The organism is Pseudomonas sp. GW821-FHT03C07 (assembly GCF_059420925.1).
In genome coordinates, this window is sequence record NZ_JBWKUQ010000019.1 from 57,121 (window position 1) to 113,862 (window position 56,742).

56 protein-coding genes, 1 tRNA gene and 1 pseudogene (2 of these 58 cut by a window edge) are annotated in these 56,742 nt (G+C 60.8%); 31 read left to right on the forward strand and 27 right to left on the reverse strand.

The window, feature by feature from the left end:
• The 4 genes from AC07VG_RS27065 to AC07VG_RS27080 all read left to right on the forward strand — a co-directional run.
• On the forward strand, positions 1-509 hold the 3' portion of the coding sequence (locus tag AC07VG_RS27065) for an ABC transporter substrate-binding protein (protein ID WP_495003712.1). 247 nt of this gene lie to the left of the window's left edge; only the last 509 of its 756 coding nucleotides appear in the window; its start codon lies off the left edge, out of view; its stop codon occupies positions 507-509.
• A gap of 66 nt (positions 510-575) precedes the next feature.
• The gene (locus tag AC07VG_RS27070; RefSeq protein ID WP_495003713.1) at positions 576-1,268 is read left to right on the forward strand and encodes an ABC transporter permease; all 693 of its coding nucleotides are present in this window, start codon (positions 576-578) and stop codon (positions 1,266-1,268) included.
• Positions 1,268-1,957: an ABC transporter permease gene (locus AC07VG_RS27075; protein ID WP_495003714.1), complete on the forward strand. Its 690-nt coding sequence runs from the start codon at positions 1,268-1,270 to the stop codon at positions 1,955-1,957. The genes AC07VG_RS27070 and AC07VG_RS27075 overlap by 1 nt, the downstream gene beginning before the upstream one ends.
• A 198-nt stretch (positions 1,958-2,155) precedes the next feature.
• Positions 2,156-3,505, forward strand: coding sequence for a methyltransferase (locus AC07VG_RS27080; RefSeq protein WP_495022211.1), 1,350 nt, complete (start codon positions 2,156-2,158; stop codon positions 3,503-3,505).
• 178 nt (positions 3,506-3,683) lie between these two features.
• Here AC07VG_RS27080 and AC07VG_RS27085 read toward each other — a convergent pair whose 3' ends face one another.
• The 3 genes from AC07VG_RS27085 to AC07VG_RS27095 are packed head-to-tail and all read right to left on the reverse strand — an operon-like array spanning position 3,684 to position 5,255.
• Entirely contained in the window at positions 3,684-4,340 is a 657-nt protein-coding gene (locus tag AC07VG_RS27085) for an FMN-dependent NADH-azoreductase (protein ID WP_495022212.1), read from the reverse strand.
• Positions 4,337-4,789, reverse strand: coding sequence for a GNAT family N-acetyltransferase (locus AC07VG_RS27090; protein ID WP_495022213.1), 453 nt, complete (start codon positions 4,787-4,789; stop codon positions 4,337-4,339). The genes AC07VG_RS27085 and AC07VG_RS27090 overlap by 4 nt, the downstream gene beginning before the upstream one ends.
• Entirely contained in the window at positions 4,779-5,255 is a 477-nt protein-coding gene (locus AC07VG_RS27095) for a carboxymuconolactone decarboxylase family protein (RefSeq protein WP_495003718.1), read from the reverse strand. Before AC07VG_RS27095 ends, AC07VG_RS27090 begins: the two co-directional genes overlap by 11 nt.
• Before the next feature lie 166 nt (positions 5,256-5,421).
• On the opposite strand from AC07VG_RS27095, the gene pdxR reads away from it, so the two are divergent.
• The 3 genes from pdxR to AC07VG_RS27110 all read left to right on the forward strand — a co-directional run bounded on the left by pdxR (position 5,422) and on the right by AC07VG_RS27110 (position 8,268).
• Positions 5,422-6,840 carry a MocR-like pyridoxine biosynthesis transcription factor PdxR gene (gene pdxR, locus AC07VG_RS27100; RefSeq protein WP_495022214.1) on the forward strand — a complete coding sequence of 473 codons (1,419 nt, stop codon included), beginning with the start codon at positions 5,422-5,424 and terminating at the stop codon, positions 6,838-6,840.
• A gap of 104 nt (positions 6,841-6,944) precedes the next feature.
• Positions 6,945-7,020, forward strand: a tRNA-Thr gene (locus AC07VG_RS27105).
• Between the two features lie 258 nt (positions 7,021-7,278).
• A complete protein-coding gene (locus AC07VG_RS27110) occupies positions 7,279-8,268 on the forward strand; it encodes an Abi family protein (protein WP_495003720.1) in 990 nt (329 codons plus the stop codon).
• 335 nt (positions 8,269-8,603) lie between these two features.
• Here AC07VG_RS27110 and AC07VG_RS27115 read toward each other — a convergent pair whose 3' ends face one another.
• Together AC07VG_RS27115 and AC07VG_RS27120 are read right to left on the reverse strand one after the other, a co-directional pair.
• Positions 8,604-8,879, reverse strand: coding sequence for a type II toxin-antitoxin system RelE/ParE family toxin (locus tag AC07VG_RS27115; RefSeq protein WP_495003721.1), 276 nt, complete (start codon positions 8,877-8,879; stop codon positions 8,604-8,606).
• Positions 8,879-9,151 (reverse strand): CopG family ribbon-helix-helix protein, encoded by a 273-nt coding sequence (locus tag AC07VG_RS27120; RefSeq protein ID WP_248745410.1) that lies wholly within the window; start codon positions 9,149-9,151, stop codon positions 8,879-8,881. Before AC07VG_RS27120 ends, AC07VG_RS27115 begins: the two co-directional genes overlap by 1 nt.
• Before the next feature lie 813 nt (positions 9,152-9,964).
• On the opposite strand from AC07VG_RS27120, the gene AC07VG_RS27125 reads away from it, so the two are divergent.
• Positions 9,965-10,351: a hypothetical protein gene (locus AC07VG_RS27125; protein ID WP_495022215.1), complete on the forward strand. Its 387-nt coding sequence runs from the start codon at positions 9,965-9,967 to the stop codon at positions 10,349-10,351.
• Positions 10,352-10,458: 107 nt separating this feature from the next.
• Here AC07VG_RS27125 and AC07VG_RS27130 read toward each other — a convergent pair whose 3' ends face one another.
• On the reverse strand, positions 10,459-10,800 hold the full coding sequence (locus AC07VG_RS27130) for a hypothetical protein (protein ID WP_495003723.1): 342 nt from the start codon (positions 10,798-10,800) through the stop codon (positions 10,459-10,461).
• 364 nt (positions 10,801-11,164) lie between these two features.
• On the opposite strand from AC07VG_RS27130, the gene AC07VG_RS27135 reads away from it, so the two are divergent.
• Complete coding sequence (locus AC07VG_RS27135; protein WP_495003724.1) at positions 11,165-11,719, forward strand: magnesium transporter; 555 nt, start codon at positions 11,165-11,167, stop codon at positions 11,717-11,719.
• A gap of 37 nt (positions 11,720-11,756) precedes the next feature.
• Here the strand turns inward: AC07VG_RS27135 and AC07VG_RS27140 are convergent, their stop codons facing one another.
• The 8 genes from AC07VG_RS27140 to AC07VG_RS27175 form a co-directional block, all read right to left on the reverse strand.
• Positions 11,757-12,071, reverse strand: coding sequence for a cytochrome C oxidase subunit IV family protein (locus AC07VG_RS27140; RefSeq protein ID WP_495003725.1), 315 nt, complete (start codon positions 12,069-12,071; stop codon positions 11,757-11,759).
• A gap of 21 nt (positions 12,072-12,092) precedes the next feature.
• Positions 12,093-12,812, reverse strand: a complete 720-nt coding sequence (locus tag AC07VG_RS27145; protein ID WP_495003726.1) for a heme-copper oxidase subunit III family protein — start codon at positions 12,810-12,812, stop codon at positions 12,093-12,095.
• Positions 12,813-12,816: 4 nt separating this feature from the next.
• A complete protein-coding gene (locus tag AC07VG_RS27150) occupies positions 12,817-13,509 on the reverse strand; it encodes a cytochrome c oxidase subunit 3 (RefSeq protein ID WP_495003727.1) in 693 nt (230 codons plus the stop codon).
• Positions 13,506-15,281 carry a cytochrome c oxidase subunit I gene (ctaD, locus tag AC07VG_RS27155; protein ID WP_495022216.1) on the reverse strand — a complete coding sequence of 592 codons (1,776 nt, stop codon included), beginning with the start codon at positions 15,279-15,281 and terminating at the stop codon, positions 13,506-13,508. Before ctaD ends, AC07VG_RS27150 begins: the two co-directional genes overlap by 4 nt.
• A 45-nt stretch (positions 15,282-15,326) precedes the next feature.
• Positions 15,327-16,805, reverse strand: coding sequence for a c-type cytochrome (locus tag AC07VG_RS27160; protein ID WP_495022217.1), 1,479 nt, complete (start codon positions 16,803-16,805; stop codon positions 15,327-15,329).
• Between the two features lie 289 nt (positions 16,806-17,094).
• A complete protein-coding gene (locus AC07VG_RS27165; protein ID WP_495003729.1) occupies positions 17,095-17,373 on the reverse strand; it encodes a hypothetical protein in 279 nt (92 codons plus the stop codon).
• A 43-nt stretch (positions 17,374-17,416) separates the two neighbouring features.
• Positions 17,417-17,815 (reverse strand): carboxymuconolactone decarboxylase family protein, encoded by a 399-nt coding sequence (locus tag AC07VG_RS27170; RefSeq protein ID WP_103495397.1) that lies wholly within the window; start codon positions 17,813-17,815, stop codon positions 17,417-17,419.
• Between the two features lie 920 nt (positions 17,816-18,735).
• On the reverse strand, positions 18,736-19,194 hold the full coding sequence (locus AC07VG_RS27175; RefSeq protein ID WP_495022218.1) for a hypothetical protein: 459 nt from the start codon (positions 19,192-19,194) through the stop codon (positions 18,736-18,738).
• Between the two features lie 648 nt (positions 19,195-19,842).
• Between AC07VG_RS27175 and AC07VG_RS27180 the strand changes: the two genes are divergently transcribed.
• Complete coding sequence (locus AC07VG_RS27180) at positions 19,843-20,430, forward strand: acyl-homoserine-lactone synthase (protein ID WP_495003731.1); 588 nt, start codon at positions 19,843-19,845, stop codon at positions 20,428-20,430.
• Between the two features lie 66 nt (positions 20,431-20,496).
• On the opposite strand, the gene AC07VG_RS27185 is transcribed toward AC07VG_RS27180, so the two are convergent.
• Complete coding sequence (locus AC07VG_RS27185; protein ID WP_495003732.1) at positions 20,497-21,219, reverse strand: autoinducer binding domain-containing protein; 723 nt, start codon at positions 21,217-21,219, stop codon at positions 20,497-20,499.
• A 489-nt stretch (positions 21,220-21,708) separates the two neighbouring features.
• Here AC07VG_RS27185 and AC07VG_RS27190 point away from each other — a divergent pair, with 489 nt between their 5' ends.
• Genes AC07VG_RS27190 through phzG form a run of 7 tightly spaced genes read left to right on the forward strand, consistent with a single transcriptional unit; the run spans position 21,709 to position 27,977 of the window.
• Positions 21,709-22,197, forward strand: a complete 489-nt coding sequence (locus AC07VG_RS27190) for a PhzA/PhzB family protein (RefSeq protein ID WP_495003733.1) — start codon at positions 21,709-21,711, stop codon at positions 22,195-22,197.
• A gap of 20 nt (positions 22,198-22,217) precedes the next feature.
• Complete coding sequence (locus AC07VG_RS27195; protein ID WP_495003734.1) at positions 22,218-22,706, forward strand: PhzA/PhzB family protein; 489 nt, start codon at positions 22,218-22,220, stop codon at positions 22,704-22,706.
• Positions 22,707-22,730: 24 nt separating this feature from the next.
• The gene (locus AC07VG_RS27200; RefSeq protein WP_495022219.1) at positions 22,731-23,924 is read left to right on the forward strand and encodes a 3-deoxy-7-phosphoheptulonate synthase; all 1,194 of its coding nucleotides are present in this window, start codon (positions 22,731-22,733) and stop codon (positions 23,922-23,924) included.
• A gap of 15 nt (positions 23,925-23,939) precedes the next feature.
• Positions 23,940-24,563, forward strand: coding sequence for an isochorismatase family protein (locus tag AC07VG_RS27205; protein WP_495022220.1), 624 nt, complete (start codon positions 23,940-23,942; stop codon positions 24,561-24,563).
• Positions 24,560-26,437, forward strand: a complete 1,878-nt coding sequence (locus AC07VG_RS27210; RefSeq protein ID WP_495022221.1) for an anthranilate synthase family protein — start codon at positions 24,560-24,562, stop codon at positions 26,435-26,437. The genes AC07VG_RS27205 and AC07VG_RS27210 overlap by 4 nt, the downstream gene beginning before the upstream one ends.
• Positions 26,438-26,473: 36 nt before the next feature.
• Entirely contained in the window at positions 26,474-27,310 is an 837-nt protein-coding gene (locus AC07VG_RS27215) for a PhzF family phenazine biosynthesis protein (RefSeq protein ID WP_495003738.1), read from the forward strand.
• A gap of 25 nt (positions 27,311-27,335) precedes the next feature.
• Complete coding sequence (phzG, locus tag AC07VG_RS27220) at positions 27,336-27,977, forward strand: phenazine biosynthesis FMN-dependent oxidase PhzG (protein WP_495003739.1); 642 nt, start codon at positions 27,336-27,338, stop codon at positions 27,975-27,977.
• A 61-nt stretch (positions 27,978-28,038) separates the two neighbouring features.
• Here the strand turns inward: phzG and AC07VG_RS27225 are convergent, their stop codons facing one another.
• From AC07VG_RS27225 to AC07VG_RS27265, 9 genes are all read right to left on the reverse strand, one after another.
• Positions 28,039-29,157: an ATP-binding protein gene (locus AC07VG_RS27225; protein WP_495022222.1), complete on the reverse strand. Its 1,119-nt coding sequence runs from the start codon at positions 29,155-29,157 to the stop codon at positions 28,039-28,041.
• 163 nt (positions 29,158-29,320) lie between these two features.
• Positions 29,321-31,399: a multicopper oxidase family protein gene (locus AC07VG_RS27230; protein WP_495003741.1), complete on the reverse strand. Its 2,079-nt coding sequence runs from the start codon at positions 31,397-31,399 to the stop codon at positions 29,321-29,323.
• Positions 31,400-31,574: 175 nt separating this feature from the next.
• The gene (locus AC07VG_RS27235; protein ID WP_495022223.1) at positions 31,575-32,477 is read right to left on the reverse strand and encodes an alpha/beta hydrolase; all 903 of its coding nucleotides are present in this window, start codon (positions 32,475-32,477) and stop codon (positions 31,575-31,577) included.
• Between the two features lie 146 nt (positions 32,478-32,623).
• Positions 32,624-33,910 carry an OprD family porin gene (locus tag AC07VG_RS27240; RefSeq protein ID WP_495003743.1) on the reverse strand — a complete coding sequence of 429 codons (1,287 nt, stop codon included), beginning with the start codon at positions 33,908-33,910 and terminating at the stop codon, positions 32,624-32,626.
• A gap of 305 nt (positions 33,911-34,215) precedes the next feature.
• On the reverse strand, positions 34,216-34,905 hold the full coding sequence (locus AC07VG_RS27245) for a DsbA family protein (RefSeq protein ID WP_495022224.1): 690 nt from the start codon (positions 34,903-34,905) through the stop codon (positions 34,216-34,218).
• A gap of 191 nt (positions 34,906-35,096) precedes the next feature.
• Positions 35,097-35,297 (reverse strand): hypothetical protein, encoded by a 201-nt coding sequence (locus AC07VG_RS27250; RefSeq protein WP_495022225.1) that lies wholly within the window; start codon positions 35,295-35,297, stop codon positions 35,097-35,099.
• A 247-nt stretch (positions 35,298-35,544) separates the two neighbouring features.
• Positions 35,545-36,651, reverse strand: a complete 1,107-nt coding sequence (gene aguA, locus AC07VG_RS27255; protein WP_495003746.1) for an agmatine deiminase — start codon at positions 36,649-36,651, stop codon at positions 35,545-35,547.
• 5 nt (positions 36,652-36,656) lie between these two features.
• Positions 36,657-37,535, reverse strand: a complete 879-nt coding sequence (aguB, locus tag AC07VG_RS27260; protein WP_495003747.1) for an N-carbamoylputrescine amidase — start codon at positions 37,533-37,535, stop codon at positions 36,657-36,659.
• 376 nt (positions 37,536-37,911) lie between these two features.
• Positions 37,912-40,824, reverse strand: coding sequence for an aminotransferase (locus AC07VG_RS27265; protein WP_495022226.1), 2,913 nt, complete (start codon positions 40,822-40,824; stop codon positions 37,912-37,914).
• A gap of 186 nt (positions 40,825-41,010) precedes the next feature.
• On the opposite strand from AC07VG_RS27265, the gene rfbB reads away from it, so the two are divergent.
• The 7 genes from rfbB to AC07VG_RS27300 are packed head-to-tail and all read left to right on the forward strand — an operon-like array spanning position 41,011 to position 48,103.
• Positions 41,011-42,093, forward strand: a complete 1,083-nt coding sequence (rfbB, locus tag AC07VG_RS27270) for a dTDP-glucose 4,6-dehydratase (protein ID WP_495003749.1) — start codon at positions 41,011-41,013, stop codon at positions 42,091-42,093.
• Positions 42,090-42,965: a glucose-1-phosphate thymidylyltransferase RfbA gene (gene rfbA / locus AC07VG_RS27275; protein WP_495003750.1), complete on the forward strand. Its 876-nt coding sequence runs from the start codon at positions 42,090-42,092 to the stop codon at positions 42,963-42,965. The genes rfbB and rfbA overlap by 4 nt, the downstream gene beginning before the upstream one ends.
• Entirely contained in the window at positions 42,962-43,507 is a 546-nt protein-coding gene (gene rfbC / locus AC07VG_RS27280) for a dTDP-4-dehydrorhamnose 3,5-epimerase (protein WP_495003751.1), read from the forward strand. The genes rfbA and rfbC overlap by 4 nt, the downstream gene beginning before the upstream one ends.
• Complete coding sequence (gene rfbD, locus AC07VG_RS27285) at positions 43,504-44,388, forward strand: dTDP-4-dehydrorhamnose reductase (RefSeq protein WP_495022227.1); 885 nt, start codon at positions 43,504-43,506, stop codon at positions 44,386-44,388. Before rfbC ends, rfbD begins: the two co-directional genes overlap by 4 nt.
• 37 nt (positions 44,389-44,425) lie before the next feature.
• Positions 44,426-46,240 carry a sensor histidine kinase gene (locus tag AC07VG_RS27290; protein WP_495022228.1) on the forward strand — a complete coding sequence of 605 codons (1,815 nt, stop codon included), beginning with the start codon at positions 44,426-44,428 and terminating at the stop codon, positions 46,238-46,240.
• Entirely contained in the window at positions 46,237-47,625 is a 1,389-nt protein-coding gene (locus AC07VG_RS27295) for a sigma-54-dependent transcriptional regulator (protein ID WP_495003754.1), read from the forward strand. The genes AC07VG_RS27290 and AC07VG_RS27295 overlap by 4 nt, the downstream gene beginning before the upstream one ends.
• Positions 47,626-47,647: 22 nt before the next feature.
• Positions 47,648-48,103, forward strand: a complete 456-nt coding sequence (locus AC07VG_RS27300) for a YiiD C-terminal domain-containing protein (RefSeq protein WP_495022229.1) — start codon at positions 47,648-47,650, stop codon at positions 48,101-48,103.
• A gap of 170 nt (positions 48,104-48,273) precedes the next feature.
• Here the strand turns inward: AC07VG_RS27300 and cysQ are convergent, their stop codons facing one another.
• Positions 48,274-49,119 (reverse strand): 3'(2'),5'-bisphosphate nucleotidase CysQ, encoded by an 846-nt coding sequence (cysQ, locus tag AC07VG_RS27305; protein WP_495022230.1) that lies wholly within the window; start codon positions 49,117-49,119, stop codon positions 48,274-48,276.
• The gene (gene nudE, locus AC07VG_RS27310; protein WP_495003757.1) at positions 49,116-49,682 is read right to left on the reverse strand and encodes an ADP compounds hydrolase NudE; all 567 of its coding nucleotides are present in this window, start codon (positions 49,680-49,682) and stop codon (positions 49,116-49,118) included. Before nudE ends, cysQ begins: the two co-directional genes overlap by 4 nt.
• 90 nt (positions 49,683-49,772) lie before the next feature.
• On the opposite strand from nudE, the gene yrfG reads away from it, so the two are divergent.
• Entirely contained in the window at positions 49,773-50,438 is a 666-nt protein-coding gene (yrfG, locus tag AC07VG_RS27315; protein ID WP_495022231.1) for a GMP/IMP nucleotidase, read from the forward strand.
• Between the two features lie 163 nt (positions 50,439-50,601).
• Here yrfG and AC07VG_RS27320 read toward each other — a convergent pair whose 3' ends face one another.
• On the reverse strand, positions 50,602-50,880 hold the full coding sequence (locus AC07VG_RS27320) for a LysM peptidoglycan-binding domain-containing protein (RefSeq protein WP_495003759.1): 279 nt from the start codon (positions 50,878-50,880) through the stop codon (positions 50,602-50,604).
• A gap of 136 nt (positions 50,881-51,016) precedes the next feature.
• Here AC07VG_RS27320 and AC07VG_RS27325 point away from each other — a divergent pair.
• The 6 genes and pseudogenes from AC07VG_RS27325 to AC07VG_RS27350 all read left to right on the forward strand — a co-directional run.
• A pseudogene (locus AC07VG_RS27325) lies at positions 51,017-51,118 on the forward strand (LysR family transcriptional regulator); the annotation flags it as partial.
• 122 nt (positions 51,119-51,240) lie between these two features.
• Positions 51,241-52,080 (forward strand): formate dehydrogenase accessory sulfurtransferase FdhD, encoded by an 840-nt coding sequence (gene fdhD / locus AC07VG_RS27330; protein ID WP_495003760.1) that lies wholly within the window; start codon positions 51,241-51,243, stop codon positions 52,078-52,080.
• Complete coding sequence (locus AC07VG_RS27335) at positions 52,077-54,425, forward strand: FdhF/YdeP family oxidoreductase (RefSeq protein ID WP_495022232.1); 2,349 nt, start codon at positions 52,077-52,079, stop codon at positions 54,423-54,425. Before fdhD ends, AC07VG_RS27335 begins: the two co-directional genes overlap by 4 nt.
• A 341-nt stretch (positions 54,426-54,766) precedes the next feature.
• Positions 54,767-55,114 carry a hypothetical protein gene (locus tag AC07VG_RS27340; protein WP_495022233.1) on the forward strand — a complete coding sequence of 116 codons (348 nt, stop codon included), beginning with the start codon at positions 54,767-54,769 and terminating at the stop codon, positions 55,112-55,114.
• A gap of 59 nt (positions 55,115-55,173) precedes the next feature.
• On the forward strand, positions 55,174-55,611 hold the full coding sequence (locus AC07VG_RS27345) for a hypothetical protein (protein WP_495022234.1): 438 nt from the start codon (positions 55,174-55,176) through the stop codon (positions 55,609-55,611).
• 244 nt (positions 55,612-55,855) lie between these two features.
• Positions 55,856-56,742, forward strand: the 5' end (the start) of a protein-coding gene (locus AC07VG_RS27350) for a LodA/GoxA family CTQ-dependent oxidase (protein ID WP_495003762.1). Its footprint extends 1,138 nt past the window's final position; only the first 887 of its 2,025 coding nucleotides appear in the window; its start codon is at positions 55,856-55,858; its stop codon lies beyond the right edge, outside the window.

Here is a 56,742-nt window from a genome sequence, read left to right on the forward strand (position 1 = left end):
AATTCGACTTCCTGATCTCCTCCATGTCGATCACCGAAGAGCGCAAGCAGGCCGTCGACTTCACCGACCCGTACTACTCCAACAAGCTGCAATTCATCGCTGCCAAGAAAGACGCCGAGTTCAAGACCGACAAGGCCTCGCTCAAGGGCAAGATCATCGGCGCGCAGCGTTCGACCCTGGCCGGTAGCTGGCTGGAAGACCACCTGGGCGACGACGTCACCATCAAGCTCTACGACACCCAGGAAAACGCCTACCTCGACCTGCAGGCCGGGCGCCTGGACGCCATTCTGGCGGACAAATACGTCAACTATGAATGGCTGAAAAGCGAGGCCGGCAAGCCTTACGAGTTCAAGGGCAACCCGGTGGAAGAGAGCGACAAGATCGGTATCGCCGTGCGCAAGAAGGACAACGAACTGCGTGAGAAGCTGAATGCCGCGCTGAAGGAAATCATCGCCGACGGTACTTACAAGAAGATCAACGACAAGTACTTCCCGTTCAGCATCCTCTGACCTGCCCCGATGGCCGGCACCTCAACGCAAGGTGTCGGCTGTCCCTGGTAAAGCCGGCCTCTGCCCATGAATATCGACCTCTATGGATTCGGCCCGGCGCTCGCCGCCGGCGCGCTGATGACCGTCAAGCTTGCGCTCTCGGCCCTGTGCCTGGGACTGCTGCTCGGGCTGCTCGGCGCCTTGGCCAAGACTTCACCGTATAAACCGCTGCAATGGCTGGGGGGTGCTTATTCGACCCTGGTCCGTGGCGTGCCGGAACTGCTCTGGGTGCTGCTGATGTACTACGGCAGCGTCAATCTGATGAGCGCAATGGGCGAAGCATTCGGTAACCCCGAACTGGCCCTGAACCCGTTCGCCGCCGGGGTGATCGCCCTGGGCCTGTGCTTTGGCGCCTACGCCACGGAAGTGTTTCGTGGCGCGATCCTGGCGATACCCAAAGGTCACCGGGAGGCCGGGGTTGCACTGGGCATGTCCAAGGTGCGGATCTTCACCCGGCTGATCATGCCGCAGATGTGGCGTATCGCCCTGCCGGGTCTGGGCAACCTGTTCATGATCCTGATGAAAGACACCGCGCTGGTGTCGGTGATCAGCCTGGAAGAAATCATGCGTCAGGCGCAGAACGCCGTGCTGTTCAGCAAGCTGCCGTTCACCTTTTACCTGGTGGCGGCCTTTATGTACCTGGGCCTGACCGTCCTGGCCATGACCGGCATGCATTTCCTGGAAAAACGTGCCGCTCGCGGTTTTGTGAGGACCACATAATGGAATGGGAAGTCATCTTCAAATGGCTGCCGAAGTTCTATCAGGGCGCGGTGCTGACCCTGGAACTGGTGGGCATCGCCGTGGTGCTGGGATTGATCCTGGCGGTGCCGCTGGGCATCGCCCGGGCTTCGAAGCTCTGGTATGTGCGATCCCTGCCCTACGCCTATATCTTCTTTTTCCGCGGGACGCCGCTGCTGGTGCAACTGTTCCTGGTGTATTACGGCCTGGCGCAGTTCGACGCGATTCGCGACAGTTTCATGTGGCCTTATCTGCGCAACCCGTTCTGGTGCGCGACGGCAACCATGACCTTGCACACCACTGCGTATATCGCGGAAATCCTGCGGGGGGCGATCCAGGCCATTCCGCCGGGCGAGATCGAAGCGGCGCGGGCGCTGGGCATGTCGCGGGCCAAGGCAATGATCTACATCATCCTGCCGCGCGCGGCGCGGATCGGCTTGCCGGCGTATAGCAACGAAGTGATCCTGATGCTCAAGGCCAGCTCGCTGGCGAGTACCGTGACACTGCTGGAACTGACCGGCATGACCCGGACCATCATTGCCCGCAACTACCTGACCGTGGATATGTTCTTCACGGCGGGGGTGTTCTATCTGGTGATCTCGTTCCTGCTGGTGCAGGCGTTCAAGCAGGTGGAGCGTTGGATGCGGGTGGATGCCTGTCAGGGGCGGTGACTTGGTTGGCGCAAGGGACTTAAAATCCCCTGCGCCCAGCCCCTAGGATTTTTGCTGGCTTCAAGGGCCTCTTCGCGGGCAAGCTCCGCTCCCACAATGTATTTGAGTCGTACCTGAGTTTTATGTACGACTGAAACCCCCTGTGGGAGCGGAGCTTGCCCGCGAAGAGGCCAGCCCAGCCACCCCGGAACCCGCAGCATGCCCCCAATCCTCCAAGGCCCCACCCTGCAAACCCGCTTCAAGGCCCTGGACACCTTCCTCTCGGCGCACCAACACCTCTGGCGCCCACGCCCCTTCACCCATCTGCATCTGCCGTGGGAAACCCAACACCCGGAACTCGCCACCTGGTTACGCCGACGCAGCCTCGACGACGCCGAAGCCAGCCACAACCACCCGGAACACCTCGCCGCCCCCGCGCCATTTCCCGCGCTGGCTGCCGAATCCGCGGCGTTGACCACTGTCGGAACACTCCCCAACAGCGCCCTGCCCCCGGCCAATCAGCGCCTGAACGTCGGCGTCCCAGGCCGAAAATGGCAACAGATCGAAGCCTTCGCCAGCCGCCTGGACTTCGCCCAATCGCCCAGCCACTGGCTCGACTGGTGTTCCGGCAAAGGCCACCTTGGCCGCCGCCTGCTGCAACCCGGCCAACACCTGACCTGCCTGGAATACGACCCGTCCCTGATCGCCAGCGGCCAGCAGCTCAGCCAGCACCACCACCTGCCGGCCCAACACCTGCAACAAGACGTCCTCGCGCCTGATGCCGCCGCCCGCCTGAGCGCCGAGCACACCCCGGTCGCCCTCCACGCCTGCGGCGACCTCCACGTACGCCTGATGCAACTCGCCAGCCACGCTGGCTGCCGGCAACTGGCAATCGCCCCCTGCTGCTATAACCGCATCAGCGCCGCGAGCTACCAAGCTTTATCCTGCGCAGCCAAAGCTTCAACCCTGCATCTATCGCTGGACGACCTCGCCCTGCCCCTGAGCGAAACCGTCACCGCCGGCGCCCGGGTGCGCCGCCAGCGCGACAGCTCCATGGCCCGACGCCTGGCCTTCGACCTGCTGCAGCGCCGTCTACGGCAAACCGACGACTACCTGCCCACCCCTTCGCTGCCCAGCGCCTGGCTCGAAAAACCCTTCGCCGACTACTGCCGCGACCTGGCCGCACTCAAAGAGTTATCCACAGTCGGCGAGCAGAATTGGTCGGAATTGGAAACCGCGGGCTGGCAACGACTGGCGCAGGTACGCAATCTGGAACTGCTCCGCGGCTTGTTCCGCCGCCCGCTGGAACTCTGGCTGGTACTCGACCGCGCACTGTTCCTGGAAGAGCAAGGCTACGCCGTACGCCTGGGCCTGTTCTGCGAAAGCCCATTGACGCCACGCAATCTTCTGCTAATGGCAGAGCGCCACCAATCTCCAGATTACGTAGTGCAGCCTGTGGATAACTCTGTTGATTCTTTTCCAACAGACGCCCTGAAAACAACGCTTACAGAGGAAAAAGCTGTCTGGTTACTTTTTGCTCACAAAATAAAGCACCGAAAAAACAGATAGTTGCGCGCTTATGAGAACGCGTCCACAAAATCGCATTCTCGCCGCGCTAACGACCAACCACTTGTGCATAAGCGTTCTGGTCAATGGACATAACGCCGCCTTTTTCAGGGTCTGCCACCCCTCCCCCGAGAACACCACAAACCTCTGTAGGAGCCAGCTTGCTGGCGATAGCGGCCGATCAGGCGATACAAGACTCACTGGCCCCATCGCCAGCAAGCTGGCGCCTACAGGTTTCCGTATTAGCCTGAAGCTCCCTCAGCAACGCCTCCCGCATGACCGCCAGGCCTTGCTCAACCGCCTCACCACCACGGACGGTGCCTTGCAGATAGATAAACGTCAGCTGATGAATGCCGATGGAATTGAGAATCGCCTTTAAATAAGGCGCGAGAAAGTCCGGCTGACGCGCGTTTTCTCCCTCAACAAAGCCCCCGGAACTGACCAGTACAAAGGTCGGGCGATCCTTGAGCAAGCCAAACTTCTCCCCCGCACCGTTCACCCCGAAGCTGCGCTGAATGCGCACCACATGATCGATCCACAGCTTCATGGCGGCAGGCAGCGTGAAGTTGTGCAGCGGCGTGCACAACACCAGCAGATCGCTGGTCTCGAGCTCGACGATCTGCCGCTCGGACGCATGGATGGCCACATTGTCCATACCGGCTACCGAAGTCACGGCCGTCGCATAGTCGCGGGTCAAGGCCGACAGCGGTTCACCGCCCAGCTGGCGATCCATGATGGTGCTGATGCCCGGCCAGTCGCCCAGCACGTCGGCGGCCAGGCGATAAACCCGAGCGGCCTTGCCATGGGGGCTGAAATTCAACAACAGGGCGTGGCTCATTGCGACGGCCCCGCATTCAAGTCCTGGGAAAAGTGCATGCCCTTGGCCAACAGCCCCTGGCGGAAATAGAAGCGTTGCGCCAAAGGCATATGCATCCCCGTATCGAGCACCAGATAGCGATAACCCAAGGCCCGCGCATGACGACGCACCTCCTCCAACAGCCCGGCGCCCAGCTCGCGACGCTGTTGCGAAGCCGTCACCACCAGGTCATCGACATAGACGAAGCGCCCATACAGAGTGTTCTCCGTCACCCGAAAACCGGCCAGGCCGATCACCTGCCCGTGTTCACGCAGCGCCAGTAGGCGAAAGCCCTGCTCGCCCTGACGAAAGACCTGCTCGACGAAGGACTCCACATCGGTCAAATGCGGTCGTAGCTCCTGCATCACGGCAAAACACTCGCGGCACTGGGCTTTGCTTTCGATCAGTGCGTATTCGAGATCATTGCCCATGGGACACATCCTCCTGCTGGCGCACACCGGCTGGTACCAAGCGGAAACTGACACCCACACGGTTAAGCGCATTCATCAGGGCGACCGCCAGGGTCAGGTCGGCCACTTCCTTTTCGCCGAATACCGCGCAAACGGCCTGGAAGTCCTCGTCCGGCACCTCGGTCTCGTGCACCCGGGTCACGCTTTCGGCCCAGGCCAGGGCGGCGCATTCACGGCGATCGAACAACGCACCGCCTTCGCGCCAGACCGGCACCAGCAGTACCTTGTCGAGGCTCACGCCCAGCTTGATCAGGTCGCGGGAATGCTGGCTGATGCAGTAAGCGCAGCCGTTGAGCTGCGAAACCCGCAGGTACACCAGATCGATCAAATGCGCTTCGAGCCCGCAGCCTTGCAGATAGCTTTTAACGCCAAACAGCGCTTTGTAGCCCAGGGGTGCTGCGTCGAAGTAGTTGAGACGTTGAGTCATGGAGGGTTCCCCTTTGCGGTCGGTAAAGTCATGGCCGGCAGTCTGCGGTGCGTTGGCATCGGCCAACAGGGCCAAGATCGAGCAAGCCGTTTGGGACATAACCGCTGCTGATCCGCCCACCCATGGGGTTAAACTGCGGCCGATCTGCATGCCCACGGAAAACGCCATGCCCATTGCCAAAGCCGCCACTGAACCGGGTCTGCCCAAATACCTGGTGGTCTATCGACGCATTCGTAGCGCCATCGATGAGGGCCAATTGCGTCCCGGTGATCGCGTGCCTTCGGTGCGCGCCCTGGCGACTGAACTCAACCTGGCGCGGGGCACGGTCGAAGCGGCTTATGAGCTGCTGATCAGCGAGGGTTATCTGACGGCGCGGGGGCAGGCTGGGACCGTCATTGCCCTTGATCTGCCGGTGACAGCGGCTCCCAGCCCGCCAACGGAAAGCGCCGCGCCGACCGAACAGGATCAACCGCTGCCCCTGCAAATGGGGCTGCCGGCGCTGGATGCTTTTCCGCGGAAACTCTGGAGCCGACTGATCACCCAACGTGCTCGGCAAACCGATATCGCCGGTCTGGGTTTCAGCGATCCGAGAGGCTACGCACCGCTGCGCTCGGCCATTGCCACGTACCTGGGGTTGTATCGGGGCGTGCAGTGCACACCGGACCAGGTGTTTATCTGCACCGGTTACAACGCCGTGCTCGAACTGGTCTGCGAAAGCCTGGAAATGACGGGCCAGGGTTGCTGGTTCGAGGACCCCGGTTATGTGCATGCGCGGCAGATCTTGCTCAATCGCGGCGTAGAGTTGGTGCCGGTGCCGGTGGATGCCGATGGTTTGCGGGTGGCGCACGGTATTCGCCTGAGTCCGACGGCGCGCTTGGCGGTGGTCAGCCCGGCCCATCAGAGCCCATTGGGTGTGGCGTTGAGCCCGGAACGGCGGCGGGAGCTGCTCGATTGGGCGCAGGTGCAGTCGAGCTGGGTATTGGAAGACGACTATGACAGCGAGTTTCGTTATCGAGGCCGGCCGTTGCCCGCACTGAAGAGCCAGGATGTGCATGACCGCGTGCTGTACGCCGGGACCTTCAGCAAGATGCTGTTTCCGGGGTTGCGGCTGGCGTATCTAGTAGTTCCGAGGGAACAGGTCGGGCGTTTTGAACAGGTTGCGCGGCTGTGGCGCAATCGCTGCCCGGAACTGCTGCAGGCGACGGTCAGCGACTTTCTGAGCCAGGGCCACTTCACCCGGCATCTGAAGAAGATGCGGCAATTGTACAGCGCGCGTCGGGCGTTGCTGGTCAGGGCGCTGGAAGAGGTGGGCAGTGGGATATTGAGGGTCGACCCGCAGGCGGGGGGGATCAATCTGCTGGTGCGGGTGTTGATTGATGTGCCGGATTCCCGGATAGCCGAGCAGGCACGGGCGGCGGGATTGTCGATTGAGCCTCTGTCGCGCTGGCAGATGGCGGCCGGGCAGGAAGGCGGGTTATTGATGACCTTTACCAACGTGGCGTCGGCCAAACAGGCGGCTGAAATAGCGGGCCGGTTGCTCGCGGCGATTGAAGCGGCGCGACCGGTGGATCAGGACAAAGCCTAGGGTTGCTGACGTGGGCGGATCACGAGAACGTCGCCTCCGCAAAAATAGTCAGATATCAGGGGTTTACAGAACCTCGCCAATCGCTATAATCGTCGCCCTAACACGCCGGTATAGCTCAGTTGGTAGAGCAACTGACTTGTAATCAGTAGGTCCCGGGTTCGACTCCTGGTGCCGGCACCATACATCAAAGCCCCGTAATACGGGGCTTTGGCGTTTCTGGACCTTTAGTTTTCGCGCTTTCAAAAAGCTGAAAATGTCCACAACGTGTCCACACTTAAAAAAATCCAAGGCACCAACCCGTTACAATTTCACATCAACGCGACGTTGACGGGCTCTGACACCTACCTATAATGCACCCCAACACACCCGCCAAGCCTAGGTTGACCCACAGTCAGCAAGCTCAAATCGTGCGGGTTTTTTTTGCCTGGAGAAAACTACATGAGGCCCTTCGACAAGCCGGCCCTCAGCGTAGAACAGCAATTGGAACTGTTGAAGCAACGAGGCCTGCACGTCACCAACGACGATAGGGCATTGCGCTTTCTCGAAGTGGTAACGCTGTTTCGCTTGAGCCCCTACATGCGTCCCTTTCAGGAGCCGGATCCCGAACACACCTTCAAACCCGGCAGTACCCTGAAAGCCGTGGTCGACATCTATCGCTTCGATGGTTCGTTGCGACGCATAACGATGGATGCTATCGAACCTGTCGAAGTTGCCATCAGAGCATCGATCAGCAATCACATGTGTCCAAAATATGGGCCTGACTGGATAGCTGACTCGTCAGTTTTTTCCTCGTCATACTCGCACTCTGACTTGCTACGCCCCCTGCGAGATCAGTTGAACAAGGAGCAGACCAGACTCCGACGCGAGATTGATCGCATAAAAAGCGGTCGTCATGTCGATGGCGTTCACCAACAGCGGATTGAAAATCGCATTCGCGATAACTATTTCCGATTCTACGGGGCGACTTATACCCATCCTGAGCTACCGCCCGCCTGGGCCGTTCTGGAAGAGCTCAGCCTTGGGACGGTCTCTACCCTATTCAACGCCATAGGTAAAAGCGCTGACAAAAAAGCGATCTCTAGCAGATTCAATCTGCCCTTCGATGTATTGGCCTCCTGGCTGCACACCTTGACCTTTATCCGGAACTGCTGCGCCCACCATTCACGGTTATGGAACCGAGAGCTTTCGATTCGACCGTCCTTACCCAAAGAGTGGGTGATTCCGCATGTACCTGGCGACGGTCCTCAACCAAAGCAACGCCTGTACATCGTATTGACGATGCTGGCCTATCTAACCGACCTGATCAGCCCAGACAGCCAATGGAAGCTTCGCCTTGCGGAGGTCATGGATCAGCGAGAGTTTGGGAGTTTGAGGCTCATGGGGTTTCCAAATGATTGGAAACGTCAGCAGCAATGGCATCTTGAGTAACGAAGCCAGTAGCTCGTCACGTCAACGCAGCTTGCCGTTGACCACATCGTCAGCATGCTTAAAAATGCCCACCGAGGACTGCAACTGCGCATCTTTGGGCTTGAGCTCCAGTATCGCTCCCCCAGACTTCGGCAGCAGAGAACTGGCGCTCTCTGAAGTAGTGACGACCAAGCCTTTGGGCGGATTCTGAACCCACGGTCAGCAATGATCCGGAGCTAAAGAATCGCTGCGACTACTCCTCGACAACATTTTAGAAGGCGCTCATTGAGCGCCTTTTTTATTCCGTTTTAGCCGGCCTCGTAAACACTTCGACTACCGCAATCATCTGATAGCGTCTATCGATCTTCACGCGTATGCCACAGCCGCAGCAGATAGACGGTGGACTCCTGAATCTCGTAGCGCATTTCATAATGGCCGATCAGGATTCGGCGCACATCTCGTGGTTCGAACTCTTCCAGCCGTTCGCCAATACGCGGATTAGTCAGCAATATGCTTGAAGCCCCCGTGAGCTGTTGAACCGTATGCGCGGCGGCGGGCCGGTTCACTGTAGCCAGAAACTCGTACAACCGAGCAACGTCTGAAAGCGCCTTGCTGGTCCACTTCAACTCCATCAGCGCGGTACCGGCAGCGGGGTGTCGGTACTAAGGCTGTCGGCCCAGGCCTGGACCGCTTGGTGGTCAATTACACGACCGGCATCAACATCCGCCAGCGCCTCGCGAGTCAGGCGACTGCGCTCTTCTTCCTGGTCTATCCAGGCGGACAGAGCCTGCTTGAGGATCCAGTTCTTGGAGCGCTCCAGCCGCTCAGCCATCAAATCGATTCTCTCGGCCAGTTGCACCGGGACGTGAGCCGTAACGGACCGGGTTTTCGCGCTAGCTGCCATGGTGGATGACTCCTGTGTTGCGAGAATCAGCAGGCTCTCGCTAGATGGATGGTCGCTTCGGGTATCGCGACCAGCCATCGTGATGAGTTTCGATTAATAGTTAATCATAATTAATAATCACACATCGTCAAGAACCATCGGCACCACGCCAGTCCCTCTTTCAGCACTTCGGCAGGGATTTTTCCGAGCATGGCCTCACCGGTTACCTACGCTGAGGGTACAGATAGAGGTATGAAAAACCATGCCCACGATATTTCCCTTTATTTTTCAATAACAAAGGGATTAGTTCGACTCCTGGTGCCCATACAAAACGAAGCCTCGCAGCGATGCGGGGCTTTTGTTTGTCTGCTGAACGTAATGTGACCGCTCCCAGCCAGACGTCCCATTAGTCGGACGCCCCCAATGCAGTGAAGTGAAAAAAAGCACTCGAAATCGTTTCCGGACTAATAGGTGAGTGATTTCCCTTCCTCGTCCGTAGCTCCCCAGCGCCTCGTAATGAGGAGAAATAGCTTTCCAAAAAAACTAATATTTCCTACATGTTTTGGTCGTGGGAGAATGTTGTGTGCGCTCGCGGCTGGAGCTACATTCCTGTCGTCGCTGCAAATTCAGCGATACGGGTTTCGCAGCCCGGCGGTTTCTGTTGGCGCACAGCGCCGCGTAAGCGGCTTTTTCATGTCTGCGTTATGGCGGGCTGTGCGCAGGAGGCTTATGCCTGCCGGTGTCCCAACAGACCGGTCTGCGAACCTGCGTACAGTTCGCCACCCTTGTATCGCAGCAAGAGTGGAGATCTCCTTAACCTGTTGGAGATTCACCATGGCTAAGAAAATCACCCCCGATCCACCTTCCATTTCCAACGGCCCTGTGAAATCAATGCGGCCAGATGCGGCCCGCTTGCTCGATACCCTGGGTCTAACCCTCTCTAAAACCATCGATTACGATGACCCTTTCAGACCCACGATTTTTGCCATCCAGCCAGGCGTCAACGCTCAGGACGCGCTGACCTACGTGTCAAAATTGCTCGAAGTAGCCGAACTGAACGGTGACGAAATCAGCTTGCATACGAACCCGGTAGAGCGGTCTCTGTTCTGGGGCATGCTTCACTCGGTAGAGATGGCGCGGGCTGTGGTGGATGCGCTGCTTGCGGGTTCGTCCTCAACACATCACGCATCACACGCATTAGACGACCATCCATTTAGTTGAAGTGTAATCAGTAGATCCCGGGGTCGGTTCCCGGCACCGCACCCTACAAAACGAAGCCCTCGCAGCAATGTGAGGGCTTTGTCTGGCTTTTCCCCTTCGCCGGGGAATCAACCCAACTGATCGATCATCACCGCATTGGTATAGATCAAACTGCCGTCGCTCGCCCGATGCCCGACCAGGTGGAACTGGCCGCGTTGGTCGCCTGCGCTCAAATAAACGCGCAATTGGCAATCAGACAACGGGCCGCATTCCTCTGGCGTGATCAACTCCATTGTGCTCATATCCACATCGATCATCACTTCAGGCTCGTGGGTCTGCTGCAGATGTTCTTCGGCCTCCTCCATACGCAAATGGTCGTCGTCATTGACGTGAAAATGGATCTCCCCCATCGGGGTGGACCGTTGATCGCTGCTGGCTTTGCACCAGCCTTTGATGGTTAAGGTGTTCATGACGAAAAACCTCCTGGGACAGTCGCTTTGGGGACGACCCGACCTCCTATTAAATTCTAGACAACAGGCAAGGAACCGCTACAGCCTCAACTCGCCCACCAGCCCGCCGCCCCCAACACCCGGACCAGGCTGTTGAAAAACGGGTCAGGAACAGCACGGGAGGTCTCCCGTGCCCTGGTGCATTGCGCACAGCCCAACGTGCTCGGGCTCCGGGCGGCCATGGCGTTGAAAAGGGCGGTGCTATACTTTTTTGGTAGCAATGAGCGTGCAACGTGATCCAGAGAGACAGGCTAACGCTCTGGAATTTCAGATAACCACTGCAGAAAAAAGGGGACACCTGCGGATAGGCGGTAGGAGGTGACTCATGAACCGACACTTTTACATCAGCGATAATCTCGACGACCTGGAAATCGTTGAAAGCGAACTGGAAACCAGCGGTATCAGTACTGAACAGATTCATGTGCTCAGCGATCGGGATGCCGAAGTGGAACAGCATCATCTGCATGATGTGAACTCATTCATGAAGCAGGATGTTGTCCGTTCTGGCGAGATTGGTGCGGTCATTGGCATACCGCTCGCCGCCTTGGCGCTGGGGGGGGCCTATCTGGCAGGCTGGACCGCCACCGCGGCAGGCTGGATGCCGTTCGTTTTTCTGAGCATCGTGATACTCGGATTCAGTATCTGGGAAGGCGGCTTTTTTGGTATTCAGGTGCCCAATGCCCACTTCCGCAAGTTGAAAGAGCGGATAAAAGAAGGCGAGTATATTTTCTTCGTGGACGTTGAACCCAATCAGGAGTCGACGCTGGATCGGGTCATCAAACATCACCCACAGCTGCAAGCGGCCGGCACTGGCCCAGCAGCCCCCCATTGGATAGTGGCCTGGCTGTATAGATGGCATCAGTTCAAGCGAACGATATAGGAGGCGGTCCGAGTGCGCAGGAGGCGGAAGCCTGTTATTACCCGAGGAACATCCCACGGGTGAAGAACACGTAGTCCGCCTCTGCCACCATCAGACCTACCAGCACCAGCAGACACAATGGCGGTACCAGTATGGCGTAGACCATCGCCAGACGCTCCCAGGCCATGTGCATGAAGACGGAGACGATCAGGCCAGCCTTCAACAACATCAGCACCAGAATCAGCGACCACCTGAAGTAGCCCTGGAAGTGAAAATAATCGACCAGATAGGACAGGGTACTGAGTACAAACAACAATCCCCAGATCTTCAGGTACAAGCTGAGTGGATGTTGTTGACCTTGTGCATGCGCCATCGCCAGTACTCCTCTACAGACTCACCATAAATAGAACAACGCGAAGATAAATACCCACACCAGATCCACGAAATGCCAGTACAGCCCGGCTATCTCGACGATCTGATAGTTTCCGGAGCGCTCGTAATCACCTCGCAATACCTTGAATGCAACGACGCAGAGGTAAATGACGCCGGCTGACACGTGCAGCCCGTGGAAACCGGTAATCATGAAAAAACTGGCGCCAAATTGCGCTGCACCCATGGGGTTCGCCCATGGGCGAACACCTTCGGCAATGAGCTTGCTCCACTCGAACGCCTGCATGCAGACGAAGGTCGCACCGAAGGCGGCGGTGGTCAGCATCAGGGCCGCGCATTTACTGCGCACACGGCGATAGGCGAAATTCACCGCCATGGCCATGGTGCCGCTGCTACTGATCAGCACGAAGGTCATGATCGCGATCAGGATCAGCGGGACTTCAGCGCCGCCGATGGTCAAGGCAAACACGTGGCTGGGGTTCGGCCAGGGGACGGTGGAGCTGATGCGTACCGACATGTAGCCAGTCAGGAAGCAGCTGAAGATGAAGGTGTCGCTGAGCAGGAAGATCCACATCATCGCCTTGCCCCAGGGGACGTGCTTGAATGCGTCCCGATCCGAGGACCAGTCGTTGGCGACGCCCTGCCATCCCGGTACCAGCGTATCGGGTGGGGTCAGCGGTAAGGACAGACCGGGCTCTTCCGGACCGGCTGGGGACGATGCCATGGCTTCACCTCAGACCGCAGAATGCGGCGATGCTTTCATAGGTTTCCGGCGTGCTGGTCAGCAGGGCGAAGAGGACGATCCAGACGCCCAGCAGGTAGTGCCAGTAGATGGCGCAGAGCTCCACGCCGGGCTCCAGCTGCGGCAGCGGAACACGTCGCAGGAACCGGGCGCCGACTCGACCCCAAGCCACCAGGCCGCCCAGCAGGTGCAGCCCGTGCACACCGGTCAACAGGTAGAAGAAGCTGTTGGCTGGATTGCCGGAGACGAAATAGCCCCAGTCGACGAACTGTTTCCAGACCCAGAGTTGCCCCCCCAAAAAGGCAATCGCAAAGACGCCTCCCAGGGCGAAGCCGAGGGTGGCGCCGTTCAACGCGCCTCGCCGGGCCGCCACCCGCGCCCACTGCAGGCTGATACTGCCCAGTGCCAGCAGGATCGTGTTCAGCCAGAGTGGCCTTGCACTGGCCAACGGTGCCAGCGGCTCGGTGAGAGGCTGCCAGTCCGCCACTTGCGAGCGCGTAATGAAGGCCAGCAGCAAGAGAAAGAACAGCGAGGTCACCACACCCAGAAACACGCGCAGGCCCACTTTTGCGGTTTTCGCCCTGTCGATGCCATCCGCCGCCCAGGTGTCGTCGGGGGGCTGGCTCCAACGGCCTCCGGTGTTGGCGCTTGCCGTGTTTTTCAATAGCGGCCTGTTCATGGTCCTTCACCCGCAATCCTCGCCTCTGCGGTGCGCTGCCTCATCTGTTCCAGCGCCTCGGCGGAGACCGTCTGTGGAACGAAGTCCTGCTCTATCCCGGGCACGCTGTAGTCATAGGCCCAACGATGCACGACCGGCAGCTTCTCTCCCCAGTTGCCGTGTACCGGCGGGGTGTTCGGTGTCTGCCATTCCAGGCTGGCCGCACCCCAGGGGTTTCCGCCTGCCGGTTTGCCTTTGAAGGCACTCCAGAACAGGTTGAAGAGGAACAGCAACTGGAACACGCCGACAATCAGTGCGGTAACGGTAATGAACGCATTCAGCTGCTGCGCCGACTGCGGGATGAACTCGTAGTTCGGATAGGCGTAATAGCGCCGCGGCATACCCAGTAAACCCAGGTAATGCATGGGGAAGTAGATGCAGTAGGTCCCCAGGAAGGTGACCCAGAAATGCAGCTTGCCCAGGGTGTCGTTAAGCATGCGCCCGGTGATCTTCGGAAACCAATGGTAGATGGAACCGAATACCACCAGTATCGGCGCAACCCCCATGACCATATGGAAGTGGGCCACGACGAAGTAGGTGTCCGACAGCGGGATATCCACGATCACGTTGCCGAGAAACAACCCGGTCAGGCCACCGACCAGGAAGGTGAGGATAAAGGCCAGTGCAAACAGCATCGGCACCGTCAGGTGAATGTCGCCATGCCATAGGGTCAGCACCCAGTTGTAGACTTTCAGCGCGGTCGGTACCGCGATGATCAAGGTGGTCACGGCGAAAAAAAAGCCGAAATACGGGTTCATCCCACTGACGTACATGTGGTGCGCCCAGACCACGAAGCTCAACACGCCGATGGCGACAATGGCCCACACCATCATGCGGTAACCGAAGATGTTCTTGCGCGCATGAGTGCTGATCAGGTCGGAGACCAGACCGAACGCCGGGAGGGCGACGATGTAGACCTCCGGATGGCCGAAGAACCAGAACAGGTGCTGGAACAGTATCGGGCTACCGCCCTGATGCGCGAGCTGCTGCCCCATCGAGATCATCGCCGGCATGAAGAAGCTCGTACCCAACAACTTGTCGAACAGCACCATCACCGCACTGACGAACAAGGCGGGGAAGGCCAGCAGCGCCATGACCGAGGCCATGAAGATGCCCCAGACGGCGAGCGGCATGCGGAACAACGTCATGCCTCGAGTGCGTGCCTGTAGCACGGTGGTCACGTAGTTCAACCCGCCCATGGTGGCGGCAACGATGAAGATGGCCAGCGACACCATCATCAACACGATGCCCCCTGTGGAACCCGGGGTTCCCTGGGTCATGGATTGTGGCGGATAGAGTGTCCAGCCCGCCCCGGTGGGCCCGCCTGGGACGAAAAAGCTTGAGAGCAGCACCAGCACCGAGACCAGGTAGAACCAGTAGCTGAGCATGTTGACGTAGGGGAAGACCATGTCACGGGCGCCCACCATCAGCGGAATCAGATAGTTGCCGAAGCCGCCCAGGAACAGGGCCGTCAACAGGTAGATCACCATGATCATGCCGTGCATGGTCACTGTCTGATAGTAAGTGCCGGCATCCATGAATGAGAGACTGCCGGGAAACCCTATCTGCATGCGCATCAGGTCGGACAGCACCAGGGCGATGACGCCCACGAACATGGCCGTCAAGGAATACTGGAGGGCGATGACCTTGTGGTCCTGGCTCCAGATATATCGCGTGACGAAGCTTTTCGGTTCGTGCAGGACCGCTGTTTCCGCGTGCTCCACATAAGCCATCAAAACATCCTCCGAACGAGCGTGGGAGTGTTTCCGGCTGTTTACTTACGGCGACTTGCCTGGTTCCACCTTGCCGGTATCAGCGTCGACATTGCCTTTCGACTTGATGAAGGCGACCAGAGCATCCAGTTCCTTGTCACTGGGGGTAAAGGCCGGCATGACCGGGGGATAACCCTTGACCCTCTTGGCAGCAGGCGTGAGAACGCACTCCCTCAGATAGGCCTCATCGACCTTGACCTGAGTGCCACCCTCCAGGCTTTCCATTTTGCCGTACAAGCCCTGCCAGCTTGGGCCGACAGCCTGGCTGCCATCAAGACTGTGGCAGGCAAGGCAACCCATCGATCCGGCCAGCCGCTGTCCCTGCGCCACCCGATCACCCGCTGTGCCTGCAGCTTGGCTCGCAGCGCCTTGCTCCTTCTGCCCCGTGGCGCTCAGCGATTTGATGAAGGCAACCACGGCGCCCAGCTCATCTTGGGTGAAAGTATAGGCCACCATGACCGGCGGGTAGCCTTGGACCCGTCTGACCGTGGGCTCGAGGATCGCCGACTTGAGGTAGGTTTCGTCGACCTGAACGCGGCTGCCATCGGCAAGCTGTTCCGAGCGGCCATACAAGTCCTTCCAGCTCGGGCCCAGGCTGGCGCTGCCATCCTGGCTATGACAGGCCCGGCAGCCATGGCTTTCAACCAATTGCCGGCCTTTTTCCAGCAGGCTGTCCTGGCTGGGGGCGGCGGCGCTCGCCAGGGCCTGAGCAAACGTCGGTTGGCTAGCGAGCCATTGATCGAAAGCCTCCTGCTCCTCGACGATCAAATGGCCACGCATGTTGTAATGACCCAGGCCACAGTACTCCAGGCAAATGACTTCAAACTTGCCGAGTTTGGTCGGGGTAAACCAGAAGTAAGACACCATGCCCGGAACCATATCCATATTGGCGCGCATCTGCGGAACATAGAAATTGTGTATGACATCTTTTGAACGCAGCAGGACTTTTACCGGCCGATTGATGGGCAGCCGAACTTCATTATTCATGATGAGGACATCGTCCTGTCCCGCGGGGTCATTGCGGTCAATACCGAAGGGGTTGGTGGAATCGATCCATTTGACATCCGATTTGCCGAACTTCCCGTCGCGGCCGGGAAAGCGAAAGGACCACTGCCATTGCTGGGAGGCCACTTCGAGCTCAATAGCGTCTTTCGGTACCCGGATGAAGTCGTTGTAGACGACCAGGCCGGGCGCCAGCATGCCGATGATGCCCAGCGAGGTGACGATGATCAGCCACCCTTCCAGCTTCTTGTTTTCTGGCTGGTAGACCGCCCGGGAGCCTTCCCGGTGACGGAATCGAATCACCGCGATCGCCATGAATACCGTGATGGCGATAAAAAATATCCCGGTAATGATCAGGGTTATCAGTAGTGTGGTATCTATCGATCCCCAGTTGGAGGCGGCCGGAGTCAGATGCCAAGGAGCGAACAGGTGGAACAGGACTGAGGCGACAACGACTAGAACTAAGATGATTGCGATCGCCATTTTCTCTTCATCCTGCGCCTGTTGCCCTGTGGTCATGCGAACGCAACGGCGCCAAGCCGCAACGTTACGTCAATGACTCATCCACCTCCCGAGCCTGTTGGAAAATTGCCTCTTTCCTCGGGGCAAATTTCATAAAAAAGTATAGTGCGCATCAGGAGACGTGCGCCCGCGTTTCCCGTGGCGGGTGAAAAAAGCGGTAAGGCCCCTGCCGGTCATCTCAACGCAGATCAGGGGGCAGCGTGATTGAGTTCAGATCCATCACCACGACGCCTTTGGCCCTCTGCACCTATCAGGGGTCATCATTCCCAGATACCGCTCCTGCCTGGGGCCCGTTGCCGAGCAAAGGGGCGGTTTCCACCTCCAGCATCAGCAGCACCATTTCCGTCAACTCGGCGTCGGACTTGCGTCCCGCATAGAGGTCATGGAGGGCTTTGGCGAACGGGATGCGCAGGTCCTGGTTATCTTCGCGGGCGGTATCGCTGTATTGCATCAGCGTGCTGATGGCGCGCAGCACCGCCGCTTGCCACCGGGCGGTGGTCCTCGGACCATCGCCGGTGATTGCAATCAAGTGATCCTTCGTCAGTTGGCGAAGGGCGGGGTCCCGCAACGGCCTAAGCGGCCTTGGGTTGCGAGTGATCTTTGACATACCGAACGATACTCAGTGTTTCCTGACGGAACTGCTCGTAGTCGATCTGCTGGGCGTTAATAAAGGTGCTGCCCATCATGGTCACCGCCCCCATCAAGCTGGCTTCGGCAATTTCCTCGTCGCTCGCGCCAAACAAGCGCGCGGCTTCGGTATGGAACAGGGTGCAGTACTTGCAACGGGTCGCCCCGGAGACCGCCAGACCAATCAACTCCTTATACTTATTAGGGATTTTGGTATCTGCCAGCCAAAAGTCCCGAGCCACTCCCCAGAATCCGTTCGCGCCGCCTTCCGGCATCTGCTTGATCCACTCCGGTACCACACCGAGGGCCTCTTCAATTTCCCGATAGGTATCATAAATAGCCATTTGACACCTCCTGAACGCTCTGGAGACACCTGCTTCAGAGGTACAAGCAGTTTAGTTCGCGGGTGGCGATACCAGAGTCGGCAGCAGGACGACTCCAGTAACAAACTATTAAATGTCGTAGAAACAACAGGATGGACTTAGATTCTTTTGGAGCAATGACGTACCGCTAGGTACTTGGGGTTATCAACCGTGATGGGCGTGGGCCACGACGCGGCCCTAAGTACGAGCCACATTTTGAAAAGAATCAAAGCGAGGCCTGGAACAGAGCCATACCTTTTTAAAAACAAAGAGTTGTGTCACTAAAGGCCGATCAGGCCCACCCCAGGTCGGGCAAGCTGGCTTGAAGCGGTTATCACCGATATCCATAATTGGGACGTTACCAGCGAACGCTGGCAGGAGCCTGGATCCCTCCTTGGTTGATCCAGCAGCGCGGAAAGGGCGATGCAAGCTCAACTGCGTATCGATTGAAGCCGCCTCCGGGCGGCTTTGCATTTTATGGGGATCAAGGGTTGCCTCTCTACTTTCCAGGCTGTCAGGCTGATCTGAATCCAACCTAAAACTTTTTACCTTACTCAAGGCTATGATCCGATGACTCAGTCAAACCCTTGGCCGGTGGGTGGCCCCTCGAACCACAGCTGGGGCTTGAGCGCAGGGACCCTAATGGCCGCGGGCCAGCCTGGTTGACAGTGTTGTCAACTTGCTTAAAATAGCCAACGAGGACTGCAACTGCGCATCTTTGGGCTTGGGCTCCAGTAATGCCCCCCCAGAACTTCGGCAGCAGAGAACTGGCGCTCTCTGAAGTAGTGACGACCAAGCCTTTGGTCGGATTCTGAACCCACGGTCAGCAATGATCCGGAGCTAAAGAATCGCTGCGACTACTCCTCAATAACATTTTGAAAGGCGCTCATTGAGCGCCTTTTTTATTCAGTTTTGGCGGACCTGGCGACCGTACCGACCAAGGTCCCCTCAGCGCGCCGTTTCGGATACCACGTGACAACGTAGTAACCGAATCCTCGCCGTTCGTTCCTCGGCTCCAGGATCAATGAGCCCTTGGGATTTTTCAAGACTGCCACCCGGTGGTTGCCGCTCATTTCCTTGAATTCGCAATAGATAGGGGCGCCTGGCACGATCATTTTTGCGATGTGAGCCACCACACCATCAATGCTGTCACAGTGATACTTGAACAGATCCACGCGATGCGCCTCCCAAATATGTTTGATACCGAAACCACGGTTATCGCCCCAGTGCACACCAACGCGCAGATAAATCTCCCCACCTCGAAGATCGAATTTCGGCATGTCAGGCAAAGTGCCGAAACTCATCGAACCGGAGGGATGAGCGATCAGGACATTTTCTTTGAGTTTCAACAGTTCGGACAAAAACGAATCCAGAGCCGGTAAGGATCTTTAATTGTGCCACGAACACTTGACTCATCGCATGGCACACCATACGTAGGACAATTCGTTATTTATTGAAATCCACAATTACGGAAATGTACGAACTACAGAAATTTCAAAGCAACGTTAAGAATCATCGAAAACTGTGTGGCATGCAGGGTTGTGTTAATCGAAAATAGTGGCGGCAATACAAACACCAAACACTTTGGTGACGGGCAAAGAACAGGGCCACAGTCGCCGGTAGCCCTTGAAGATACGCTTGATATTCATATACACACCCTCAAGCAGGGGTGTGGAGGTCTCACCCTACGCTGATAATCCAACCATCGACGGGGTTCCTACGCCAGTTATAGCCGCTGGATGGCAACTGGTTTCGCGCTCACGAGTAGATTAGCAATCTGCTAAGCCGAGGTCATCAAGCTGCACATGAGGTTAAACGAATGTTTTCACTCATTCCCCCTATTTCAGCAAACGCTGAAACCGCCTCAAACAGTGAAATTCTCTAATCGCCCCACCGTCCAAGACCGACGCCCAAAGCCCCCACCCCTACCAGATCTGGTAGGTGCCAAACCCCCACCGCTGCTCTATATAAATCGACGCCCGCCGTCCTTCACCAATAGAGAAGCCCTTATGCACATGGAAGAGCACACCCTGTCCTCAATGAGCGACAGTCTGCGGCTGTCACTCGGCCGATACCGCTATCAGCAGTTTGTCGAGAAGCTGGGTTGGCAACTGCCCCTGCCCCCCGACGCCCCGGGGTGTGAATGGGACGCCTACGACCACGTACACGCCCGCTACCTCCTGGCCCTCAGCCCAACCCGCGAACTGATCGGCTGTGCCCGACTGATCCCCACCACCGCGCCCAACCTGCTCGAAGGCGTATTCAGCCACACCTGCGCCGAGGGCGTGCCAGCCAGCGCCTTTATCTGGGAAATGACCCGCTTCACCACCTCAACCCCGGAGTTGGCCATGCCCTTGTTCTGGAAGTGCCTGGAAACCGCGCATCGCGCCGGCGCCGAATATATCGTCGGGATTGTCAGCAAGATCATGGAGCGCTACTACAGAAAAAACGGCGTCCACTATGAACGCCTCGGCGAGATGATCCGGCACCAGGATGAGCAGATTGTCGCGATACAACTGCCGACGGATCGTAAACGTCACTTCAGCAGTCTTGCACCAGTATTATTTATGTACGAGGAATTAAAGCAAATCGCCTGACACGCCAAACCCCCTGTTGCAGAACAGGCCTGACAACCCTGTTCCGCAACAAACACCGAACCTCAGTTAGATATAACCCAGCGCAACCGCATAGGTCACCGCCTGCACCCGGTTACTCGCACCGATCTTGCGCTGAATATTCTTGTGATGGTAATTAACCGTATCCGTACACACGCTCATGATCACACCGATCTCTTCCGACGTCTTACCATCCGCCGTCCAGCGCAACACTTCGCTTTCCCGCTCGGTAAACACGACGTCATTATCTCGTTCCAAGGTGCCCTCCAGTTCCGACAACTTGGCATAGGCGGCATCGGCAAAGGCTCTGGTAATGGGCGCCAATTCCGTAAACTCGTCGGCGCTGATCTTCTTGTCTTTACGCGCCAGGCTCAACAACCCCACACGCCCCCGGGCATTGAACGACGGCTGGGCCAGTCCATGACGCAGCTGCGAATCATTGGCCTCCGACCACAAGCCAGGGCTGCCCTTGAAGATGTCATCGCTCCACAAGATCGGCGTCGAGGCCAGCCGGCTGTGCTTTACCGTAGGATCGATCACCGCGTAGTTCATGGCTTGGTAACGCGCGACCCACTCCGCCGGGTAGTTGCTGTACAGGTGGGTTTTCGGCCGCATGAACGGCGTCAGGCTGCACAGGCCATAAGCATAGAAATCAAATTTCAAATCAGTGATGGCGTTCAGTGCGATGCCGGTAAACTCCTCCATGTTCATGGCTTTCGCAAAAAGCGAATAAAAGTAAATATCCCAAACCCAAAGCTGTGCTAAGTCCATTTTAGCTATCCAAGATGAAAATCGGTTTGTCATCCTAGTCCAGCTGTTCGCCCTGTCAATGGGGACAACCATAAAAAGACCATAACCATTTGCGCTAACTATAGAGCGATCTTATTTTTATATATACTACATGGCCATCTGCAACTACCTCACCACCCGTTTATGTTGCAACAACACCTCCAGCCCCCATTTTCCGAAGGCGCGCGGAGGTTAAGCCGGGCACAAAAACTTGACACCTACGAAATCTGGTAGCTTAACTTTTCCAATCGCGCCCCTGTATAAATTCCCTCCAGCCAGTTCGTCAAAACAGGAACGAGTAGTCCCTCTGTGACCGAACGGTATTGTTTATTACATCGTGCTTACCATTTAACCCCAGTTCTCCTGAAACAGGCCCGTATATCAATCACGACACCTCACTGTCGTCGTCATGAAAGTGTCTTGTATTGCTGAATAACCCGGCTGATTGAACACGCCCAAAGGAACATGAGCATGCCAACTACCGCGATCCAAACAGGGTTTGCCGACGCCCCGGAACTACGGCGCAAGAACCGCTCCACCGTCGAGCAGTACATGCACAGCCACGGCGTCGCCCGCCTGCGTCGACACGAGCTGTTCACCGAGGACGGCAGCGGTGGCTCCTGGAACACCGCCAGCGCCACCCCGCTGCTCTTCCACGGCCACGCCAAGCTGGCGGCCCTGGGCATCTGGCTGAACCAGTGCTTCCCGGACTGGCAGTGGCACAACGTGCGGATCTTCGAAACCGCCGACCCGAACCACTTCTGGGTCGAAAGCGACGGCCGCGGCATCGTCAAGCTGCCCGGCTATCCGGTGGGCCATTGCGAGAACCATTACATCCATTCCTTCGAACTCGAGGACGGCCGGATCAAGCGCAATCGCGAGTTCATGAACCCCTTCCAGCAACTGCGCGCCCTCGGCATTCCCGTGCCGACCATTCGCCGCGCCGGCCTACCCGCTTAATCCACCCGAGAGGCAAGACCATGTCCAATCCAGACAAACACGATGGGTTTGCAAGCAGCACCGAGCTTCGCCGCAAGAACCGCCAGGTCGTCGAGCAGTACATGCAGACCAAAGGCCCGGCCCGCCTGCGCCGCCACGAACTGTTCACCGAAGACGGCAGCGGCGGCCTGTGGACCACCGACACCGGCGCGCCAATCGTCATTCGCGGCAAGGACAAGCTGGCCGAACACGCGGTCTGGTCGCTGAAGTGCTTCCCGGACTGGGAATGGTATGACGTGCGCATCTTCGAAACCGATGACCCGAACCACTTCTGGGTCGAATGCGAAGGCCACGGGCAGATCCTCTTTCCCGGCTACCCGGATGGCTACTACGAGAACCACTTCCTCCATTCCTTCTCCCTCGAGAACGGCAAGATCAAGCAAAACCGCGAGTTCATGAATGTGTTCCAGCAACTGCGGGCGTTGAATATCCCGGTGCCCGAAATCAAACGCGAAGGCATACCCACCTAACAGCATTGCGCCAGGGGTCTCATCATGGAAACAATTGTGCGACGTGTTCTGGGTTGTGAAGCACTGCAGCAACCCCAGTGGAGCGATCTCTCACACCTGAGGGACGTACAGCAACACCTGAGAGACAGCCAGTCCTTGATCAGGGCCCAGGACATCCTGGCCCTGCGCGCGCTCCTGGCGCGAGTCGCCGAAGGCGAAGGCAAGGTCATCCAGTCCGGCGATTGCGCCGAGGATATCAACGACAACCAGCACGGCGCCGTGGCCCGCAAGGCTGCGGTGCTGGAGATCCTCGCCGGGGCCTTTGGCCTGGTCACCCAGCAACCGGTGATCCGCGTCGGGCGCATTGCCGGGCAGTACGCCAAGCCCCGCTCAAAACCCAGCGAACGCATTGGCGAGATCGAACTGCCGGCGTATCGCGGCGATATGGTCAACAGCCACGCCGCCCATTCAGACAGCCGCCAACCCGACCCACGACGCCTGCTCAAAGGCTATCAGGCCGCCCGCGAGATCATGGAACACCTGGGCTGGCAGGACCGTCTCGCAGCCGCTGGCTCGCCGGTCTGGACCAGCCACGAAATGCTGCTGCTCGACTACGAATTGCCGATGCTGCGCAACGATGAGCAGGGCCGGACCTTTCTCGGCTCGACCCACTGGCCGTGGATCGGCGAACGCACCCGCCAAGTGGACGGCGCCCATGTCGCCCTGCTGTCCGAGGTGCTGAACCCGGTGGCCTGCAAGGTCGGCCCCGATATGACCCCCGCGCAATTGCTGAGCCTGTGCGAACGCCTTGACCCGGCCCGCGAACCCGGGCGCCTGACGCTGATTGCGCGGATGGGCGCCGAGAAGGTCGCAGAACGCTTGCCGCCGCTGGTGGAGGCGGTCCGCGCCACGGGTCACAAGGTCATCTGGCTGAGCGATCCGATGCACGGCAATACCATCCTCGCGCCCTGCGGCAACAAGACCCGCATGGTCGAGACCATCGCCCGGGAGGTCAGCGCCTTCAAACATGCGGTGCTGTCGGCTGGCGGGATCGCCGGTGGCCTGCATCTGGAGACCACCCCGGACGATGTCACCGAGTGTGCATCCGATGTCGCCGGGCTCCACCAGGTCAGCACCCATTACACCAGCCTGTGCGACCCGCGGCTGACGCCTTGGCAAGCGATCACCACCGTGCTGGCCTGGAAGAACCCACCCGCCGCCTCCCATGCAAGCTTTTGACAGGAGTCTGTTGCAATGACCGGTATTCCCGCGATTACCCCCTATGCGCTGCCCACCGCGCGCGACCTGCCGGCCAATCTGGCCCAGTGGCGGATCGACCCGCAACGCGCCGTGCTGCTGATCCACGATATGCAGCGCTACTTTCTCCGACCGCTGCCCACACCGCTGCGCGACGAGGTGGTGGGCAATGCCGCGCGCATCCGCCAATGGTCCGCGAGCCAGGGCATTCCGGTGGCCTACACGGCCCAGCCCGGGAGCATGACCGAGGCCCAACGCGGCCTGCTCAAGGACTTCTGGGGCGCCGGCATGCAAGCCAGCCCCGCCGACCGCGAGGTGGTCGACGCGCTCAAGCCCGCGCCCGGCGACTGGCTGCTGACCAAGTGGCGCTACAGCGCGTTTTTCAACTCGGACCTGTTGGAGCGCATGCGCGCCCATGGTCGTGACCAGTTGATCCTCTGCGGGGTGTACGCCCATGTCGGGGTGCTGATTTCCACGGTGGATGCCTATTCGAACGATATCCAACCGTTCCTGGTGGCCGATGCCATCGCCGACTTCAGCAAGGAACATCACTGGATGGCCCTGGAGTACGCCGCCAGCCGTTGCGCCATGGTCGTCACCACCGAGGAGGTGTTGCCATGAGCCTGGCCGCCGAACACCTTATCGCCCAGGTCCTGCGCTCGGACCCACCGCCCTTCGCCCTGTTGTACCGCCCGGAGTCCAATGGACCGGGCCTGGTGGATGTCCTGCTCGGCGAAGTCTCGCTGCCGTCGTCACTGACGCAGATCGAGTTGCGTGAGCCCCTGGCCGGCGAAGCCCGCCTGGAAACCCTGGTGATCATTCCCTACCGGCAGATCGCCGAACGCGGCTTCGAGGCGGTCGACGATCAAGCCCCATTACTTTCCCTCCAAGTGGTCGAGCAGGCGCAGATAGGTCTCGATACCCTGCTGGAGCGCCTGCCCGAAGTGCCCATCGCCTTGCTCAACGAACGCTTCGACCTCAGTGACGCGGCCTATTCGGAGATTGTCAGCCAGGTGATCGACAACGAGATCGGCACCGGCGAAGGCGCCAACTTCGTCATCAAGCGCACCTTTATGGCCGATATCGGCGACTACGGGATCGCCGGTGCCCTGACCTTTTTTCGCCATCTGCTGGAACGGGAAAAGGGCGTCTACTGGACCTTCATCATCCACACCGGCGAGCGCACTTTCGTCGGCGCGTCACCCGAGCGACATATCAGCCTCAAGGACGGCCTGGCGGTGATGAATCCCATCAGCGGCACCTACCGCTATCCGCCGACAGGTCCGAACCTGGCCGAAGTGATGCAGTTTCTCGCCGACCGCAAAGAGGCCGACGAGCTGTATATGGTGGTGGACGAAGAGCTGAAGATGATGGCGCGGATCTGCGAGGATGGCGGCCATGTACTCGGGCCTTATCTCAAGGAAATGGCCCATCTGGCCCACACCGAATATTTCATCGAAGGCCACACCCGCCGCGATGTCCGCGACATCCTGCGCGAAACCCTGTTCGCCCCCACTGTCACCGGCAGCCCGCTGGAAAGTGCCTGCCGGGTGATCCGCCGTCACGAGCCCAAGGGCCGCGCCTATTACAGTGGCATCGCCGCGTTGATCGGTAGCAACGCGCAAGGTACCCGCACGCTGGACTCGGCGATTCTGATCCGCACCGCCGATATCGACCGCGAAGGTCAATTGAAGATCAGTGTCGGCTCGACCATCGTCCGCCATTCCGATCCCCAGGCCGAGGCCGCCGAGACCCGGGCCAAGGCTGCCGGGCTGATCGCCGCGCTGAAAAACCAGGCGCCGGCGCGCTTCGGTTCGAATATCCAGGTACGCGCCGCCCTGGCCAGTCGCAATGCGCTGATTGCCGACTTCTGGCTGAGCGATGCACTGGAGCGCCAGCAGTCGCAGGCCGATCTGTCGGGACGGCGGGTGCTGATCGTCGATGCCGAGGACACCTTCACCTCGATGATCGCCATGCAACTGCGCGCCCTCGGGCTGGCGGTGAGTGTGCGCAACTACAACGACGCCTATGCCTTCGACGGTTACGACATCGTGATCATGGGCCCGGGACCGGGCAATCCTACGGCGGTCGAGCAACCGAAAATCGACCACCTGCATGTGGCCATCCGCTCGCTGCTGGACGAGCAGCGACCGTTTCTCGCGGTGTGTCTGAGCCATCAGGTGCTCAGCCGTTGCCTGGGCCTGGACCTGCAGCGCCGGGCCATTCCCAATCAGGGCGTGCAAAAGCAGATCGACCTGTTCGGTGCTCGCGAGCGGGTGGGTTTCTACAACACCTTCGCCGCCCAGAGCCGCGAGGATCGCATCGAGGTCGACGGCCTCGGGTTGGTGCAGGTCAGCCGCGACCTGGAAACCGGCGAGGTCCATGCGCTGCGCGGGCCGCATTTCGCCTCAATGCAGTTTCATCCCGAGTCGGTGCTGACCCAGGAAGGGCCACGCATCATCGCCGACCTGATGCGCCACGCCCTGTCGGCGTAAACCGTCGCGCCCCCCTTGAACACAATGGAGCAAACCATGCACAGGTATGTAGTGATCGACGCTTTCGCCAGCGTCCCGATGGAGGGCAACCCGGTTGCGGTGTTCTTTGACAGCGACGACCTCCCCGCCCAGCGCATGCAACAGATTGCCCGGGAGATGAACCTGTCCGAGGTAACCTTCGTCCTGACCCCACGCCATGGCGGTGATGCGCGCATCCGGATTTTCACCCCGGTCAACGAGCTGCCATTTGCCGGCCATCCGTTGCTGGGCACGGCCATCGCCCTGGGTGCCGAAACCGACAAGGACCGGCTGGCGCTGGAAACCGAGATGGGCACCATCCCCTTCGAGCTGGAACGCCAGAACGGCCGGGTGGTGGCGTGCAGCATGCAGCAGCCGATTCCGACCTGGGAGCCGTTCGAACGCATGCCGCAATTGCTCCGGGCCCTGGGGATCGGCGGCTCGACCTTTCCGGTGGAGATCTACCACAACGGTCCCCGGCATGTGTTCGTCGGCCTGGAAAGTGTCGCCGCGCTGTCGGCGTTGAACCCCGATCATCGCGCGCTGGGGCACTTCCACGACATGGCCATCAACTGCTTCGCCGGTTCCGGCCGGCGCTGGCGCAGCCGGATGTTCTCGCCGGCCTACGGGGTGGTCGAGGACGCGGCCACCGGCTCGGCGGCGGGGCCCCTGGCGATTCACCTGATCCGTCATGCCCAGGTCGACTACGGCCAGCAGATCGAAATCCTCCAGGGCGTGGAAATCGGTCGGCCGTCGCTGATGTTCGCCAAGGCCGAGGGCCATGGCGAGACGGTCACCGCGGTGCAGGTCTCGGGCAATGGCGTGGCCTTCGCCCAGGGCACGGCTTTCATATGAACACCCAGGTCATCGGAGCAACCCAATGAGCGCACATCTGCTGTCGGAATCCCTTACAGGCACCATCGAGGCCCCGTTTCCGGAGTTCGCAACACCACCCGCGAGTCCCTTTATCGTGCTGAACAACTGGCTGGAGCGCGCCCGACGCTATGGCGTACGCGAGCCCAAGGCCCTGGCACTGGCAACGGCGGACGCTCGGGGACGGCCTTCGACCCGGATCGTGGTGATCAGCGAAGTGTCGGACGCCGGGCTGGTGTTCAGCACCCATGCCGGCAGCCAGAAAGGTCGCGAGCTGGTCGAGAACCCCTGGGCATCCGGGGTGCTGTACTGGCGCGAGAGCAGCCAGCAGATCGTGCTCAACGGCCGGGCCGAACGGCTCAGCGATGCCCGGGCCGACGCCGCCTGGCGAGCACGTCCCCACGTGACCCACCCGATGTCGGCGGTGTCGCGCCAGAGCGAAGACCTGACCGATGTCGAAGCCCTGCGCGCCAGGGCCAAGGCGCTGTCAGGTACCCAAGCGCCCTTGCCGCGTCCCGACGGTTACTGCTTGTTCGAGCTGCGGTTGGAGTCGCTGGAGTTCTGGGGCAATGGCCAGGACCGGCTGCACGAACGGCTGCGCTACGACCGCACGCCCGAGGGCTGGTCCGTGCGGCGTTTGCAGCCCTAGAAAGCGGAGGAAAAGAGGGGGGGCTTGGATGATACGGACAGGCGAACGAGCCATCCCCCAATCACCCCTCTTCCCCACCTCGATAAACCCCACGCAAAAAACTCTCCAGCGCCTGCTCTTCAACTGACCATTGCCCATGCCCAAGATTGGCAATCAGATCACGCTTGCGCATCCGCTCCAACCCGGCCTGGACTTGCTGTGTAGTCGGCACCAGCCCGCTCGGCAGTTCATCGGCGAGTGACCGCCGATATTCATCGGCGTACAGCGACTCCCCGGTAACAATGCCCCTGAGCAACAATTGATCCAGTGGCGGCAAGTCTTGCAGCAATGTCGTGAACTGGCCTTCGTCCACCATCCCCGCCCAGACAATCTTGTCGGCCTCCTTGACGGGAATTCCCTGGGTCAGGCTCGTGGTAAACAGCGTGCGCAGATAATGCGGCGTCATGCCCCGGGCGACGTACAGGCGATAGGCTTGTTCCACTTCCCAGGTCTTGCCCGTGGTTTCCCGGTAAAGCCGGCCGAAATGCTCCGAGAACTCTCGTCCCAGATCAGGGACATTCAGCTGTGAGCCAAACTGATAGAACGGCGCTTTGCTACGCCGGAACATATTCGTCAGACCGTCCTGGGAGGAGCCGGTGAAGACCGCGAAAACGCGCCCTTGGCTAGTCGTCAGCAGGGAGCGGAGTGTGGCGGTGAAGTTCTCGAAGGCCGGGCGGGTGGCCAGATGCTGCACCTCGTCAACGATCAACAACGCCTTGCCCTTGCCCGCGATGTTGAAGCGTTCGAATAGCTCATGGATGGAAGGAATCCAGGCCTCCGCCAGCTCGGCTTCCGCAGAAGCAGAGTCCATTCCCAAACCGACCTTCATGCTCTTGAGCGAACGCTTTGGCCTGGCCCACCAGGTTTCAATCCGGGTTAGTAGGCTCGTTTCATGCAGCGCTTTGGCGAGTGCCGCACAGATCACCCGCTCAGGATCGTCCTTGTTGGACCAGAGATCCGCATAGGCCACTACACAGCCTTGCGCTTCAGCCATGGGCACAAGATCGCGCAACAGAAATTGCGTTTTGCCCTTACGACGCGGGGCGAACAGCGTGGTGGCTTGCTGAAGCTGGTTCTCGAAGCCCATCAATACCAGCTGGGCAAGGACTGCGCGAGGGAAATAGAGACGATCAGGCGTCATGGTTATGCCTAATTATGTGAAAAAACATAATTATAATTATTGGCATAATTCCACATATTGCAAGCCCGGCAATGACACGGCCCTCCTCACGTCGCCGCGAGGAGGGCCGATATCAACCATCACTTCATATCTCAGCCAGCAGAAAAGGCAGACCTCTTTCGCCTCAGTGATGCGCCCCCATCGTTGTCCCCCCCACTCCATCCGGCAGCTCGATGCTGACGTTCTGCATCATGCCCTGGTCCTCGTGATCGAGGATGTGGCAGTGCAGCACGAACTCACCGATATAGCGCTGGTAGCGGGTCCGCACATACAAGGTGTACACGCCGCTGTTATCGGTTTTACCTTTGACGAACAGCGTGTCTTTCCACACCCCTTTCATACCCGCATATTGCGCGTCGTTCTTGTCGGTCTTGTCCACCGCACCAGGCTCACTGAGATCCACGCCATCTGGACCAATGATTTTCTCGACCTGGAACGGGTTGACGTGAATATGGAACGGGTGACTGGCAAACGCCGATTGCAGGACCCAGGTTTCGGCATCCCCCAGCTTCAGATGCCGATCGACCACCCCCGGCTGATAAGGCACGGCATTTTCAGCGGTAGTGCCCACGGCGAACTTGGTGTGGTCCGGATCCTTGAAATCGATCAGGAACACCAGTTTCTGCTCACCCTTGATTTCGCTGTCGGTAATGCTCGGGTGCGGGATGAACTTGTCAAACCGCAGGTCCTTTTTCAGATCCGCCACCACCGTGGCCTTGATGTCCGCCGGCATGTTGCGCTCCGCCGCCGCTACCAGCTCCTGAGTCAGGCGCGCCTTGGTGTCCGCCACTTTCGCCCCAGGCCCCACATCGACAAAGCCCAGCAGTTGAAGACCGCTGGCCTCCTGGCCGACCCCCCCCGAGGCCGTGGAAGCTTCATTGGTCACACAGTAGCGCCCGGGCTCGGGAAAGATGATCAACAGGTCGTTGCGATAGCCTGGCTGCAGGGTGATGACCTGACGACTCTGGGCCTGCTCCATGGTCAAACCGTCCGAGGCGATCACCTGGTAGTCGATCGGTTGGCCGGTGCATTTCTCCTTGATGAAGTCGGCGGAGGCCAGGGCCGCGATGCCCTTGTCACTGTCCGTCTTGGCGTTGTCCTTGAGTTTGCGGAACAGCGGCCGGATGGTGTCGCGGATCCCCGCGTGAACCAGGCGCCAGCGTTCAACCTGACCAGGCCGGGCATCCGTGAAGATCGGCTGCACCAAACCGTTGACGCTGGTGTAGCGCCCTGAGTCGGTCCAGCTGGAAGGCTGCAATTGGTCGAACGATTCGACAACCCCCACTTCGCCCGGCTTGCAGGTCCAGTCCAAGGTCATCTTGTCCTTGCCATCCTTGTCCTTGATGATATTGCCGTTCTTATCCCTCGCCGGCTTGTAGCGAAAGTTGCCGGCAGTGTCCTTGCACGCATAGGGAATTTGCTGGAACACCAGCAACCGTTCCTTGAAAGAGCGGCCATCAGCGCCCTTGAGCAGGGTGTCGATATCGCCATTGGCGTCGCGGCTCGGCTTGCGATCGCCATGGATGATCAGCGCCCCGGCCATGCCGCTGGCGACCTGGATCGCGGTGGAGCCATGACGATGCGGGTGATACCAGAAGGTGCCCGCCGGGTGGTCGGCCGGGATGTTGTATTCGTACTGGAAGCTGACCCCGGGATTGATCGACAGCAGCACGTTGTCGCTATTGCCCGTGGGGCTGACCCACAAGCCGTGGGAATGCAGGTTGGTGCCATTGAAGCAATGCGGTACATCCGGCTTGCTGTCATGGGCGGTGCAGCTGGGATCGGCCGGCAACTGGTTGTTGAGGGTAATACGCACGGTATCGCCCGGCGTGACATCGATGGTCGGCGCAATGAACGGCGCCTTGGGGTCGACGCCGGTACCGACGTAACTGCGTAACAACACCGGCACGTCCTCGTTGGTGGCCGGATCGTGGATATGATTCTTGGTGTACTTGATGGTCAGGTCCAACTGCCGTTCACGCCCGACATGCGGCTGCGGTATCTGGACGGCCGCGTTGGACTTGAGCAACAGCGTGCCCTCCACGACCTTGGCGGTCGGGGCCTGCTGCTCCAGGGCCGGGGGGTTGTTGAACAACCGGGAGGCTTCCACTGCCTGTGCCGTGGTGGCGGCCCCCATCACCGCCAGGGCCAGCAGCCCCAGCGAATACGGATAACGGGACCTGTCCTTGCGCATTCCTGTCATGGTGTTTCTCCTGTGGAGCAACCGTGAACTTCGTGGTTTTGGCACAGGAAAGAGAGGGGAAGCAGGCGCAATGGCATGAGAATCCAACAGCAGCAATCCGTGCAGGCATAAAGCTAGTAGCTTATCCACGGAACGCAATGTTTATTGGGGGTTGCGCGTATTTTGACCCAGTGCCTCAGCGCGCCACGGGCGAGGCAAAACCGTCGAATGCCTGGCGCAAGGCCTTGGCGTATTCGCGGCTGCCGAGGGTCATGCTGTTGATATGGTTACCGCCTTTGATCAGCAGCAATTGTTTGGGCTGCGCGGCCGCTTCATACAGGGCCTTGCTGAAGCGCGACGGAACATAGGGATCGTCGGTACCATGGACGATCAGCAGCGGGATGTCGATCTGGTTGATCTTGTCGATGGAGTCGAATTTTTCCGAGAGAATCCAGCTGACCGGCAGCGAGGTCGGGATCGCCGCCCGCGCCGCATCGCCCAGGTCGGTAAAGGTCGACTCGATGATCAGGCCCGCGGCCTTGGGTGCCGCCTTGCCGCTGGCCAGGCGCTCGGCGAGGTCCACCGCCACCGCACCGCCCAGGGAGTGGCCGTAGATATAGCGTTTGCGCACGTCCGGTTGCAGTTGCACCAGACGCTTCCAGGCATTGTCCGCGTCCTGGTAGACGCTGCGTTCGGAAGGCAGGCTGCCGGGGCTATCGCCAAAGCCGCGATAGTCGATGGCCAGCACCGAGAAACCCAGGTCGCGCAGCTGCGTGATCCGTCCGACCTGCGCCGTCAGGTTCCAGCGGGTGCCGTGCAGGTACAGGATGGCCGGCGCATTCGCCCGGCTCGACGGCCACCACCAGGCATGCAGGTAGTCGGCACCGACCAGTCCATCGCTGATCGGAATCCGCAGCTCCTTGACCCCCGCCGGTACACCGTTGAACCAGCTCGCGGTGCCTGGCTGGATATTGAACAGCAATTCGCGCTCTTTATAAGCCAGTCGCGAACAGCCATAGGGCAGTCCGACGGCGAGAAACACCGCCAGCAATCCCAGGGACAACCAGCGGCGACGGGCGATAAAGGTTCTGACGGTCATGGCGCCCGGGTCTCGCATTCAAGGGAAGCATTGGCTCACAAAGCCCACAGATTACTCGCAAGCGCGCGCACAAACAAAAACGCCCCGAACCAGTCGGGGCGTTTTTGTTCAACCTGGGATCAGATTGCTACAGCCTTGTCGCTCGATCAGAACACGCTGATCGGGTAGTCGACATACACGCGTACTTCGTTACCGCTGACGTTGTACTCGCTGGATTTCTCCGATACCCGCAGGATCGAGCTACGCAGCTTCACGCTCAGGTCTTTCGCCGGTCCGCTCTGGACCACGTATTTGACCTGGTTGAAGAACTCGCGCTCGGTACCGCCGGTGCTGGTGGAGGTGGTGATGTTGTCGCCACGCACGTAGGCCACGTTGTAGGTCAGACCTGGAACGCCGAAGGCGCCAAAGTCCAGGCCGTAGCCCAGCTGCCAGGAACGCTCGTCGGCAGCGTTGAAGTCCGACCAGTAGGAGTTCGCCAGGTTGATGGTGTTGCCACCGTCGCCCACACGCCCCTGATCCTTCTGGTAGCCGCCGTACGGGTAGCCCAGCAGGCTGGAGCCAGTGCTGCTCTGGTGAGCGAGGGTGAAGGAGTGAGCGCCCAGGGCGTAGGTAGCGGCCAGGCTCCAGATGCGGTTGTCGCGACCTTGAGCACCTTGGTCTGCTGCGTAGCCACGGTCCAGCTGGGTACGGTAGCCGTTGAAGTCCAGGGCCAGGGACTGGTCCGAGGCGATCGGGAACACGTAGTTCAGGTTCAGGTACTGCTTCTTCAGCACCTCGTCGACGTCGGAGGCATACAGCGACGCTTTGAACTGCTGGGTGAACTGGTAAGTACCGCCCAGGATGTCGATGCCTTTCAGGCCACCGCTGTCACGACCGTCGGCGCTCTTGCGCGATTCGGCGGTGAAGTGACCGGCGTTCAGCTCCAGCCCCTTGATCTCCTTGGAGGTGATCAGGGTACCGGTGTAGCTTTCCGGCAGCAGGCGCGAGTTGTCGTAGTTCAGCAGCGGCAGGGCCGGCATCTGGTCACCGTAGGTCAGCACGGTGTTGGACAGGCGGAATTTCACCGCAGCGCCGCCCTTGGCCAGGTCCTTGGCCGGATCGCCGTTGTTGTCCTTCTTGAAGAAGTCGATGCCTTGCGCGCCGGTTTCGCCGCGGCCGCCGTCCAGACGCAGTGCGTACAGGCCGAAAGCGTCAACACCGACACCTACAGTGCCCTGGGTGAAACCGGAGCTGAAGGTGCCGATAGCCGCTTGGCCCCACTCGATCTTGTCCGGGTTACCGCTTTTGTAATCGCGGTTGATGTAGGCGTTACGCAGCAGGACGTTCAGGTGGCTGTCGTCAACGAAACCCTTGGAGTCCGATTGGTCACTGGCCATGGCCTGGGTAGCGCCGAGAATGCCCAATGCGAGCAGGCCGATCCGTTTGTTCAACATGTTTTTTTCCTTATCGCTGGATGAAACGCCCTGCGGCTTCGAGCTGAAACGTTGTGGGTCGGTTTTCACGCAAAACAAAAAGGCCCGCCTGCAATGGATGCAGCGGGCCTTTTATTATTTTAGGTGTATGGCGTATAGCCACAGGCGTGGAGAGAATCCTATCCGCGACACCACTAGTGTGTCAATTTCGTGAAACCTCAATGAATATAAGAAATTACCCGGTCAACCTCGAAAAATTGCATATCCAAAACCGACAGAAAATGTGTCGCAAGGCGATATAGGGTGTCCCCATTGCTCAGCTCTTTTCAGGGAGAGCAACCGTCCAGGCCACAGGACGGCCCCATGGCGGCGGTAGCGGGGGTCACCGATTGACCGAGCCAGGCGGCGAACGCTTCCGGTTTGCCCAGGTAAGGACCAATATCGATCAGGCTGAAACGACCATCCAGCTCCAGCGCCAGGGTCGGAAAACCCTGCCCGCCAACCCGGGACAACAAGCCGCGGCTGTATTTGAAGTGTTCTGCCGCCACCGCGTCGCTGTTGCGCTCAAAGGCAGCCTTGAAGGCTTCAGCGTCGAAGCCCAGCTCAGCGGCCAGCGCCAGCAGCACCTCGACATCGACCAGACGCCGCCCCTCCACATAGTGGGCCGTCTGCAGGCGCCACAGCATCTCCAGCCCGCGCCCTTGCAACTGTTCGGCGGCGAGGACCGCGCGGGTGAGCGGCGTGGAGTCGAAGATCGCCGACGAGTCCCGTAACAAGCCCTCGAAATAGGCTTGGCCAAACGGCTGGCCGGTGTACTCGGCAATCCGCCGGTCATGGGGCATGACATAGTCACGCAGGCTCGATGAGACGAACTGGCGGTTATTCCCCGCCATCATGCCGCCGCCGTGCAGGACCACCGGCAAGACTCGGCGGGCGGCCTGGATCAGCGGCTCGGCACCGTAGCACCAGCCGCACAGCGGATCGTAGATGTAGTGAAGAACACTCGAGGCAGCCATGGAGATCTCCCGAAGGTATCAATGAATCGGATACCTTCAGACTAGTCGTCCGCGGCCCGGCGAAAAACACCGGATCGGCACCTGGTTTGTTGCGCAAACCGGTCGAATCGGCAAATCCGGCATCCAAGCCCCATAAAAAAACGCCGCTGCCCGGATCGCTCCGGCCAACGGCGTTTTTGTGCAACGTCCTTTTAACCCTGTAGAACCCCGAGCAAGGCCTCCAATTCAGCTTCACTGAACAAGCCTGCGGGGTAACGGTCGGTAATCATCCGACGAGGATCCTGAGCACGAGTGGTGCGCGTTCCATTGCTTTTCAACCATTGGGCCAGGACTTGAAGCGACTCGCTCGTCACCGACAGGGGGTGCGAAACCCGCTCACTGGCTACGTTCATCTCAGCGCTCTCCTGGTTCATGAGCGGCTAACTTACTCAAGGTTTATGACAGAACGTCGCACTGTAGAAGACGCTCCGTCATATAAACAAAGCCGATACAAGAGCTATGCCAAAGTGCCAGTTCAGCGGGCGAAAAACCTAAAAAAACCCACAGTCCAAAAGGGCTGCGGGTTTGCTAGGGGGGTTGCTTAGCAGTGATTCAAAAGTGCCATCATTTGTAGCATTGCATCTTTTGTTACAACTTCACTCAACCTTTGTGTGGGGCAGGCTGTTGTTGTGTAAGGCAATGAATATTGCCGCCACCCAGTAACAACTCACGCCCTGGCACCATCACCACTTCGTGTTGTGGGAAAAGGTTCTGCAGGATTTCCTGGGCCACGCGGTCCTGCGGGTCATCGAAACTTGGCGCGATGATGCCGCCGTTGACGATCAGGAAGTTCACGTAGGAGCCGGCCAACCGCACCGATGGATTACGCTCCTGGCTACCCGCCACCGCGTCGACCCCGGCACACTCCTCTTCAGTGGCATACAACGGCCCTGGAATCGGCATTTTGTGCACTACAAAGGGGCGACCCTTGGCATCACGGCTGCTTTCCAGCACGCTCATGGCTGCCTGGCAGCGTGGGTAGTTGGGGTTCTGTGGATCATCGGTCCAGGCCAACAGGACCTCACCCGGCCGCACGTAGCAGCAGAAGTTATCCACATGGCCGTCGGTTTCGTCGTTGAACAGGCCGTCCGGCAGCCAGATCACCTTGTCCACCGCCAAGTGCTCGGCGAGCACCTGTTCGATGGCTTCACGGCTCAGGTGCGGGTTGCGGTTGCGATTGAGCAGGCATTCCTCGGTGGTAATCAGCGTGCCTTCACCGTCGACATGGATCGAGCCGCCTTCGAGCACGAAGCCCTCGGTCTGGTAACGCGGGCAGCGCTCGATTTCGAGGATCTTGCCGGCGACCTGTTCGTCACGGTTCCACGGCGCATAGAGACCACCGTCGAAACCGCCCCAGGCATTGAAGCCCCAATTGACGCCGCGCACTTCGCCCTGGTCGTTGATGACAAAGGTCGGGCCGCTGTCGCGGACCCAGGCGTCGTCACTGGACATTTCCACCAAGCGGATATTCGGCACGTCGAGGCGCGCCCGGGCGTTTTCGTACTGCGCGGCGGACACCGCCACGGTTACCGGTTCGAAACGCGCAATAGCCCGGGCCACGGCGGCATGGGCCGCCTGCGCCGGCTTGCCGCCCAGGCGCCAGTTGTCCGGGCGCTCGGGCCAGATCATCCAGGCCTGGGTTTGTGGCGCCCATTCGGCGGGCATATGGAAGCCGTCGGCGCGCGGTGTGCTGTGCAAAGTGGTCATGGCGATCAGGACTCCAGGGATCCGTCGAGGGTTTTCAGTGCGCCATACAGGTTCGGCCGGCGGTCGCGGAACGAGCCCCAGGCACTGCGTGTGTGTTCCAGCTCGTCGAGGTCGAAGCTGTGGACCAGGATGCCTTCCTCGGTTTCGTTGAGTTCTTCGACTTTCTCGCCGAATGGGTTGGCGATAAACGACGAGCCGTAGAAGGTGATGTCGTAGCCGTCCTGCTCTTCGTTGCCGATGCGGTTGCTGGCGACCAGCGGCATCAGGTTGGCGCCGGCATGGCCTTGCTGCACGCGCTGCCAGTGGTCGCGGGAAGAGATGCTCTTGTCATGCGGCTCACTGCCGATGGCGGTCGGGTAGAACAGGATCTCCGCGCCTTGCAGGGCCATGCTGCGGGCACACTCGGGAAACCACTGGTCCCAGCAGATGCCCACGCCGATCTTCGCGTAGCGGGTGTTCCATACTTTGAAGCCGGTATCGCCCGGATTGAAGTAGTACTTCTCGTGGTAGCCCGGGCCGTCCGGGATGTGGCTTTTCCGATAAATTCCGAGGTTGCTGCCGTCGGCGTCGATGATCGCGATGCTGTTGAAACGCGCACGGCCGGCCAGTTCGAAGAAGCTGATGGGCAGCACCACTTGCAGTTCCCTGGCGACTTTCTGGAAGTGCTTGATGGCGATGTTGTCTTCCACCGGGGTGGCCAGTTGCAGGTAGTCCGGGTTCGGCTTCTGGCAAAAGTACGGGGTTTCGAACAGTTCCTGGATCAGGATGATCTGCGCGCCCTTGGCGGCGGCTTCGCGCACCAGCTTCTCGGCGGTTTCAATATTGGCTTCGAGATCCCAGGAACAGGCCATCTGGGTGGCGGCGACGGTAACGATACGACTCATGGATCATCTCCTGGGCGAATGCAATGGGGCGATTCTAGGCATCGACCGATGACAGATTGAGAATAGCCTGGCGTGGTGGGCCTAGCCGGGGTGATGGCGACTTTATAGCCGATAAAAATCGGCTTTTAAAGAGAAAAAATTAAAAATAGATGTGATGTATGTTTGTTTTGCCGATAAGAATCGATATTTACGGTGGCCGGCCTATCGCTATCGCCGGCAAGCCGGCTCCTACAGTGGACGGTGTCGAACACAAAGTTTGCGTACGACACACATCCTGTGTGGGAGCTGGCTTGCCGGCGATGGCACCGGCACAAACCCTACAAGATTCAAGGCTTCCATCGCTGGCTTGCGTTGGGCAGCGTTCCGGCGATGCGGGTTACAAACCTTCGTCCAGCACCTTGGACAGCATGTCGACAAAGAAATCCACGCTACGCCGGCTGGTGCACATCGGCGGCTTGATCTTGAGGATGTTGAGGTAGTCACCGGTCGGTTGCATGAAAATCCCCAGCTCCCGCAGGCGATCACACAACAGCGCGGTCTCCTCGGTCGCCGGCTCCAGGGTTTCGCGGTTGCGGATCAGTTCAGCGCCGAGGTAGAAACCGGAGCCGTGCACCGCCCCCAGCAGCGGATGGCGATCGATCAGCGCTTCCAGGCGTTCCTTGAAATAGCCGCCCACCACCTGGGCGTTTTCCCAGAGTTTTTCCTCGGCCATCACGTCGAGCACGGCGATCCCGATACGGCAACTGACCGGGCTGCCGCCGGACGACGAGAAGAAATAGCCCTCGGCCTCCAGCGCCTCGGCGATCTCCCGGCGGGTGATCACCGCGCCCAGCGGCTGGCCGTTGCCCATGCCCTTGGCCATGGTGATGATATCCGGCACCACGCCCTGCTCCTCGAAACCCCAGAAAAACTTGCCCATGCGCCCGTAGCCGACCTGGACCTCATCGGCGATACACACGCCGCCCTGGGCCCGGACCAGCGCATAGACCTGCGGCAAATAGCCCGGCGGCAACGAGATACCGCCGGCGTTGCCATACACCGGCTCGCAGATAAAGCCCGCCAGTTGGCGATTGTCTGCCGCCAGCTTGGCCAGGTTGTGTTCCACGCTGCGCACGTAGTCCGGCGCGCTGGCGCTGCCACGGAACGCTCCGCGATAGGTGTTGGGCGCGGTCACCGGGTGTACCCAGTCCGGGCGGCTGCTCAGGGCTTTGGGGTTGTCGGCGATGGAGGTGGACACCGCATCGGCCGCCACCGACCAGCCGTGGTAGGCCTCCAGCACGCTGAGCATGTCGCGCCCGCCGCTGTAGGCCCAGGCCAGGCGGATCGCCAGGTCGTTGGCTTCGGTGCCGCTGTTGACCAGGAACACCCGGTCCATGGCGTCCGGCGCCAGGGCCAGCAAGCGCTCGGAGAACTCGGCCACGGCGGCGTAGTGAAAGCGCGAGTTGGTATTGAGCAGCGACCACTGTCGCGCCGCCTCCGCCGCCATGCGTGGATGCCCGTGGCCCAGCACCGCGACATTGTTGAGCATGTCCAGGTAAGAGCGACCCTGCATGTCGATCAGATGGTTGCGCCAGCCACGCTCGATACGCGGCGGGTCGACGTAATAGTGCTTTTGCGTGCGGGCGAAGCTGGCATCACGACGGGCCAGCAGCGCTGCCGAATCCAACTCGGGTTCGGCATCGCAGGCCAGTCCCAGCAAGGTCGCCGGGGATGGACACAGCGCCTGCCAGGCGGCGGCCCGCGACGGGGTGCAGAACAGCGGCGGGGTGAGATCGGCGTGGCGGCACAGTTGCACCCGCAAGGCGCCGTCGGCCTCACCCAACACCTGCCCCTTGACCACGGCGGCACCGGACGCGAGGGACGCCTTCACTCCCCACAGCCGCACACTCAGTTGCGCACTGGCCAACAGTAAGGCGCCGTCGGCCGTGACCCGCAAGACCCCGGCAAACGGCGACTCCACGGTGGTCCCGGCCGGGACCTGCAAGGCCACGTGCAAGGGAAAGGTGTCGGGCTCGCCAGCGCTGTCGGGCCGGGTACGCGACAAGCGATATTGCCCGTAGCGGCTGGCCGCCAGACCATGGGCCGCGGCCGCCTCGGCCAGCAAGCGTTCGTCGATGCCACTTTGTTCCCAGTTGCCCGCCTCGAAATGCGGGCTGAGCACGCCCAGGTCGATCAACGCGAACTCGCGGCCCACCAGCCCGGGCAGCAAGGGCGCGAAACCTTCGCCGACAATCGGCGCCAAGGCTTCGCCGACGGCCGTGAGGATCGCCGCCTCCATCAGCTCGAACGGTACCGAGGTGGCCACCTGGAAAATTTCCCACTCGTGGGCCAGATTGTCGCGGCTGTAGGTATTGCCCGGGTCGATGCCGACCTGCTGTTCACCGCTGAGCACCAGCACCGCCGCCCGCGCCACGATCAGCGGCCACAGCGCCAGCAGCTCCTCACGTTGCAACGGGTTGACCGCGTGGTAGGCCTGGACCGCTGGCAGTATCACCCACGGGTCGCCTTCGGCATGGTGCAGCAGCGCCGCACAGGTCACCGACAGGTCGGCGATGCGCCAGGTCCGGACCAGGTCGCCGAAGTCGATCACGCCCTGCAACTGCCAGTGACGTTGGCCATCACGCCGCCAGACCACGTTGTCGTCGGTGATATCCAGGTGAATGGCCTGCACCGGCAAGGCCGCCACCAGAGGTTGCAGGCGCTGCCCGGCCCGCGCGGCAGCGTCGCGAACCCGCACTTGCCGATCCGCGTCCTTGAGCACCGGCAACAGATGCTCGATCAGCGCCGCGGCATGCCGGGGATCCCACTGCAGGGTGCGCGTCAGGCCCGGGTGCTGGAAGTCGGCCAGGGCCAGGTCCATTTCCGCGCAGAGTTGCCCCAGGCCCACCACCAGTTCACGCCCCAGATGCTTGAGAGCGGTCAGCGACTGGCCTTCGATGTACTCCAGCAACCGCACGTGCACGGGCATGCCGTCCAGCACCAGGGACAGCAGGTCCGCGCCGTTGCGCGCGGCAATCACCCGAGGCACTCGCAGGCCGGCGCGCCCGCTCAGGTGCGCCAGGCCGGCATGCTGGGCCTGCAATTCCAGCGTGGCGTAGTCGCCATGGCAGATTTTCAGGACAAAGCGGCCTTTATCGCTGTCGACGCGGTAATTGAGGTCCTGCTGGCTCCCCAAGGCCTGTAGCGTTCCAGAGCGGCCGTAGTGCTCTTCAAGCAGGTTCAGCGCCTGCTGCGCCGAGACATTCGGGCTGGGCAAACTGGCGCGGTGAATCAACGTGGCGAGCAACATGTAACGACTCCCTGAAATTTTTATTGGCGGCCTATATCGCCACTGGCGCCTTCAAGACGCAAGTGCGGCGCTAAAGTTCGCGCCGTGAAAACAGATACATCGCCATGGCACTTGCACCGCTGAACACCTACCCACAAGCTATGCTCCATTCAGTTTGAGTCTGCTTAAGGAAGAAGGCACACCGATATGCGTATTCTAGTCACCGGCGGCGCCGGTTTTATTGGCTCGGCCCTGATTCGGCAGCTGATCCGCCATACCGGGCACGAAGTCCTTAACCTGGATAAACTCACCTACGCTGGCAACCTGGAATCGCTGAGCAGTATCGCCACGGACAGCCGCTATGAGTTCGTCCAGGCCGATATCGTCGACCAGGCCACGGTCAGCGCGGTGCTGGCGCGTTTCGAGCCCCATGCCATCATGCACCTGGCCGCGGAATCCCACGTCGACCGCTCCATCGACGGTCCGTCGGACTTTATCCAGACCAATATCGTCGGCACCTACAGCCTGCTGGAAGCCGCCCGCGGCTACTGGTCGAAGCTGCCCGAGCCGGAAAAAAGCGCGTTCCGCTTCCACCATATTTCCACCGACGAAGTGTATGGCGACCTGCATGGCGTCGATGACCTGTTCAGCGAAACCACGCCATACGCCCCCAGCTCGCCGTATTCCGCGAGCAAGGCGGCGTCCGACCATCTGGTCCGCGCCTGGCACCGCACCTACGGCCTGCCGGTGCTGCTGACCAACTGCTCGAACAACTACGGCCCGTTCCACTTCCCGGAAAAGCTGATCCCGCTGGTGATCCTCAACGCCCTGGCCGGCAAGCCGCTGCCGGTGTACGGCGATGGCCGACAAGTACGCGACTGGCTGTTCGTCGAGGACCACGCCCGCGCCCTGTTCAAGGTGGTGACCGACGGCGTGGTGGGCGAGACCTACAACATCGGCGGCCATAACGAGCAGAAGAATATCGATGTGGTGCGCGGCATCTGCGCCCTGCTGGAAGAACTGGCGCCCGCGCGTCCGGCCGGGGTGGAAAAATTCACCGACCTGATCACCTTCGTCAAGGATCGCCCGGGACACGACCTGCGCTACGCCATCGACGCCGGCAAGATCGAGCGCGAACTGGGCTGGACCCCGGAGGAAACCTTCGAAAGCGGTCTGCGCAAGACCGTGCAATGGTATCTGGAGAACCTGGAATGGTGCCGTCGCGTCCAGGATGGCAGCTATCAAGGCGAGCGCCTCGGCGCGCTGGATCATAAGGAACTGTTGGCATGATGAAAGGTATTGTCCTCGCGGGCGGCTCGGGTACCCGGCTGCACCCGATCACTCTCGGTGTTTCCAAACAACTGCTGCCGATCTACGACAAACCGATGATCTACTACCCGATCTCGGTGCTGATGCTGGCCGGTATCCGCGAAATCCTGGTGATATCCACCCCCCAGGACCTGCCGCAGTACCGCAATCTGCTGGGCGACGGCAGCCAGTTCGGGGTCCGCTTCAGCTACGCCGAGCAACCCTCTCCAGACGGCCTGGCCCAGGCTTTCCTGATCGGTGAAGCGTTCATCGGCGACGATCCGGTGTGCCTGATCCTGGGCGACAACATCTTCCACGGCCAGCATTTCGGCGATCAACTGAAACACGCCGCGCGACGGCCGAGCGGCGCGACCGTCTTCGGTTATTGGGTCAAGGATCCGGAACGCTTCGGTGTCATCGACTTCGACAGCGAAGGTCGTGCACTCTCCATCGAGGAAAAACCGGCCAAGCCAAAATCCGCCTATGCCGTGACCGGCTTGTATTTCTACGACAACTCAGTCATCCAGATTGCCAAGGCAGTCAAGCCTTCGCCTCGCGGCGAGCTGGAGATCACCGACGTCAACAACGCCTATCTCAAGCGCGGCGACCTGCATGTCGAACGCTTCGGACGCGGCTTTGCCTGGCTCGATACCGGAACCCACGACAGTCTGCTGGAAGCCTCGCAGTACGTGCAGACCATCGAGCACCGTCAGGGCCTGAAAGTCGCCTGCCTGGAAGAGATCGCCTACCAGAACGACTGGATCGATCGCGAGCATCTGCTGGAACGGGCCAAATACTTCGGCAAGACCGGTTATGGGCAATACCTGTTCACCGTCGCGGGGGAACAGCAATGAAGGCAACACCAACACGCCTGCCCGGCGTGCTGATCCTCGAACCCAAGGTATTTGGCGACGAGCGCGGCTTTTTCTATGAAAGCTTCAATGCCCGGGCCTTCCAGGAGGCCACGGGGCTCGACGTGCCATTCGTCCAGGACAATCACTCGCGCTCACAGCAAGGTGTCTTGCGCGGGCTGCACTACCAACTGGAAAACACCCAGGGCAAGCTGGTCCGGGTGATTGCCGGTGAAGTGCTGGATGTAGCCGTGGACATTCGCCGCAGCTCGGCGCATTTTGGCCAGTGGGTGGCGGTGCGCCTGTCCGCCGCAAACAATCGCCAACTGTGGGTGCCCGAGGGTTTCGCCCACGGTTTCGTGGTCCTCAGCGACTCCGCCGAGTTCCTCTACAAGACCACTGACTATTACACCCCCAGCGCCGAACGCTGCATTCGCTGGGACGATCCAACCCTGGCCATCGACTGGGAGTTCACTGGCGTTCCCCAGCTGTCGGCCAAGGACCTGAACGGTAAATCCCTGCACGAGGCCGACCTGTTCGAATGAGCACTTCACCCCTGAAAATCCTCATCAGCGGCCAGCACGGCCAAGTCTCCCGCGCCCTGCAACAGCGGCTCGCCGACCTGGGCGAACTGATTGTCCTGGGCCGCGGCCAGCTCGACCTGGCGCACCCGGAACAGATTCGTCAACAGGTCCGGGCCCAGCGCCCCGACCTGATCATCAACGCCGCCGCCTACACCGCCGTCGACCAGGCCGAAAGCGAAGCAGACCTGGCGTTCGCCATCAACGCCACGGCGCCGGGTATCCTCGCCCAGGAAGCCGCAGGCCTGGGCATCCCGCTGATCCACTACTCCACCGACTACGTGTTCGACGGCAGCAAGGAGACGCCCTACACCGAAGACGACCCGCCCCACCCGTTGAGCGTCTACGGCGAGAGCAAGCTGACCGGCGAACGGGCTATCGCCGCCGCCCATGGCCAGCACCTGATCCTGCGCACCAGTTGGGTCTACTCCACTCACGGGCGCAATTTCCTGCTGACCATGCAACGGTTGCTGCAGGAAAAGCCGGAGCTGCGCATCGTCGCCGACCAGATCGGCGCGCCGACCTGGGCCGGCACCATCGCCAACAGCACCCACGCGCTGATCGAGCGCTGGCAGGCCGGTCATGCCGGGGCCTGGGGCACCTATCACCTGACCGCCAGCGGCGAAACCTCCTGGTACGGTTTTGCCCAGGCCATCGGCGAGCAACTGCAGGCCCTGAACAAGCCCTGCGCGCGTCTCGAAGCCATTCCCTCCAGCGCCTACCCGACGCCCGCCCGCCGGCCGTTGAACTCGCGCCTGGATTGCAGCCGCCTGTTGCGCGAATGGCAGGTTGCCCAGCCTGACTGGCATACCGCATTACACGAGTGTCTTGCAGAGCAGGGCTGAGACATAATGCGTCGGACTCCACCGGCGCATTCTCTTCATGACCACGAGCCCCACCCTTCCCCGCAGACCCCGTTGGCGCAGCCTCGCCCTGCTGTTCCTGTGCCTGGCGCCACTGTTGTGGCCGCTGGAACACCTGGCCGAGCGCTACTACCGCAACGAACTGGTCAGCCAGAATCGCCAGACCCTTGACCTCTACGTCGCCAACCTGCTGGGCACCCTGCACCGTTATGAGGTCCTGCCGCAGATCCTCGGCGACCTGCCGGCCCTGCGTAACGCCCTGGCAGAGCCGGAGCAAAGCCTGCGGCTGAGCAATGCCAACAGCCTGCTGGAGAGCATCTGCGCCCAGACCGGGGCCGAAGTGATGTACCTGATGGACACCAATGGCAAGACCCTGGCGGCCTCCAACTGGGACAAGCACGACAGTTTCGTCAACCGCAACTTCGCCTTCCGCCCCTACTTCACCGAAGCCATGGCCGGGCGCCTGGGGCGCTTCTTCGGCCTCGGTACCACCTCGGGCAAGCGCGGCTACTTCTTTGCCGCGGCCGTGCATGATGGGCAAAAGATCATCGGCGTGCTGGTGGTCAAGGTCGATCTGGACCGCACCGAAAGCCTCTGGGGCAGGACCCCGGAACAGTTGATGATGACCGACCACAACGGCGTGGTCATTCTCACTTCGAACGCGCAATGGCGCTTCCGTTCGACCCGCGTGCTCAGCGACCAGGAGCGCGACGCGATCACCGCCGTGCAACCCTATCCGACCCGCAATCCCCAGCCCCTGTACCTCAATCCCGACGCCTGGCTGACGCAGACGCAGCAGATCGAGGAAACCGGCTGGAACGTCAGCATCCTCGCGCCCCGGACCCTGGTCGATCGCCCGGTGCGGACCGTCGTCGCGGTCGGCGGCGCGACCCTGCTGGTGCTGATGCTGCTGCTCGGCCTGATGATGCAACGGCGCCGCCATTACCTGGAGCGGATCGCCTTTGAGGCCAAGGCCCGGCGCGAGCTGGAAATGCGCGTCGCCGAGCGGACCAGTGACCTGGAGGGCCTCAACCGGCGCCTCAAGCAGGAAGTGCTGGAGCGCGAACACGCCCAGCAGGGGCTGGTGCGCGCCCAGGATGACCTGGTCCAGGCCGGTAAGCTCTCGGCCCTGGGCACCATGTCAGCGAGCATCAGCCACGAACTCAACCAACCGCTGGCGGCGATCCGCAGCTACGCGGAAAACGCCGAAGTGCTGCTCGACCACCAACGCACCGACGACGCCCGTGGCAACCTCAAGCTGATCAGCGAACTGACCGGGCGCATGGCCTCAATCATCGCCCATCTGCGCGCCTTCGCCCGCCGCGACCGGCATGCCCCGGAAAGCGTGGCCCTGCAACCGGCCCTGGACGATGCCCTGGCCCTGCTGGCCAAACGTCGGCGCGCCATGGAAGTCGAACTGATCCGCGACCTGCCGGCGGCGACCCTATGGGTCCAGGCCGGCGAAACCCGTTTGCGCCAGGTGCTCGGCAACCTGCTGGCGAACGCCCTCGACGCCCTGACCGAAAAAGGCCCGCCACGTAAGCTCTGGCTGAGTGCGCAATCCTCCGAACAGGGCGTCAGCCTGACGATTCGCGACAATGGCCCGGGCTTCTGCCTGGAAGCCCTGGACCGCGCCGGCGAGCCGTTCTACACCACCAAGACGCGGACCCAAGGCCTGGGCCTGGGCCTGGCGATCTGCGATTCGCTGATGCGCGCCTTCGGCGGCGAGCTGCTGTTCGCCAACCACCGTGAAGGCGGTGCCTTGATCACCCTGCGGATGCGCGCTGGCGCACCGGGGGTCAGCTTGCAACCACCCGAGGACTCGAGTGTATGAAAATCGACCACCAGATCCAGGTGGTACTGATCGACGACGATCCCCACTTGCGCCAGGCCCTGAGCCAGACCCTGGACCTGGCCGGCCTGAAGATCCTGCCGCTGGCCGAGGCCCAGGGCCTGGCCGCGCAGATCGAGCGTGACTGGCCGGGCGTGATTGTCAGCGACATCCGCATGCCGGGCATGGATGGCCTGGACCTGCTCAAGGAACTGCATGCCCAGGACCCGGAACTGCCGGTGCTGCTGATCACCGGTCACGGTGACGTGCCTCTGGCCGTGCAGGCCATGCGCGCCGGCGCCTATGACTTCCTCGAGAAACCCTTCGCCAGTGACGCGCTGCTCGACAGCGTGCGCCGGGCCCTGTCCCTGCGCCGCCTGGTGCTGGACAACCGCAGCCTGCGCCTGGCCCTGAGCGATCGCCAGGAACTCAGTGCGCGACTGGTCGGGCATTCGCCGCTGATGCGGCGCCTGCGCGAACAGATCGGCGCCCTGGCGGCAACCCGTGCCGATGTGTTGATCCTCGGTGAGACCGGTGCCGGCAAGGAAGTCGTGGCGCGGGCGCTGCACGACCTGTCGAACCGCCGCAACGGTCCCTTTGTGGCGATCAATGCCGGGGCCTTGGCCGAGTCGGTGGTGGAAAGCGAACTGTTCGGCCATGAGCCGGGGGCCTTTACCGGGGCGCAGAAACGCCGGATCGGCAAGTTCGAGTTCGCCAACGGCGGCACCCTGTTCCTCGACGAAATCGAAAGCATGAGCCTGGATGTTCAGGTCAAGCTGCTGCGGCTGTTGCAGGAGCGGGTGGTCGAACGCCTCGGTGGCAACCAGCAGATCCCGCTGGATATCCGCGTCATCGCCGCCACCAAGGAAGACCTGCGCCAGGCGGCCGACCAAGGGCGCTTCCGTGCCGACCTGTATTACCGCCTGAACGTCGCGCCGCTGCGGATTCCGCCGCTGCGCGAACGCGGTGAAGATGCCCTGATGCTGTTCCAGCACTTTGCCGACGAAGCCAGCACGCGCCATGGCCTGCCGCCCCATACCCTGCAACCGGCGCAACGCGGCCTGTTGTTGCGGCATGCCTGGCCAGGCAATGTCCGCGAGCTGCAAAATGCCGCGGAGCGCTTCGCCCTCGGCCTGGAGCTGGCTCTGGACAACAACCCCGAGCATCTCGATACGAGCATTGCCGGGCACCCGGGCAGCAGCTTGAGCGAGCAAGTGGAACACTTCGAGAAATCCCTGATCGCCGCTGAACTGGCGCGCTCCCACGGCTCGCTGCGCAGCCTGGCCGAAGCCCTGGGTATTCCGCGCAAGACCCTGCACGACAAGCTGCGCAAACACGGTTTGAGCTTCGATAGCGTCGGCAGTGCCGCCAGCGACGAACTCGAATGAATCACCGCCAAGAGGTCAGTGCATGAACCGCGACAGCCGTTACCTGGAATCCGTCCTCCATCACGACATTCCGCTTACCCGTGACATGAGACTGAAGGTCCTCGACTGGCAGACCGGGCAGTTGCGTTTGCACCTGCCGCTGGCACCCAACGTCAACCACAAGAGCACCATGTTCGGCGGCAGCCTCTATTGCGGTGCGGTGCTGGCCGGCTGGGGCTGGTTGCACCTGAGTCTGCGCGAGGCTGGCATCGTGGATGGGCATATCGTGATCCAGGAGGGGCAGATCGGTTATCCGTTGCCGGTGACCGGGGATGCCCAGGCGATCTGCGATGCGCCGCAGGAGAAGGTCTGGAAGAAATTCCTCGCGACCTACCAGCGTTATGGCCGGGCGCGGTTGACCCTTGAGACGCGGGTGGTGAATGAAGGTAGCGAGGACACGGCAGTGCACTTCAGCGGGCAGTACGTACTGCACCGCTGACAGGAAGAACGGGGCAGCCCCGTTGACCTTGCGACGCCTGCCCCACCGCCTTCGCGGGCAAGCTCCGCTCCCACATTGGATTTTGCGTCGTACACGAAGGATCGCACGACTCAGAACCTGTGGGAGCGGAGCTTGCCCGCGAAGAGGCCCTAAAGGCCACCAAAAAATCTCTAAGGTGTTCGCAACAAGTCCGGCAGTTGTGCGCGCCACGGCGCATTGGCCGGCAGCGCCAGGAAAAACGGATTGAGCAACGATTCGCGCGGCGGATAGCTGAAGCGCTCGCCACCCAGTTCCAACACCTCGCCACCCGCGCCTTCCAGCACACCCTGGGCCGCCGCCGTATCCCACTGCGAGGTCGGCGCCAGGCGCGGATAGAAGTCCGCCGCGCCTTCAGCCAACAGGCAGAACTTCAGCGAACTGCCAATATTCGCCAACGCCAGCTCACCAAGGCGGCTACTCAGCCCCGCCAACAGTTTCTCCTGCTCCGGGCTCGAATGCCGACGACTGGCGACAACGGTAAACGCTTCGCCCGCCGCCGGCACGTCACGGACCCGGATCGGCCACGGCGCCGCGGCGGCGTCCGCACGCCAGGCGCCCAAGCCGGCGCCGCCGAAATAACAGCGGCCATTGGTCGGCATCGACACCACGCCGAACACCACCCGGCCCTGCTCGATCAAGGCAATGTTCACGGTGAATTCTTCACTACCGGAGATAAATTCCTTGGTCCCATCCAGCGGGTCCACCAGCCACCAACGCTGCCAGCCGGCGCGCACCGCCTGGGCAATATCGGCGTCCTCTTCGGACAACACCGGGATGCTCGGGTCCAGCGCCGTCAAGCCATCGAGAATCAGGTGATGGGCGGCGATATCGGCGGCGGTCACCGGCGAGGCATCGGCCTTGTCCATGACCTGCACATTGGCCCGCCAGAACGGCAGGATAACCTCGCCGGCGCGGCGCGCCAGGTCGATCACCGGGGCCAGGTACGGGTGCGGCAGATTGGAAAAAAACTCACTCACGATTGAAAGACTCCACGCTGGGTCAACAGGTCTCGTACCAGATACAACGCCGCCAGGGCACGCCCCTCGCTGAACTGCGGGTTCTGCACCAGGGCGGACAATTCACGCAGGTTGACGCGCTCGACGCGCATCGGCTCCGGCTCATCGCCTTCCAGGCGCTCTTCATACAGGTCAGTGGCCAGGACCACCTGGATCTTCTGGCTCATATAGCCGGGCGACAGGGACAGCTCGGTCAGGTGTTCCAGCTGCCGCGCGCCATAGCCCGCTTCTTCCTTGAGCTCACGCTCGGCCGCCGCCAGCACGTCTTCACCGGGTTCGATCAGGCCCTTGGGCAAGGACAGCTCGTACTCGTCGGTACCGCCGCAGTACTCCTCCACCAGCAAGGCCTGCTCGGCATCGATCATCGCCACGATCATCACCGCCCCATAACCGGCGCCCCGGCCGACCAGACGCTCATAGGTCCGCTCAACACCATTGGAAAAGCGCAGTTGCACTTCTTCAACACGGAACAAACGGCTACTGGCGACAATCTCGCGGGCGAGGACGGTGGGTTTCTGGCGCATGGGGCGGCTCCTGGGCGTGAACGGGTTACTATACCGTGGCTTTTCCGATTGTCTGTGTCGGATATCTTTTTACCGTTCGAGAAGTTTCCCATGCCCTCATTGCCCTGGCGCGACATCGACACCGTTCTGCTGGATATGGACGGCACCCTGCTGGACCTGCACTACGATAATCACTTCTGGATGGAGCACCTGCCCCAGCGCTATGCCGAGCTGCATGGCGTCAGCCGGGAGCTGGCCGAACAGGAACTGACGCCGTTGTTCAAGGACCATGCCGGCCAGTTGAAGTGGTACTGCCTGGACTTCTGGAGTGCCGAGCTTAAGCTGCCGGTGCGTGAGTTGAAGCTGGAGACGGCGCATCTGATCGCCCTGCGCCCGGGTGCCGATACCTTTCTCGCGGCCATCCGTCAGGCCGGCAAGCGGGTCATCCTGATTACCAACGCCCACCGCGATTCCTTGTCATTGAAGCTGGAGCGGATCGAGCTGGCGCCGTATTTCGAACGGCTGATCAGTTCCCATGACTACGGCTTCGCCAAGGAAGCCCCGCAGTTCTGGGACGCCTTGCAGGCCGATATCGGCTTCGACCCGGCGCGCAGCCTGTTTATCGACGACACCTTGCCGATCCTGCGCAGCGCCCGGCGTTTCGGCGTGGCGCATCTGCTGGCGGTCAGCGAACCGGACAGCCACAAGGGCCCCAAGGACACCGAGGAATTCGAAGCCGCAGATGATTACCTGACCTTGATCGAAGGCCTGGAATAACGCCGTTTTCGATAATAAGACCGCCCACCCTTCGACTGCCGTTGCAACCTGTAGGAGCCGGCTTGCCGGCGATGAGGCCCTTGATGATTGCATTGCCCTCACGGCCGTAATCGCCAGCAAGCCGGCTCCCACAACGACGGTATTTCAACCCAGCCCCAGCAGGCTAACGAGGGATTTTCAACTGCTGCCCCGGAAAGATCTTGTCCGGGTCCGGCAGGGTCGCGTGGTTGGCCTCGGCGATTTCCGGCCACCTGCCGGCATCGTGCAATTCTCGCTCGGCAATCCGGCTGAGCGTATCGCCCGGCTGCACCGTATAGGTATCGAACAGCGGCGCCGCCGAGGCGAGCGGATCCTGCACAGGCGGTGCCTGGACACTGCTGTCGGGCTGCGACTTATCGTCCGATGGATTCAATATCTTCTTCAGCGAATCAAAAAGGCTCATGGCTCTTTCTCCTTGGATGTAAACGCCAAGACGCGAAAGACCTGATCGGTGACGTCCGGCAAGGTTCCGATCCACCAATCAACAAGCATAGTCCAGGCACGTTAGAATCCACGGCTGTACAGCCCGCAGAGCGACGATGGACATCAAACAGCTGAAATTCCTGATTGCCCTGGACGAGACCCGCCACTTCGGCCAGGGGGCGCCGCGCTCGGCATTGGCGGAAGCCTGTTTTGCCCTCTGCCAGCAATCATCGAACAAGGCTTGATCGACGCGCTCTATCGGCAGATCAGTACTAGCGATTAGACGCGACTCTTTGTCGCGCCTAATCTTGACACTGGATATTGCGCCGGTATTGCCCCCATGAAGCCCAAGGACCCGGTCTGCGTGCTGCCTGCCGTCTCGGCGGCCGCGCCCGCCGCCAGCCAGAGTTACCAGTACAGCGACCTCGAACGCAGCGAAACCGCTGAGACGGCGCTTGCCGAAGAAGTCGCCCTGGCGATTGCCTACAATGGCATCAACCAGGCAGTGATGCTGGTCACGCCCACCGACCTGGAAGACTTTATCGTCGGTTTCAGCATCGGCAGCGGCATCATTGCCGACGCCTCGGAAATCTACGACCTGAAACTCAGCGGCGACGGCTCGGCCCAGTACGCCCAGGTGGAAATCGCCAGTCGCGCATTCTGGAACCTCAAGCAGCAACGCCGGCAACTGGCTGGCACCAGCGGCTGCGGCCTGTGCGGCGTGGAAGCGCTGGAGCAGGCGCTGCCCGAGCTCGAAGTGCTGTCCGGCGCGCCCTTGCCGCCTGCCGCCTGGCTCGACGGCCTGCGCCAACGCATCAGCGCCTTCCAACCCCTCGGGCAATATTCCGGGGCGGTGCACGCCGCGTTGTTCATGAACGACCAGGGTGAACTGCTGCTGGGCCGTGAAGACATCGGCCGCCACAACGCTCTGGACAAACTGATCGGCGCGCTGATTCGGCAAAACATCCCGACCGCTGGCGGCCTGGCAATTGTTACCAGTCGCTGCAGTCTCGAATTGATCCAGAAAGTCCTGCGCGCCGGTATCCAGACCCTGGTCAGTCTGTCGTCGCCCACCGGACTGGCCCTGCAGTGGGCACGCCGGCACAACCTCAATCTCATCCACCTGCCGCAAAAAAATGCGCCGCGGGTCTACAGCCCTGCGATGGAGAAACCCGCGTGAGCAATCATCAACAAGCCGAGCAGACCCCCACCCCACGCTACAAACCCTACAAGGGTGCGGCCGGTGGTTGGGGCGCGCTGATCAGCGTCGCTCAGGCCTGGCTGACCAGCGACAACGCGCTGAAGAACCTGCGCATGATGCTCAAGACCAACCAGAATGGCGGCTTCGATTGCCCGGGCTGCGCCTGGGGCGACTCGCCGGAAAGCGGCATGGTCAAGTTCTGTGAAAACGGCGCCAAGGCGGTCAACTGGGAAGCGACCAAACGGCGGGTGGATGCGGCGTTCTTTGCCAAGCACAGCGTCACTTCGCTGTTCGAACAGAGCGACTACTGGCTGGAATACCAGGGCCGCCTGACCGAACCGATGAGCTACGACCCGCTCACCGACCGCTACAAGCCCATCAGTTGGGAAGCCGCCTACGCCATGGTGGCCAAGCACCTGCTGAATCTGACCAGCCCCGACCAGGCCGAGTTCTACACCTCGGGCCGCGCCAGCAACGAAGCGGCGTACCTGTATCAACTGTTCGTCCGGGCCTTCGGCACCAACAACTTCCCCGATTGCTCGAACATGTGCCACGAGGCCAGCGGTGTGGCCCTGGCCCAGAGTGTCGGGGTCGGCAAGGGCACCGTGACCTTTGACGACTTCGAACACGCCGACGCGATTTTTGTCTGGGGCCAGAACCCCGGCACCAACCACCCGCGAATGCTCGAACCCCTGCGGGAAGCGGTGAAACGCGGTGGCCAGGTGATCTGTATCAACCCACTCAAGGAGCGCGGCCTGGAACGCTTCCAGCACCCGCAGCACCCGCTGGAAATGCTCACCAACGGCGACAAGCCGACCAACACCGCCTATTTCCGCCCGGCCCTGGGCGGCGACATGGCGCTGCTGCGCGGCATGGCCAAGTTCCTGCTGCAATGGGAGCGCGATGCCCAGTCGGCGGGCGAGCCGTCGGTGTTCGACCATGACTTCCTCAACGAACACACGGTCAATGTCCTCGACTACCTGGCCGCCATCGACGACACGCCCTGGGAGCAGATCGTTGCGCAATCGGGCCTGACCCTGGTGGAAATCGAGCAAGCGGCGCGGATGTACGCCAAAGGCAAGAACGTCATCATGTGCTGGGCCATGGGCATCACCCAGCATCGGCACTCGGTAGCGACCATCCAGGAAATCGCCAACCTGATGCTGCTGCGCGGTAATGTCGGCCGCCCGGGCGCCGGCCTGTGCCCGGTGCGTGGCCACAGCAACGTACAGGGCGACCGCACCATGGGCATCAACGAGTGTCCGCCAACGGCCTTCCTCGATGCCCTGGAGCGGCGCTTCCACTTCAAGGTGCCGCGCAGCAGCGGCCATAACGTGGTCGATGCCATCCATGCCATGCTGGATGGCCGGGCCAAGGTGTTTATCGGCCTGGGCGGCAACTTCGCCCAGGCGACCCCGGACAGCCCGCGGACCTTCGAAGCCCTGCGCAACTGCGACCTGACCGTGCAGATCAGCACCAAGCTCAACCGCAGCCACCTGACCCACGGCAAGGAAGCGCTGATCCTGCCATGCCTGGGCCGCACCGATATCGATATCCAGAGCGAGGGCGCGCAAGCCGTCACCGTCGAAGACTCGTTCAGCATGGTCCACGCCTCCAACGGCCAGTTGCAGCCACAGTCGAAACAGATGCGCTCGGAGCCGGCAATCATCGCCGGCATCGCCGCCGCGACCCTGGGCGCCACCCCGGTGGACTGGCACTGGCTGGTGGCCGACTACGGGCGCATTCGCGACCTGATCGCCGACACCATTCCCGGCTTCAAGGACTTCAACCAGCGTCTGGCGCACCCGGGCGGTTTCTACCTGGGCAACGCGGCTGGCACGCGTCGCTGGCACACCCCGTCGGGCCGGGCGAACTTCCGCTCGAACAGCCTGCCGGTCGACCTGATCCACGAGCGCACCCACGCCACCGGCAAGGTACCGCATCTGATCATGCAATCGATGCGCTCCCACGATCAGTACAACACCACCATCTACGGCCTCGATGACCGCTACCGTGGGGTCAAGGGCCAACGTGACGTGTTGTTCGTCAACGAAGCGGACATCATCCGCCTGGGCTTCAAGCCGGGCCAGAAGGCCGATATCGTCTCGCTCTGGGAAGACGGCCGCGAGCGCCGGGTCAAGGGCTTCACCCTGCTGGCATTCGATATCCCCGCCGGGCAGGCCGCCGCCTACTACCCGGAAGTGAACCCGCTGGTGCCGCTGGAAAGTGTCGGCGACGACAGCCACACCCCGACCTCCAAGTTCATCGCCATTGTCTTGGAGCAGGCCAGCGAAACAGGGCTGATCATGGCCAAGGCGGGCTGATCGACGAATGCCAGGACGCTGCAATAGCGTCCTGGCAAGCGCAGAACCTCAGGTAGATGCAACGAGCCGAGGCTTTCCAGGAAATCTCAGACAAGTAAAAGGGATCTTTCTGCATCCACCTTTTGCACCTGTTGGTGAATGATTCGAGGATTGTTAAAGCGCAAAAGCCGGAGGTAACTCGTGCTGATGCAATCGGTCGAGTCTCTTCTTGCTGAACTTCTCCTACTTGATGAACACCCGCGCATCGAAGCCAAACGTGCCGGGCGAGTGGGTAGTTCAATCATGCAAACCATCTGCGCGTTCGCCAACGAACCTGGCTTGGGCGGCGGGTATCTACTGCCGTGCGTGTGGACTACGTACGAATCCAGGGCGTGCAGTGGGTACAGGACCCGGCGCAACGTTTTGCGACCACCCTGGACTTCCGCGAACCATTGATCCGGCTGATCGCGCGACTGGAGGCCACGATTCTTGATGATATGCCCCGACACTTTCGTTTGCGTGAGGGAGAAACACAACGCTCCGATCAACCTCTGCTACCTCAGAAAGTGATTCGCGAGGCCGTTGTGAATGCACTCATGCACAGGGACTATCAGGTCAACCAACCGACACTCGTGGTGCGTTACAGCAACCGACTGGAAATCCGTGGACTTGCCCCTACCAGACCGGACACCAACTCCCCGTTAAATTGATGCCGCTGCCAAACGCCTAAATTCTCTCGGCGACCTATTATCAACTTGCCGAATTGCCAGTGCTTGCGCTTTTCGACACACAGCTGGCCACCTCGGTAGGCGCACCCGGCACCACTAAAGTCTCGAATACGAGTGACCTCAACCCAAATACGAGTGACCTCAGCTCAAATACGAGTGAGTTGCCACCCGCACTACTGGTCGCCATCAAGGCGCTCTCTACCAAAGCGCGCAAGGAAAAGCTGTGGCCGTTAATCCTCTGGCTTTGCTCGATCCGTCCACACAGCGCTGAACAACTGGCCAGCCAATTACACAGGCAGGTGGTGCCGCTGAAGACTGGGCATATCAACCCTCTGCGCGACAAAGAAGGTTTTCTGGAGTACCTGCATCCCGAAGTGGTCAATCACCCGCAACAGGCCTATCGAACAACCGAGGCCGGCCGCCTATGGCTTGCACAGCAAGACATAGCGCCTAGCCCCTCGCCTCGACGGAATAGCTAGCCATACCGGGCTGATCATGGCCAAGGCGAGCTGAACGACACCCCGCGAAACGTTCTATAACCAGGGCTTCGGATCGCCATCCGAACCATAGCAAAAGGCCATTCGACAAACCGCTGGCCCTTTACTAGAGTCTGCGGGCGGTGCTTCTCATCCACTCATGCGAATGCGATGTCCGGCACCCGCCCAGGGATCCTGCCCGCCGGTCGGGCAACATCCTCTTTAGCACGGATTGCGGAGAGCATTTATGTCGATCACGCCCGGTCATACCACGCATTACCACGGCGACACCCCTTCCTCCCCCAGCAAAGACAATCGCATCGTCAGCGCCGCGATCCACCCCGCCATCGGCGTGGCGCGGGTCGGCAACAGCGAATCGGAATACTTTGTCGGCCCCCTGGTCACCTCTCCGCGCCCCGAACCCCTGGGGTTCTACCGCGATGCCCAGGGTGCGCTGAAGCGCCAGGCCGCCGAGTTCCGGCTGTACGGCTACAATCTGGCCGGAGAAGTGGTCGCTGAACTAACCGCGGAAAACGCCGATATCGTCTGGTCGGCCCATGTCGCCAACAGCAAAGCGCAGTGGTATCAGTGGCAACTGGCGATGGACATTCCCGAAGCCGCCACTGTGGTGCTGCCCCTGCGCAATGCAAAAATCACCGACCCCAAGGCCCGCTCGGCCCTGACCATCGACGGCGGCCTGCAAAGCATCAGCGGGCCGAACCACAGCGGCGTCGAATTCAACGGAGACTACGAGGGGACCCCGGTCAACCTCGGCGAACTGCGCACCGATGCCCAGGGCCGACTGCTGTTCCTCGGTGGCCGCGGGATCTCGGCATCGCCCAAAGGCACACCGATCTTCAACCCGGCCGACGGCAACAGCTTCATCAACGCCGACGGCTGGTTCGATGACACCGCCGATGGCCCGGTCAGCGCCCAGGTCAGCATCGGCGGACGCTCGATCCCGGTGGAGTCGGCCTGGGTCGTCACCGCGCCGCCGAACTACGCACCGCAGGTCAAGGCCGTGCGCACGCTGTACGACCTGACCTACGACCTGTTTATCCAGGCCGGCTGGCTGACACCGAATACCTCAGTGTCGTTCCGCCATGACGTCTACCCGATCCTGCAACGGCTGTC

Bases quoted from the DNA above. Each gene is read 5' to 3' on its own strand.
- AC07VG_RS27120 (WP_248745410.1), bottom strand. From the start codon at position 9,151: ATGGCAGCTAGCGCGAAAACCCGGTCCGTTACGGCTCACGTCCCGGTG.
- AC07VG_RS27320 (WP_495003759.1), bottom strand. From the start codon at position 50,880: ATGAGCCTTTTTGATTCGCTGAAGAAGATATTGAATCCATCGGACGAT.
- AC07VG_RS27075 (WP_495003714.1), top strand. From the start codon at position 1,268: ATGGAATGGGAAGTCATCTTCAAATGGCTGCCGAAGTTCTATCAGGGC.
- AC07VG_RS27200 (WP_495022219.1), top strand. From the start codon at position 22,731: ATGGAAACAATTGTGCGACGTGTTCTGGGTTGTGAAGCACTGCAGCAA.
- AC07VG_RS27130 (WP_495003723.1), bottom strand. From the start codon at position 10,800: ATGAACACCTTAACCATCAAAGGCTGGTGCAAAGCCAGCAGCGATCAA.
- rfbC (WP_495003751.1), top strand. From the start codon at position 42,962: ATGAAGGCAACACCAACACGCCTGCCCGGCGTGCTGATCCTCGAACCC.
- AC07VG_RS27185 (WP_495003732.1), bottom strand. From the start codon at position 21,219: ATGGACTTAGCACAGCTTTGGGTTTGGGATATTTACTTTTATTCGCTT.
- AC07VG_RS27140 (WP_495003725.1), bottom strand. From the start codon at position 12,071: ATGGCGCATGCACAAGGTCAACAACATCCACTCAGCTTGTACCTGAAG.
- AC07VG_RS27090 (WP_495022213.1), bottom strand. From the start codon at position 4,789: ATGGGCAATGATCTCGAATACGCACTGATCGAAAGCAAAGCCCAGTGC.
- AC07VG_RS27115 (WP_495003721.1), bottom strand. From the start codon at position 8,879: ATGGAGTTGAAGTGGACCAGCAAGGCGCTTTCAGACGTTGCTCGGTTG.
- AC07VG_RS27145 (WP_495003726.1), bottom strand. From the start codon at position 12,812: ATGGCATCGTCCCCAGCCGGTCCGGAAGAGCCCGGTCTGTCCTTACCG.
- AC07VG_RS27210 (WP_495022221.1), top strand. From the start codon at position 24,560: ATGAGCCTGGCCGCCGAACACCTTATCGCCCAGGTCCTGCGCTCGGAC.
- yrfG (WP_495022231.1), top strand. From the start codon at position 49,773: ATGCCCTCATTGCCCTGGCGCGACATCGACACCGTTCTGCTGGATATG.
- AC07VG_RS27085 (WP_495022212.1), bottom strand. From the start codon at position 4,340: ATGAGCCACGCCCTGTTGTTGAATTTCAGCCCCCATGGCAAGGCCGCT.
- AC07VG_RS27265 (WP_495022226.1), bottom strand. From the start codon at position 40,824: ATGTTGCTCGCCACGTTGATTCACCGCGCCAGTTTGCCCAGCCCGAAT.
- AC07VG_RS27160 (WP_495022217.1), bottom strand. From the start codon at position 16,805: ATGGCGATCGCAATCATCTTAGTTCTAGTCGTTGTCGCCTCAGTCCTG.
- aguB (WP_495003747.1), bottom strand. From the start codon at position 37,535: ATGAGTCGTATCGTTACCGTCGCCGCCACCCAGATGGCCTGTTCCTGG.
- AC07VG_RS27230 (WP_495003741.1), bottom strand. From the start codon at position 31,399: ATGACAGGAATGCGCAAGGACAGGTCCCGTTATCCGTATTCGCTGGGG.
- pdxR (WP_495022214.1), top strand. From the start codon at position 5,422: ATGCCCATTGCCAAAGCCGCCACTGAACCGGGTCTGCCCAAATACCTG.
- aguA (WP_495003746.1), bottom strand. From the start codon at position 36,651: ATGACCACTTTGCACAGCACACCGCGCGCCGACGGCTTCCATATGCCC.
- AC07VG_RS27250 (WP_495022225.1), bottom strand. From the start codon at position 35,297: ATGAACGTAGCCAGTGAGCGGGTTTCGCACCCCCTGTCGGTGACGAGC.
- AC07VG_RS27195 (WP_495003734.1), top strand. From the start codon at position 22,218: ATGTCCAATCCAGACAAACACGATGGGTTTGCAAGCAGCACCGAGCTT.
- AC07VG_RS27190 (WP_495003733.1), top strand. From the start codon at position 21,709: ATGCCAACTACCGCGATCCAAACAGGGTTTGCCGACGCCCCGGAACTA.
- AC07VG_RS27240 (WP_495003743.1), bottom strand. From the start codon at position 33,910: ATGTTGAACAAACGGATCGGCCTGCTCGCATTGGGCATTCTCGGCGCT.
- AC07VG_RS27070 (WP_495003713.1), top strand. From the start codon at position 576: ATGAATATCGACCTCTATGGATTCGGCCCGGCGCTCGCCGCCGGCGCG.
- phzG (WP_495003739.1), top strand. From the start codon at position 27,336: ATGAGCGCACATCTGCTGTCGGAATCCCTTACAGGCACCATCGAGGCC.
- fdhD (WP_495003760.1), top strand. From the start codon at position 51,241: ATGAAGCCCAAGGACCCGGTCTGCGTGCTGCCTGCCGTCTCGGCGGCC.
- AC07VG_RS27295 (WP_495003754.1), top strand. From the start codon at position 46,237: ATGAAAATCGACCACCAGATCCAGGTGGTACTGATCGACGACGATCCC.
- AC07VG_RS27245 (WP_495022224.1), bottom strand. From the start codon at position 34,905: ATGGCTGCCTCGAGTGTTCTTCACTACATCTACGATCCGCTGTGCGGC.
- AC07VG_RS27170 (WP_103495397.1), bottom strand. From the start codon at position 17,815: ATGGCTATTTATGATACCTATCGGGAAATTGAAGAGGCCCTCGGTGTG.
- AC07VG_RS27300 (WP_495022229.1), top strand. From the start codon at position 47,648: ATGAACCGCGACAGCCGTTACCTGGAATCCGTCCTCCATCACGACATT.
- ctaD (WP_495022216.1), bottom strand. From the start codon at position 15,281: ATGGCTTATGTGGAGCACGCGGAAACAGCGGTCCTGCACGAACCGAAA.
- nudE (WP_495003757.1), bottom strand. From the start codon at position 49,682: ATGCGCCAGAAACCCACCGTCCTCGCCCGCGAGATTGTCGCCAGTAGC.
- AC07VG_RS27110 (WP_495003720.1), top strand. From the start codon at position 7,279: ATGAGGCCCTTCGACAAGCCGGCCCTCAGCGTAGAACAGCAATTGGAA.
- AC07VG_RS27180 (WP_495003731.1), top strand. From the start codon at position 19,843: ATGCACATGGAAGAGCACACCCTGTCCTCAATGAGCGACAGTCTGCGG.
- AC07VG_RS27235 (WP_495022223.1), bottom strand. From the start codon at position 32,477: ATGACCGTCAGAACCTTTATCGCCCGTCGCCGCTGGTTGTCCCTGGGA.
- AC07VG_RS27290 (WP_495022228.1), top strand. From the start codon at position 44,426: ATGACCACGAGCCCCACCCTTCCCCGCAGACCCCGTTGGCGCAGCCTC.
- AC07VG_RS27150 (WP_495003727.1), bottom strand. From the start codon at position 13,509: ATGAACAGGCCGCTATTGAAAAACACGGCAAGCGCCAACACCGGAGGC.
- AC07VG_RS27205 (WP_495022220.1), top strand. From the start codon at position 23,940: ATGACCGGTATTCCCGCGATTACCCCCTATGCGCTGCCCACCGCGCGC.
- AC07VG_RS27095 (WP_495003718.1), bottom strand. From the start codon at position 5,255: ATGACTCAACGTCTCAACTACTTCGACGCAGCACCCCTGGGCTACAAA.
- AC07VG_RS27225 (WP_495022222.1), bottom strand. From the start codon at position 29,157: ATGACGCCTGATCGTCTCTATTTCCCTCGCGCAGTCCTTGCCCAGCTG.
- AC07VG_RS27135 (WP_495003724.1), top strand. From the start codon at position 11,165: ATGAACCGACACTTTTACATCAGCGATAATCTCGACGACCTGGAAATC.
- AC07VG_RS27125 (WP_495022215.1), top strand. From the start codon at position 9,965: ATGGCTAAGAAAATCACCCCCGATCCACCTTCCATTTCCAACGGCCCT.
- rfbB (WP_495003749.1), top strand. From the start codon at position 41,011: ATGCGTATTCTAGTCACCGGCGGCGCCGGTTTTATTGGCTCGGCCCTG.
- rfbD (WP_495022227.1), top strand. From the start codon at position 43,504: ATGAGCACTTCACCCCTGAAAATCCTCATCAGCGGCCAGCACGGCCAA.
- rfbA (WP_495003750.1), top strand. From the start codon at position 42,090: ATGATGAAAGGTATTGTCCTCGCGGGCGGCTCGGGTACCCGGCTGCAC.
- AC07VG_RS27080 (WP_495022211.1), top strand. From the start codon at position 2,156: ATGCCCCCAATCCTCCAAGGCCCCACCCTGCAAACCCGCTTCAAGGCC.
- AC07VG_RS27215 (WP_495003738.1), top strand. From the start codon at position 26,474: ATGCACAGGTATGTAGTGATCGACGCTTTCGCCAGCGTCCCGATGGAG.